Source organism: Actinomycetospora atypica, from assembly GCF_042653685.1.
In the GTDB taxonomy this organism is placed as follows: domain Bacteria; phylum Actinomycetota; class Actinomycetes; order Mycobacteriales; family Pseudonocardiaceae; genus Actinomycetospora; species Actinomycetospora atypica.
Map to the genome: position 1 here is coordinate 1 of NZ_JBHSIV010000020.1, position 56,738 is coordinate 56,738.

The 56,738-nt window shown below is 74.3% G+C and carries 49 protein-coding genes (1 of these 49 running past the window's edge); 22 read left to right on the forward strand and 27 right to left on the reverse strand.

What is annotated here, in order from left to right:
• Positions 1–98: 98 nt before the first annotated feature.
• Entirely contained in the window at positions 99–1,160 is a 1,062-nt protein-coding gene (locus tag ACFPBZ_RS17920; RefSeq protein ID WP_378037454.1) for a GNAT family N-acetyltransferase, read from the reverse strand.
• 223 nt (positions 1,161–1,383) lie between these two features.
• Here ACFPBZ_RS17920 and ACFPBZ_RS17925 point away from each other — a divergent pair, with 223 nt between their 5' ends.
• Positions 1,384–2,565: a serine hydrolase domain-containing protein gene (locus ACFPBZ_RS17925; RefSeq protein ID WP_378037455.1), complete on the forward strand. Its 1,182-nt coding sequence runs from the start codon at positions 1,384–1,386 to the stop codon at positions 2,563–2,565.
• Positions 2,566–2,630: 65 nt separating this feature from the next.
• Here ACFPBZ_RS17925 and ACFPBZ_RS17930 read toward each other — a convergent pair whose 3' ends face one another.
• From ACFPBZ_RS17930 to ACFPBZ_RS17950, 5 genes are all read right to left on the reverse strand, one after another.
• Complete coding sequence (locus ACFPBZ_RS17930) at positions 2,631–5,030, reverse strand: xanthine dehydrogenase family protein molybdopterin-binding subunit (protein ID WP_378037456.1); 2,400 nt, start codon at positions 5,028–5,030, stop codon at positions 2,631–2,633.
• Between the two features lie 88 nt (positions 5,031–5,118).
• Complete coding sequence (locus tag ACFPBZ_RS17935; RefSeq protein WP_378037457.1) at positions 5,119–6,234, reverse strand: alkaline phosphatase family protein; 1,116 nt, start codon at positions 6,232–6,234, stop codon at positions 5,119–5,121.
• 139 nt (positions 6,235–6,373) lie between these two features.
• Complete coding sequence (locus ACFPBZ_RS17940) at positions 6,374–7,147, reverse strand: hypothetical protein (RefSeq protein ID WP_378037458.1); 774 nt, start codon at positions 7,145–7,147, stop codon at positions 6,374–6,376.
• On the reverse strand, positions 7,144–7,869 hold the full coding sequence (locus ACFPBZ_RS17945; protein WP_378037459.1) for a hypothetical protein: 726 nt from the start codon (positions 7,867–7,869) through the stop codon (positions 7,144–7,146). The genes ACFPBZ_RS17940 and ACFPBZ_RS17945 overlap by 4 nt, the downstream gene beginning before the upstream one ends.
• Before the next feature lie 149 nt (positions 7,870–8,018).
• Entirely contained in the window at positions 8,019–8,840 is an 822-nt protein-coding gene (locus tag ACFPBZ_RS17950; RefSeq protein ID WP_378037460.1) for an alpha/beta fold hydrolase, read from the reverse strand.
• A 175-nt stretch (positions 8,841–9,015) separates the two neighbouring features.
• Between ACFPBZ_RS17950 and ACFPBZ_RS17955 the strand changes: the two genes are divergently transcribed.
• Genes ACFPBZ_RS17955 through ACFPBZ_RS17985 form a run of 7 tightly spaced genes read left to right on the forward strand, consistent with a single transcriptional unit; the run spans position 9,016 to position 19,421 of the window.
• Positions 9,016–9,654: a nucleotide exchange factor GrpE gene (locus ACFPBZ_RS17955; RefSeq protein ID WP_378037461.1), complete on the forward strand. Its 639-nt coding sequence runs from the start codon at positions 9,016–9,018 to the stop codon at positions 9,652–9,654.
• Positions 9,647–11,299 (forward strand): Hsp70 family protein, encoded by a 1,653-nt coding sequence (locus ACFPBZ_RS17960; RefSeq protein ID WP_378037462.1) that lies wholly within the window; start codon positions 9,647–9,649, stop codon positions 11,297–11,299. Before ACFPBZ_RS17955 ends, ACFPBZ_RS17960 begins: the two co-directional genes overlap by 8 nt.
• Complete coding sequence (locus ACFPBZ_RS17965; RefSeq protein ID WP_378037463.1) at positions 11,296–13,938, forward strand: fibronectin type III domain-containing protein; 2,643 nt, start codon at positions 11,296–11,298, stop codon at positions 13,936–13,938. The genes ACFPBZ_RS17960 and ACFPBZ_RS17965 overlap by 4 nt, the downstream gene beginning before the upstream one ends.
• The gene (locus ACFPBZ_RS17970; RefSeq protein ID WP_378037464.1) at positions 13,938–15,131 is read left to right on the forward strand and encodes a TRAFAC clade GTPase domain-containing protein; all 1,194 of its coding nucleotides are present in this window, start codon (positions 13,938–13,940) and stop codon (positions 15,129–15,131) included. Before ACFPBZ_RS17965 ends, ACFPBZ_RS17970 begins: the two co-directional genes overlap by 1 nt.
• The gene (locus ACFPBZ_RS17975; protein WP_378037465.1) at positions 15,128–17,653 is read left to right on the forward strand and encodes a GTPase-associated protein 1-related protein; all 2,526 of its coding nucleotides are present in this window, start codon (positions 15,128–15,130) and stop codon (positions 17,651–17,653) included. Before ACFPBZ_RS17970 ends, ACFPBZ_RS17975 begins: the two co-directional genes overlap by 4 nt.
• A gap of 2 nt (positions 17,654–17,655) precedes the next feature.
• Positions 17,656–19,266: a TRAFAC clade GTPase domain-containing protein gene (locus ACFPBZ_RS17980; protein WP_378037466.1), complete on the forward strand. Its 1,611-nt coding sequence runs from the start codon at positions 17,656–17,658 to the stop codon at positions 19,264–19,266.
• Positions 19,263–19,421 (forward strand): hypothetical protein, encoded by a 159-nt coding sequence (locus ACFPBZ_RS17985; protein WP_378037467.1) that lies wholly within the window; start codon positions 19,263–19,265, stop codon positions 19,419–19,421. The genes ACFPBZ_RS17980 and ACFPBZ_RS17985 overlap by 4 nt, the downstream gene beginning before the upstream one ends.
• 33 nt (positions 19,422–19,454) lie before the next feature.
• Here the strand turns inward: ACFPBZ_RS17985 and ACFPBZ_RS17990 are convergent, their stop codons facing one another.
• From ACFPBZ_RS17990 to ACFPBZ_RS18020, 7 genes are all read right to left on the reverse strand, one after another.
• Positions 19,455–20,477 (reverse strand): uroporphyrinogen decarboxylase family protein, encoded by a 1,023-nt coding sequence (locus tag ACFPBZ_RS17990; protein WP_378037468.1) that lies wholly within the window; start codon positions 20,475–20,477, stop codon positions 19,455–19,457.
• 8 nt (positions 20,478–20,485) lie between these two features.
• A complete protein-coding gene (locus ACFPBZ_RS17995) occupies positions 20,486–20,845 on the reverse strand; it encodes a hypothetical protein (protein WP_378037469.1) in 360 nt (119 codons plus the stop codon).
• Entirely contained in the window at positions 20,842–21,708 is an 867-nt protein-coding gene (locus ACFPBZ_RS18000) for a DODA-type extradiol aromatic ring-opening family dioxygenase (protein ID WP_378037470.1), read from the reverse strand. The genes ACFPBZ_RS17995 and ACFPBZ_RS18000 overlap by 4 nt, the downstream gene beginning before the upstream one ends.
• Positions 21,701–22,522, reverse strand: a complete 822-nt coding sequence (locus ACFPBZ_RS18005; RefSeq protein WP_378037471.1) for a citryl-CoA lyase — start codon at positions 22,520–22,522, stop codon at positions 21,701–21,703. The genes ACFPBZ_RS18000 and ACFPBZ_RS18005 overlap by 8 nt, the downstream gene beginning before the upstream one ends.
• A complete protein-coding gene (locus ACFPBZ_RS18010; protein WP_378037472.1) occupies positions 22,515–23,699 on the reverse strand; it encodes a CaiB/BaiF CoA transferase family protein in 1,185 nt (394 codons plus the stop codon). Before ACFPBZ_RS18010 ends, ACFPBZ_RS18005 begins: the two co-directional genes overlap by 8 nt.
• 70 nt (positions 23,700–23,769) lie before the next feature.
• A complete protein-coding gene (locus ACFPBZ_RS18015; protein WP_378037473.1) occupies positions 23,770–24,945 on the reverse strand; it encodes an FAD-dependent monooxygenase in 1,176 nt (391 codons plus the stop codon).
• Between the two features lie 216 nt (positions 24,946–25,161).
• Positions 25,162–25,968: an IclR family transcriptional regulator domain-containing protein gene (locus ACFPBZ_RS18020; RefSeq protein ID WP_378037474.1), complete on the reverse strand. Its 807-nt coding sequence runs from the start codon at positions 25,966–25,968 to the stop codon at positions 25,162–25,164.
• 141 nt (positions 25,969–26,109) lie between these two features.
• Between ACFPBZ_RS18020 and ACFPBZ_RS18025 the strand changes: the two genes are divergently transcribed.
• Positions 26,110–27,558, forward strand: a complete 1,449-nt coding sequence (locus tag ACFPBZ_RS18025) for an amidohydrolase family protein (protein ID WP_378037475.1) — start codon at positions 26,110–26,112, stop codon at positions 27,556–27,558.
• 49 nt (positions 27,559–27,607) lie between these two features.
• Here ACFPBZ_RS18025 and ACFPBZ_RS18030 read toward each other — a convergent pair whose 3' ends face one another.
• The 3 genes from ACFPBZ_RS18030 to ACFPBZ_RS18040 all read right to left on the reverse strand — a co-directional run bounded on the left by ACFPBZ_RS18030 (position 27,608) and on the right by ACFPBZ_RS18040 (position 30,349).
• Positions 27,608–28,774, reverse strand: a complete 1,167-nt coding sequence (locus ACFPBZ_RS18030; RefSeq protein ID WP_378037476.1) for a serine hydrolase domain-containing protein — start codon at positions 28,772–28,774, stop codon at positions 27,608–27,610.
• A gap of 83 nt (positions 28,775–28,857) precedes the next feature.
• Entirely contained in the window at positions 28,858–29,040 is a 183-nt protein-coding gene (locus ACFPBZ_RS18035) for a hypothetical protein (protein ID WP_378037477.1), read from the reverse strand.
• 169 nt (positions 29,041–29,209) lie between these two features.
• Entirely contained in the window at positions 29,210–30,349 is a 1,140-nt protein-coding gene (locus tag ACFPBZ_RS18040) for a glutathione-independent formaldehyde dehydrogenase (protein ID WP_378037478.1), read from the reverse strand.
• Positions 30,350–30,691: 342 nt separating this feature from the next.
• Between ACFPBZ_RS18040 and qcrB the strand changes: the two genes are divergently transcribed.
• Genes qcrB through ACFPBZ_RS18055 form a run of 3 tightly spaced genes read left to right on the forward strand, consistent with a single transcriptional unit; the run spans position 30,692 to position 33,357 of the window.
• Complete coding sequence (qcrB, locus tag ACFPBZ_RS18045; RefSeq protein ID WP_378037479.1) at positions 30,692–32,347, forward strand: cytochrome bc1 complex cytochrome b subunit; 1,656 nt, start codon at positions 30,692–30,694, stop codon at positions 32,345–32,347.
• 16 nt (positions 32,348–32,363) lie between these two features.
• On the forward strand, positions 32,364–32,708 hold the full coding sequence (locus tag ACFPBZ_RS18050; RefSeq protein ID WP_378037480.1) for a hypothetical protein: 345 nt from the start codon (positions 32,364–32,366) through the stop codon (positions 32,706–32,708).
• A 58-nt stretch (positions 32,709–32,766) separates the two neighbouring features.
• Positions 32,767–33,357 carry a DJ-1/PfpI family protein gene (locus tag ACFPBZ_RS18055; protein ID WP_378037481.1) on the forward strand — a complete coding sequence of 197 codons (591 nt, stop codon included), beginning with the start codon at positions 32,767–32,769 and terminating at the stop codon, positions 33,355–33,357.
• A gap of 6 nt (positions 33,358–33,363) precedes the next feature.
• Here ACFPBZ_RS18055 and ACFPBZ_RS18060 read toward each other — a convergent pair whose 3' ends face one another.
• From ACFPBZ_RS18060 to ACFPBZ_RS18075, 4 genes are all read right to left on the reverse strand, one after another.
• Positions 33,364–34,776 (reverse strand): sugar porter family MFS transporter, encoded by a 1,413-nt coding sequence (locus ACFPBZ_RS18060; protein WP_378037482.1) that lies wholly within the window; start codon positions 34,774–34,776, stop codon positions 33,364–33,366.
• Positions 34,773–36,311 carry a CoA-acylating methylmalonate-semialdehyde dehydrogenase gene (locus ACFPBZ_RS18065; RefSeq protein WP_378037483.1) on the reverse strand — a complete coding sequence of 513 codons (1,539 nt, stop codon included), beginning with the start codon at positions 36,309–36,311 and terminating at the stop codon, positions 34,773–34,775. Before ACFPBZ_RS18065 ends, ACFPBZ_RS18060 begins: the two co-directional genes overlap by 4 nt.
• Before the next feature lie 79 nt (positions 36,312–36,390).
• On the reverse strand, positions 36,391–37,533 hold the full coding sequence (locus tag ACFPBZ_RS18070) for an acetyl-CoA C-acyltransferase (protein WP_378037484.1): 1,143 nt from the start codon (positions 37,531–37,533) through the stop codon (positions 36,391–36,393).
• Between the two features lie 90 nt (positions 37,534–37,623).
• Positions 37,624–37,920 (reverse strand): hypothetical protein, encoded by a 297-nt coding sequence (locus ACFPBZ_RS18075; RefSeq protein ID WP_378037485.1) that lies wholly within the window; start codon positions 37,918–37,920, stop codon positions 37,624–37,626.
• Between the two features lie 227 nt (positions 37,921–38,147).
• Here ACFPBZ_RS18075 and ACFPBZ_RS18080 point away from each other — a divergent pair, with 227 nt between their 5' ends.
• Complete coding sequence (locus tag ACFPBZ_RS18080) at positions 38,148–39,578, forward strand: protein kinase family protein (RefSeq protein WP_378037486.1); 1,431 nt, start codon at positions 38,148–38,150, stop codon at positions 39,576–39,578.
• Between the two features lie 8 nt (positions 39,579–39,586).
• On the opposite strand, the gene ACFPBZ_RS18085 is transcribed toward ACFPBZ_RS18080, so the two are convergent.
• The gene (locus ACFPBZ_RS18085; RefSeq protein WP_378037487.1) at positions 39,587–40,339 is read right to left on the reverse strand and encodes an esterase/lipase family protein; all 753 of its coding nucleotides are present in this window, start codon (positions 40,337–40,339) and stop codon (positions 39,587–39,589) included.
• A gap of 206 nt (positions 40,340–40,545) precedes the next feature.
• Here ACFPBZ_RS18085 and ACFPBZ_RS18090 point away from each other — a divergent pair, with 206 nt between their 5' ends.
• From ACFPBZ_RS18090 to glxA, 4 genes are read left to right on the forward strand one after another with little or no spacing between them, the layout of a single operon-like run.
• A complete protein-coding gene (locus ACFPBZ_RS18090; protein WP_378037488.1) occupies positions 40,546–42,165 on the forward strand; it encodes a phytoene desaturase family protein in 1,620 nt (539 codons plus the stop codon).
• 49 nt (positions 42,166–42,214) lie between these two features.
• Positions 42,215–42,472, forward strand: coding sequence for a DUF2630 family protein (locus tag ACFPBZ_RS18095; protein WP_378037489.1), 258 nt, complete (start codon positions 42,215–42,217; stop codon positions 42,470–42,472).
• 40 nt (positions 42,473–42,512) lie between these two features.
• Positions 42,513–43,040 (forward strand): hypothetical protein, encoded by a 528-nt coding sequence (locus ACFPBZ_RS18100; protein WP_378037490.1) that lies wholly within the window; start codon positions 42,513–42,515, stop codon positions 43,038–43,040.
• A 39-nt stretch (positions 43,041–43,079) separates the two neighbouring features.
• A complete protein-coding gene (gene glxA, locus ACFPBZ_RS18105; protein ID WP_378037491.1) occupies positions 43,080–45,017 on the forward strand; it encodes a radical copper oxidase GlxA in 1,938 nt (645 codons plus the stop codon).
• A 59-nt stretch (positions 45,018–45,076) separates the two neighbouring features.
• On the opposite strand, the gene ACFPBZ_RS18110 is transcribed toward glxA, so the two are convergent.
• Both ACFPBZ_RS18110 and ACFPBZ_RS18115 read right to left on the reverse strand, forming a co-directional pair.
• Positions 45,077–46,411 (reverse strand): FAD-binding oxidoreductase, encoded by a 1,335-nt coding sequence (locus ACFPBZ_RS18110; protein WP_378037492.1) that lies wholly within the window; start codon positions 46,409–46,411, stop codon positions 45,077–45,079.
• An 89-nt stretch (positions 46,412–46,500) separates the two neighbouring features.
• A complete protein-coding gene (locus ACFPBZ_RS18115) occupies positions 46,501–46,914 on the reverse strand; it encodes a RidA family protein (RefSeq protein ID WP_378037493.1) in 414 nt (137 codons plus the stop codon).
• Between the two features lie 113 nt (positions 46,915–47,027).
• Here ACFPBZ_RS18115 and ACFPBZ_RS18120 point away from each other — a divergent pair, with 113 nt between their 5' ends.
• Entirely contained in the window at positions 47,028–48,158 is a 1,131-nt protein-coding gene (locus tag ACFPBZ_RS18120; RefSeq protein WP_378037494.1) for a response regulator transcription factor, read from the forward strand.
• Between the two features lie 19 nt (positions 48,159–48,177).
• Here ACFPBZ_RS18120 and ACFPBZ_RS18125 read toward each other — a convergent pair whose 3' ends face one another.
• The gene (locus ACFPBZ_RS18125; RefSeq protein ID WP_378037495.1) at positions 48,178–48,828 is read right to left on the reverse strand and encodes a DUF5134 domain-containing protein; all 651 of its coding nucleotides are present in this window, start codon (positions 48,826–48,828) and stop codon (positions 48,178–48,180) included.
• Between the two features lie 138 nt (positions 48,829–48,966).
• Here ACFPBZ_RS18125 and ACFPBZ_RS18130 point away from each other — a divergent pair, with 138 nt between their 5' ends.
• Both ACFPBZ_RS18130 and ACFPBZ_RS18135 read left to right on the forward strand, forming a co-directional pair.
• Entirely contained in the window at positions 48,967–50,859 is a 1,893-nt protein-coding gene (locus ACFPBZ_RS18130) for a cytochrome c oxidase assembly protein (RefSeq protein WP_378037496.1), read from the forward strand.
• A gap of 68 nt (positions 50,860–50,927) precedes the next feature.
• A complete protein-coding gene (locus ACFPBZ_RS18135) occupies positions 50,928–51,668 on the forward strand; it encodes a DsbA family protein (protein ID WP_378037497.1) in 741 nt (246 codons plus the stop codon).
• Between the two features lie 10 nt (positions 51,669–51,678).
• On the opposite strand, the gene ACFPBZ_RS18140 is transcribed toward ACFPBZ_RS18135, so the two are convergent.
• Together ACFPBZ_RS18140 and ACFPBZ_RS18145 are read right to left on the reverse strand one after the other, a co-directional pair.
• The gene (locus tag ACFPBZ_RS18140) at positions 51,679–54,033 is read right to left on the reverse strand and encodes a heavy metal translocating P-type ATPase (RefSeq protein ID WP_378037498.1); all 2,355 of its coding nucleotides are present in this window, start codon (positions 54,031–54,033) and stop codon (positions 51,679–51,681) included.
• Positions 54,034–54,196: 163 nt separating this feature from the next.
• Entirely contained in the window at positions 54,197–54,865 is a 669-nt protein-coding gene (locus tag ACFPBZ_RS18145) for a vitamin K epoxide reductase family protein (RefSeq protein WP_378037499.1), read from the reverse strand.
• A 261-nt stretch (positions 54,866–55,126) separates the two neighbouring features.
• Here ACFPBZ_RS18145 and ACFPBZ_RS18150 point away from each other — a divergent pair, with 261 nt between their 5' ends.
• Positions 55,127–55,684 carry a GNAT family N-acetyltransferase gene (locus ACFPBZ_RS18150; protein ID WP_378037500.1) on the forward strand — a complete coding sequence of 186 codons (558 nt, stop codon included), beginning with the start codon at positions 55,127–55,129 and terminating at the stop codon, positions 55,682–55,684.
• The gene (locus ACFPBZ_RS18155) at positions 55,681–56,124 is read left to right on the forward strand and encodes a nitroreductase family deazaflavin-dependent oxidoreductase (protein ID WP_378037501.1); all 444 of its coding nucleotides are present in this window, start codon (positions 55,681–55,683) and stop codon (positions 56,122–56,124) included. The genes ACFPBZ_RS18150 and ACFPBZ_RS18155 overlap by 4 nt, the downstream gene beginning before the upstream one ends.
• 9 nt (positions 56,125–56,133) lie before the next feature.
• On the opposite strand, the gene ACFPBZ_RS18160 is transcribed toward ACFPBZ_RS18155, so the two are convergent.
• A protein-coding gene (locus ACFPBZ_RS18160) for an MFS transporter (RefSeq protein WP_378037502.1) crosses the window boundary here: on the reverse strand, positions 56,134–56,738 show its 3' end. The gene runs 841 nt beyond the window's last position; only the last 605 of its 1,446 coding nucleotides appear in the window; its start codon lies off the right edge, out of view — the gene reads right to left on this strand; the stop codon is at positions 56,134–56,136.

Genomic DNA, 56,738 nt, shown 5'->3' on the forward strand with positions numbered 1-56,738 from the left:
CAGTGTCCGCGATGTGCTGAGACATCAACTGTCTTCGATGTCCTGAGCACAGACAGGGGGCTATGGGCCCTCTTTCTGCTCACGAGCGCTACGCGCACCTACTGGCGCGCCGCGTGGGAGACGAGCCACTCGCCGTCGAGGTGGCTGCACAGCGACGTGGTGGAGCCGAGCAGCCCGAGCACGGCCGCCTCGGCGTGCACCAGCGACCGCGCGTTCTTGCGCACCACGACGCCCGGGCGCCCGATGAGCCCGGCGGTGCAGGGCTCCAGGCGCCCCTGCACGGCCCCGGCGCCCGCGGCGTCCGCGCTGGCGATCAGGTGGTCGAGCACCGGGTCGGCGTCGGTGCCCGCGATGCCCACCTGCAGCACCTCGGCCACCCCGCCGGGCTGGAGCAGGTAGAGGAACCAGCCGAGCACCCGGCCGTTCGTGTTGCGCACCAGGCGCGCGGTCAGGTCGCCACGGCCGAGCCCGCGGATCTCGTCGAACGCCCACGTCAGCCAGGCCGGGTCGTAGTCGGGCCGCAGGCGCAGGCGACGGCCGGCCGCGGCCACCTGCTCCGCGAGCACCTCGGGCGTGAGCTCCTCCGTGGTCCCGGCGGTCCGGGCCACGGCGGGCGTGAACCGCGCGCTCACCGCGTCCACGGGCCTCGTCAGGAAGCCCGCGCTGCGCGCCAGGCCCGGTCGCCGGCGCCCGACGAGGCTCGTCGCGGTGGCGCCGGGGCGCAGCACGCGGAACCAGGCGACGGAGCCGCCGGTGAGCTCCTGGCCGCCGAGGCGCAGCCAGAGGTCGCGGGAGTCGTCGTTGGCCCGGTCGGCCAGCGTGAACTCCTGCGGACCGGCGAGGAGCTTGCGGTTGAGCAGCGCGCCGACCCCGGACGCGCGGGCGTCGGGGTGCGCGACGAGGTTGCTGCTCACGGCCATGCGGACCTTCCGCCCGTCCACGACCATCCGCCGGGTGCTCGCCGCGATGAACCCGACGATGCCGCCCTCGGGCGAGGAGTGCACCAGCGAGGGGATCTCGGGGTCGGCCCAGGGGTCGTCGAAGAGGATCCGCTGGAGGTAGGGAGCCACGCGCTCGGCGGGGGCGCCGCCCATGACCTGCGCGAACAGCGTGCTCACCTGGGGGAGATCAGAGCGCTCCAGCGCGCGGATACCGGCCACCCGCGGCACCTTACGTCGCTCCGGGTGTCGCTCCCCCGCCACCGTCACGGCCCGGGCGGTTCACCCGGTCGTGTCCGCCGGACGGGACCCAGGTCCCTCGTCCGGGGAGGCGTTGATCGCGGAGCCTGGTGACCCCCCGGTCGCCCCGTCCGGCGCGGTGGTCGCGCCGGCCCCCGGGCGCCCCGTGTCCGGCCGGGCCACGGCCCGGCGGGAAGGACGACCCGTGCCCCGGTCCCTGACGACCGCCCTGGCCGTGATCGCCTGCGCCACCGCGCTGGCGGCCGGCCTCGCCTCCTGCTCCCCGAGCCCCGCCGCTCCTCCGGCCGCTCCCCCTGCCACTCCTCCGGCCACTGCGGCGCTGCCGCCCGACGTCGTCGCCCGGATCGACCAGCTGGCCGGGAGCGCCCTGACCGGCGGCATCACCGGGGCCGTCGTCAGCGTGTCCGACCCCGCCCGCGGCACGCTGCTCAAGGCCTACGGGACGGCCGACACCGCCGGCACCCCGATGACGGCCGACATGCACTACCGCATCGCGAGCGTGACCAAGACCTTCACCGCGCAGGCGGTGCTGGAGCTCGTCGGCGAGGGTCGGCTGTCGCTCGACGCGCCGCTGGCGCAGTTCGTGCCCGACGTGCCGAACGCCCCGGCCATCACGGTCCGCGACCTGCTCGCCATGCGGGGCGGCGTCTACGACTTCACCGACGACCCGGGCTTCGACGCCCGCTACGCCGCCGACCCGACGCTGCCGGGCTGGTCGGTCGCCGACGTCCTCGCGATCATCCGCGCGAACCCCGACAAGGCCAAGCCGCCGAACACCGCGACCGTCTACTCGAACTCCGAGTACGTCCTGCTCGGCCAGGTCATCGAGAAGGTCACCGGGCGACCGGCCGCCGCCGTGCTGGACGAGACGGCCGCGGGCCTGGGCCTCACGTCGACCACCTGGCCCGCCGGCAACGAGCTCCCGGCCCCCTTCTCGCGGGGCTACATCTCCACCGGCGACGGCCAGACCCCGCCGCCCTACCGCGACGGCACGCTCTCGAACCCGCTCGTGCCCGACACCGCGGGGGCGCTGGTCTCCACCGTCGCCGACATGACGCGCTACGCGCCGCTGCTCGCCACCGGCGCGGGACTCGCCCCGGCGGTCGCGGCCCAGCGGCAGACCTGGGGCCCGCTGACGACGTCGGGGCCGCGGCTGCAGTACGGGCTCGGCATCACCCAGCTCGGCGACTGGGTGGGCCACGACGGCTCGATCGTCGGCTACAGCGACATGGTCTTCTACCTGCCCGCCCAGCGGGCCACCGTCGTCGTGATGGTGAACGCCGCCGACGGGGCCGCGGTGCCGTCCCAGGCCCTGTGGGGCGAGATCGTCAAGGTGCTCTACCCGGGGTCGCTGCCCAGCTGGTGACCCCGGACGACGAGAAGGGGGCGGAGCCAGTGGCCCCGCCCCCTCACGTCGTCCTCAGCCTGGCGTCAGGCCGGACGTCCCCCGTCGGGGACGTGCTCGGTCTCCGCCTTGCCCGCGTACTCCGGGCCGGCCTGGTGCCGGGTGGCCGGGTCGGAGGCCGAGGCACCGTGGATCGCGCGCCACACGGCCTCCGGGGTCAGCGGCATGTCGATGTGCCGGACCCCGAGGTGGGACAGCGCGTCGATCACCGCGTTGTGCACCGCCGGGGTGGACCCGATGGTGCCCGACTCGCCGATGCCCTTGGCCCCGATGGGGTTGAGGTGGGTCGGCGTCTCGGTGTTGGAGACCTCGTAGGAGCAGAGGTCGGCCGCCGTCGGGATCGTGTACGAGGCGAGGTTGCCCGAGGTCGGGTTGCCGTCCTCGTCGAAGGTGACCCGCTCGTAGAGCGCCTGCGAGATGCCCTGCGCGATGCCGCCGTGCTGCTGGCCCGCGACGAGCATCGGGTTGAGGATGCGCCCGCAGTCGTCGACCGCGACGTGGCGGCGCGGGGTGACCATGCCGGTGTCAAGGTCGACGTCGACGACCGAGATGTGCGAGCCGAACGGGAAGCTGGACTGGCCCTGCTTGAAGTCCAGGTCCTCGCGCAGCGGCTCGCCCTTGCCGCCCTCGAGGCCGGTGCCGTCCTCGGAGGCCTGGGCGATCTGCTGCCAGGTCACCGCGGAGCCGCCGACGCCGCGGACACCGAAGCCGTCGTCGGAGTGGTCGATGTCCTCGACCGAGGCCTCGAGCAGGTGCGCCGCGATCTCGCGGGCGCGGGCGACGAGCTCCACCGACGCGTTGTGGATCGCCGAGCCGCCGGTCTGCAGCGACCGGGACCCCAGCGTGCCGGCGCCGGAGCGCACGACCGCGGTGTCGGAGTGGACGACCTTGATCTTCTCCATCGGCACGCCGAGCACGGACGACGCGAGCTGCGCGAACGCGGTCTCGTGGCCCTGCCCGTGGGCGGACGTCCCGGCCATCACCGTGAAGGTGCCGTCGGGGTGCGCCTGCGCCATGCCGTACTCGCCGTCGAGCCCGAGCGGCGCGGTGACCTCGACGTAGGAGCCGACGCCGATGCCCATGGCGACGCGGTCGCCCGCGTCGCGGCGGCGCTTCTGCTCGGCCAGCAGCTGGTCGTACCCGGAGGCGGCGATGACCGCGTCGAGGGACTTCTCGTGGTCGGCGTTGTCGTACTGCGCGCCGGTCAGCGAGGTCATCGGGAACTGCTCGGGCTGCAGGTAGTTCATGCGGCGCATCTCGAGCGGGTCGACCCCGATCTCGTCCGCGGCCATGTCGATGATGCGCTCGAGCAGCTGGGTGGCCTCCGGGCGTCCGGCGCCGCGGTAGGCGCCGACCGTGGTGGTGTTGGTGACCACCGTCTTCCAGGAGAACTCGATCGCGGGGATGTCGTAGACGCCCTGCGCGAGCAGCTGGGTGAGGCTCGGCAGGATCGTGCCGACGGCCGGGTAGGCGCCGCCGTCGCCGATCACCGACGCGCGCAGCCCGACGATCTTGCCGTCGCGCTTCACGCCCAGCTCGACCCACTGGACCTGGGCGCGCCCGTGGACCATCGAGAGCATGTTCTCGGAGCGGGTCTCGTTCCAGCGGACCGGCCGGCCGAGCACCATCGCGGCCTTCGCGGCGATCGTGTACTCGGGGTAGGCGGTCGCCTTGGGGCCGAAGCCGCCGCCGACGCGCGGCGCGATGACCCGCACCTGGTCGGCCTCGAGCCCGAGGTCGCCGGCGATCGCGTCGCGGGCGCCGTGCGGGGTCTGGGTCGACAGGTAGAGGGTGATGCCGCCGTTGGGCTCGCCCGGCTGCACGACGCAGGCGTTCGGCTCCATCGGGACGCCGGCCAGGCGCTGGTTGAGGAACTTGCCCTCGACCACCACGTCGGCCTCGTCGAAGATGCCCTCGACCTCACCGGTGCCGGCGCCCGCGACGAGGTTCGACTCGGTGCCCTCGAAGAGCACCGGCGCGTCCGAGGCGTAGGCCGCCTCGATGTCGGTGACCGACGGCAGCGGCTCGATGTCGGGGAAGACGGTCTCGGCGGCGTCGAGCGCCTCGCCAGCGGTCTCGCCGATGACGACGGCGACGATGTCGCCGACGAAGCGGACCTTGCCCTTGGCGAGGTGCGGGCGGGACATGGCGTCGGGGACGACGCCGGGAAGGCCGGGACGGTCGGCGACGTCGAGGTCGGCGGCGGTCCACACCGCGACGACGCCCGGCATGGCCTTGGCCTCGTCGACCTCGATGCTGCCCAGCGTGCCGTGCGCCATGGGCGACCGGACGAACACTGCGTGCAGCGAGCCCTCGATCGGCAGGTCGCCCGTGTAGGCACCGGCGCCCGTGATGAGTTCGGCGTCCTCGGTGCGCTTCACCGCATGGCCCAGGATCGAGCCGCCGGTATGGGTCGTGACGGTCACGCGTGCTCCTTCGCGCTCGTGTGTTCGCGCTCTCGCGAGCGACCATAACCCGAACCGTGTGAGGGCGCGCACAAGAGAAAAGGTGCCCTCAGCTGCGGGTCGACACCGACGTCGAACCCGCATCCACGGGGTGCAGGAGCAGCGGGACGAGGCGCTCGGCGCTCGTCGTCGACCCGTGCTGGCCGGGCAGCCGCGCGAGGACCGGTTCGGACTCCGTGCGCACCACGGCGGCCGTCCCGGTGGTTGCGACGACGAGGTCGGGCACGCGGGCGAGGACGGCCTCCTCGACGGGGCCGAACCAGCTCTCGTCGAGGGCCTGCTCCTTCCCGACGACGACCGCGTCGGGACCCAGCGTCGCGGTCCAGGCCGCCCGGACGTCGGCGGTGGTGCCGGGCCGGGTGTAGAGGAGCCGGGCGCGGGGGTCGCCGCCGACGAGCGGGTCGCCCTCGCGCAGCGCCGGGTCGGTGTCGGCGTCGTACCGGCGGTCGACGGCGACCATCCCGTGGTCGCCCGTGACCGCGAGGAGCGTCCCGGCCGGGAGGTCCTCGGCGAGCATCGCGACGAAGTGGTCGACCATCCGCAGCTGGGCGCGCCACGCGAGCGAGCCGGGGCCGTGCAGGTGGCCGAGCTGGTCGAGGTCGGCGTGGTAGCCGTAGACGAGGCCGGGCGGGGACTCCAGGATCTGGGCGGCCAGGTCGCCGAAGGACCCCACGCCCCGGTAGGTCGCCCCGCGCAGGGCGGACCGGGTGAGCCCCGACTCCCGGTAGGCGCGGTCGGAGACGACCGTGCACGCGACGTCGGTGCGCTCGAAGACGGTGGGGCGCGGCTGGACGCGCTCGGGGGCGAGGCGTTCGCGGAGGTCGGTCGTGCCCTCGGTCCAGGTGAGGGCGTCGAGCAGGGTGTCCTCGACCCGGAAGCGGACGCCGAGGGTCCCGTGGGCGCCCGGCGGCAGACCGACGCCGAGGCTCGTCACGCTGATCGGGGTGCTCGTCGGGAACCCGACGGTGAGCGGGCCCGCGTCGGCCAGGGCGCTCAGGAACGGGGCATCGGCGGCGTGCGCGTCGAGCAGCTCCCGGCCGAGCCCGTCGACGAGCAGGAGTACCGCGTGCCGCGCCGGCGGGAGAGCGAGGTCCCCGGACGCCGGGTCGAGGGGGTGGCCCAGGGAGGCGAGCAGGGCCGGGAGCACGGCGTCGAGTCCGGTCATGGTCGTCAGCCTGCCCGTTCGACCTGCGGTCCCGTGCGTGCGTTCCCGTGCTCAGGCACGGAAACGCACACACACCCAGAGACGACGACCGCCCGGGACGTCGCGACGGACGTCCCGGGCGGTCGGGAGTGCAGGTCCCCTACAGCGAGAGCAGGCGGTCGAAGAACTCGCGATAGCGGCGCAGCGCCTGGCGCAGCTCCTCGGTCCCCGGCTCGTTGTTGCCGCTCCACTCGGCCTCGAGCTCGGAGCGCTGGTCGCGGAACACCCGGCTGACCTCGTCGAGCACCTCGCCGACGAGCTGGTCGGCCTCGGTCACCGCGCGGCGCGGCTCGTCGACGAAGCTCGCCTGCACCTCGGTCCAGCGTCCGCGGAGGCGGTCCGAGGCGGTGGGGTCGAGGACGCTGACCGAGTCCTCGCGGCCGTCGTGGTCGTGCTGCCCGGGCTGGTCACCGTGCTGCCGGGTGTAGCGGCCGGCCTCCTGGCCGCCGCCGGGTTGCCCGCCACCGGGCTGACCCGGCTGGCCGCCCTGCATCGGCTGGCCCTGGCCCGGGTGCCCCTGCATCGGCTGGCCCGGCTGCCCCTGACCCGGCTGGCCCGGCATTGGCTGCCCCTGGGGCGGCTGCCCCTGCATGGGCTGGCCCTGACCCGGCTGGCCCTGGCCGGGCTGGCCCGGCATCGGCTGACCCTGGCCCGGCTGGCCGCCCTGCATCGGCTGCCCCTGCGGGGGCTGGCCCTGCCCGAAGCCTCCGCCGTCAGGTCCCTGCCCGGTGCGCGGGTCGACCGAGCGGCCGTCCCCGCCGCGGCCGTCGGCGGCGTGGCTGCCGTCGGGGTGGCCCTGCGGACCGCGCTCGTCCCCCTGGCGATCGTCCGAGTAGCGGCCGTCGGCCCTGGTGTCGCCCGAACCCGTGCTCATCGTCGGCTCCCGTCGTGGTCGCGTGTCTGGTCATCCGGGTGGCCGCCCGCGTCGCCGCGGTCGTCCCGCCCGTTCCCGCGGTGTCGGCCCGGCCCGTCGGGGCCCTGGCCGGTCCGGTCGTCGCGGAGCCCGTCGCCGCGGTCGTCCCGGCCGCGGCCCCCGCGGTCGTCGTGTCCCCCGCGGCCGTCGCCGCGCTCGTCGAGCAGGGCGTCGACGAGGCTGCGGTAGGAGGTCACCGCACCGCGCAGGTCCTCGGTGCCGGCACTGCCGTTGCGGTGGGCGTCGCGGATGCGGCGGGCCTCGCGGTAGTTCTCGACCACCTGCGGGTGCTCGACCGACACGTCGGCCGCCCGCTGGTCGAAGTCGTCGACCGGGTAGCCGCGCTCGCGCATGATCGTCGTGACGAGCGAGTCGGCCTTGTCGACCGCGCCGCCGGGGTCGTCGACGAACTCCGCCTGGATCATCTTCCAGTCGCCCTGGAAGCGGTCGCGGGTCTGCGGGTCGAGCGGCCGGAGGTCGAGCTGGTCGTGGCGCTTGCGGCGCCCTGCCAGCTCCTTCTCCGCCTCGGCCTTGCTGCCGGTGCTCTCGACGGCCCGGTCGTACTCGGGGCCGAACTCCTGCCGCAGCTGGTCGGACCGTCGTTTGCGGGAGATGGCGACGGCGGCGCCGGCCAGAGCGGCCAGGACGACCACCACCACGATGACGATGATGACGGTGGTCATGGCGAGCCCTCCGTCGGGCTGGGGTTCATGACGATCATCGTCGTCGGGCGCCCGGACGGGATCAATCGGCCGTCAAGCCGCTGGTGCTGTAGGTCACACGGCCGTCAACCGAATGCCCTAAACCTCGACTCGCCGTCCCACGCGACTCCTCACCCGGTCGTGGCGCGGGCTCCACGCTGCAACAGCGCCCCGACCTCGGTCAACCACTCCTCCCGATGGGCGGTCTCGTCGTGGATGACGTGCCCGGCGCGGGGGAAGCGGCGCAGCGTGACGTCGGGGTGCGTGCCCACCAGCGCGGCCGCGGCGCTCGCGGGGAGGACCGACCCGCTGTCCTCGCCGGCGGCCAGCACCCGGACCGGGACCGTGACCGGCGTGGTGAGGTCGAGCGCGGCGAGCGCGGTCCCCTCCGCGACGGCACCGAGCGCCTCCGGGTCGACGTCGAGCAGTCCGCGCGCCCGGGCGTCGAGCACGTCCGGGCCCTGCACCTCGGCCGCGGGGCGCCCCCCGAGGACCGGCATCGCCCCCAGCGCGGTGGCCACCGCGGCGGGGTCGGCACCCCGGGTCTGCCAGCGCGTCACCTGGTGGCGCAGCGCCCGGAAGATCGGCGCCAGCGTGGCCACGTCGGCGGTCCGCAGCGGCGGGTCCTCGAGCAGCGCGGCCCGAATCAGGTCGGGGCGGCGCTGGGCGAGGGTCCACGCGACGGCCCCGCCCAGCGAGTTCCCGACCACGAGCGCGGGCCCGACCTCGTCGAGGAGCGCCTCGACGTCGGAGACGTAGCCCGCCAGGTCGTAGCCGTCGGCGACCCGGGGCGAGTCGCCGTGACCCCGGAGGTCCGCGCGCAGCACGCGCGCCCGGTCCCCGAGGGCCTCCGCGGCGAACCCGAAGGTCCGGAGACTGTTCCCGACGCCGTGCAGGAACAGCAGCGTCGGCGCGTCCCCCCGACCCGACTCGACGACGTTCAGCGCGACCATGACCATCAGTTTCCACGGGCGCCGCCACACGCGTGACTCGAACGGCGCAACATCATGGCGTCACGATCGCGTGACCTGGATCCCCGTGGTCACTTCGAGTAGAACTCATCCCGGGGCGCACGGTTCCCGGCCAGTACGGAACCGTCGAAGTGCACGACATGGGGGAACGGCACTGATGACGTTCAGTGACACTGCCGCGCCGGTCGACGCCAAGGGCGACGACGCCGCGGCCCCGTCGTCTTCCGGGTCCCGAGAGCAGCGCGCTTCCCCCGACGACCTCCTCCTCGGCGAGCTCGAGGGCATCCGGGCGCACTTGGCCACGTTGGTGGCGGAGACAAAGCGATCTGCGGACCACGCCCGGGCGCGCGAGCAGGTGATCGTCCGCCAGGGCGACGAGCTGGACGCGCTGCGGGCGGAGCGTCGTGGAAGCCACCTCCGCCCGCTCGTCGTCGGACTGCAGAAGCTGCGGGCCGAACTGCTCGCGTCCGCCCGGGACCCGGCGCCCGGGGCCCAGCTGCGCGGGCTCTTCGAGTACTACGCCGACTCGGTCGAGGCGATCCTCGAGAGGTGCGGGGTCGCTGCCCTCCCAGTGTCGCCCGGCGACGAGTTCGACCCCGCCCGCCATGTGCTCGTGCGCACCCGCGCCTGCACGGAGCACGAACACCGCACCGTGCTCGAGGTACTGGCGGAGGGCTGGACCGAGCGGGAGGCGGGTCGCGTCCTCGCTCCGGCCAAGGTCGTCGTGGGACGACGCGGGACCGCGGAGAACCGGACCGACGACGAGACCACGACCCAGGAGCACACGGATGTCTGACGCGGTGAGAACGGTCTTCGGGATCGACCTCGGGACCACCTACTCGGTCGTGGCGCGGGTCGACGAGACCGGGAGACCGGCCATCGTGCGCAACGGCGAGGGCGAGGAGATCACGCCGTCGGTGGTGCACCTGGAGTCCGCCACCAACGTGGTCGTCGGAAACCAGGCCAAGCAACTGGCGAAGATCGAGCCCGACCAGGTCGTCTCGCTCGTCAAACGACAGATGGGGACGGACACCGTCTACGCGTTCCACGGCACCGAGCACTCGCCGGAGTCGCTCTCGGCGCTGATCCTCAAGCAGCTCGCGGGCGGCGCGGAGAGCGACGACCCGGTCACCGACGTGGTGATCTCCGTGCCGGCCTACTTCGGGATGCGTGAGCGGGACGCGACCCGGAAGGCGGGCGAGATCGCCGGCCTGACGGTACTCGGGATCGTGCCCGAGCCCGTCGCCGCGGCCGTCCACTACGAGATGAGCCAGGACGCGAACGGGCGGACGATCCTCGTCTACGACCTCGGGGGCGGGACCTTCGACACCACCGTCATCAGTGTGGGGGACAACGAGATCGAGGTCATCTGCACCGACGGCGACAAGTACCTCGGCGGCGCGGACTGGGATGCGCGCCTCGCCGAGCACCTGCTGAACCGCTTCGTGGAGCAGGCAGGCCCGGACGAGGACGTGCACGCCAGCGACGAGGCCGTGCAAGAGGTGGCGCTGCGCGCCGAGGAGGTCAAGAAGGCGCTGTCGAAGTACGAGTCCCGAGCGGTGAGCCTGAAGCTCGCGGGTGTCGCGGCCCGGTTCGAGGTCACCCGGGCCGAGTTCGAGGCCATGACCGAGGATCTTCTCGAGACGACCGTCACCATCGTGCGCCGAACCCTCGGGACCCTGGGCACCAAGCGTCCGGGCGCGACGATCGACGAGGTCCTGCTCGTCGGTGGATCGACCAAGATGCCCGCGGTCGCAGCCCGGCTGGCCGAGGAGTTCGGCTGGACGCCCAAGCTCTTCGAGCCCGACCTCGCAGTCGCCAAGGGCGCGGCCATCTGGGCGCTCTCCCAGCTCGTCGTGCGGGAGGAGGAGAAGGCCCGGTCCGGCGCCGCGTCGACCTCGGAGGCCGAGTCGGACGCGGACGCCGCCCGGGCCAGGATCGCCGCCCGTACCGGCCTCCCTGAGGCGACCCTCGCGAGGCTGGCGCGCAAGCGCACCCGCAACGTGCTCTCGAAGGCGTTCGGCGTGCGGTTGATCGACGAGTCCTCCGGGGCACGACGCCCCTACGTCGAGCACCTCGCGTTCGCCAACGACGTCCTGCCCACGGGCGACCGGCCGTTGGAGGCCCAGACCATCGACGACGGCCAGACCGGGGTCCAGATCGAGCTCTACGAGCAGGCCGGCACGGTCCCGAGCGCGGACCTCGCCGACAACATCCCGATCAGTGGCGGCGCGGGCTCCATCGACGGCATCCCGGCCAGGCCGGCCGGCGCGCCGATCGACATCCTCCTGCGCATCGACGACGAGGGGCTGCTCTCGGTCCGCGCGACGCACCGGGAGTCCGGCAAGCGCCTGGAGATCGCCGTGACCATCGGGGCGCTCACGCCGGAGGAGGTCGACGAGGCGACACGCGTCGTCGACGCGATCGCGGTCAGCGGATGACCGCGTTCGACCAGCGGGCTTACGAGAACGAGGTCGTCCGGCCGCTCCGCAACCAGGTCGGGGATCTGCCGGACGACCTGCTCGCCCGCTACGCGGTCGATCCAGCCTCCTCCCGGGACGAGCTCGAACGGCGACTCCGCGAGGTGCGGGCCTACTGGAACAACAAGGCCCGGAGCGCGAGCACCGTCGGTCAGGTGTGCGCCGCCTTCCTGCGCGCCGATGAGAACCTCCGGGCCACGCACGGCGAGACGGCGATGCTCGACCCGGGCTGGTGGCGGAGGCAGCAGAGCGAGCGGGCGCGCGCCCGACCGGCGGCGATCGCGACGCTGTCGCGGGAACTCGCGTCCTACTACGGGCCCCTCGGCGCCCTCACCGTCGACCAGCTCGCGGGCGCCGCCAGGGCGCACCCCGACCTGACACCGAAGGAAACCGAACGGGCGGCGCCGCAGGCCGGACTGGAGGTCGTCGAGAACCGGGACCTCCCCGGGCCGGGCGACGCCGGGATCGCCCGTGACGTCCTCCGAGCCATCGGCGCGGAGACCGCGGCCGCCGGGGCGCGGTCCGTCCCCGAGGTGGTGCACCCCGGCGGCGGTGAGTTCCGGCTGCTCGACGGCTTCGCCCCGGGCCGACTCGACGAGGCGGCGGTCACGACCCGGCTGGACGCCCTGCACCGCGGCCGGGACGGCGCCGCGAGCGGCAAGGCCAGGCACGTGCTCGGCCGGCTGCGGAGCGCGGCGCGATCGGGGGTCGACCTGGAGGTCGTCGCCCTGGTCCACCTGCTCGAGGAGGCCCGGCGGGCCCGACGGAGCGGGGTGCCACCGACCGGGCTGGTCCGGGTCCTCACGCAGCGGGGCCTCGTGGAGGCCGAGGCCCGTCGTGTCGTGGTCCACCTGCTGGCCGAGGACACCGCGGCCGCGGACCCGCTCGACGAGCTACGCGACCTCCTGGCCGAGGGACGCCCGGTCGCCGCGGGCCGGCTGCTCGCGGGGCTCGGTCCGGCCGACGCCAATGCTGGGCGGGTCCTGCTGGAGCGGCACGCCGCCCAGGTAGAGACCCTGCACGACGCCGCCCGCGAGGCCGTGGCGGACGGGCGGCCGGACCTCGCCGAGGAGAAGCTGCGCGCCGCGGTCGACCTCGCCGGTGACCGCGACGACCTGACCGAGGAACTCGCCCGGCTGCCCGTCGCCCCGGTGCCGGACCTCGACGTGGCCGGGGACGGCGTCGCGGTCCGCGTGTCGTGGACCGCCGCTCCGGGGCACCGCGACGACACCGCCTACTGCGTGGTGCGCCGGGAGGACCGGTCCCCGGTGGACCATCGGGACGGGCTGGTGGTGGCCACGGTGGTCGGCTCGTGCACCGTCCGGGACCAGGAGCCGCCGGTCGGGCGCCCCGTCCGGTACGCGGTGTTCGCGGCCCGCACCGCCGCCGGTCCGTGGTCGACCCCCACGGTGGGGAGCATTCGTGTGGTCCCGCCGGTGGGCGATGTGGTGGTCCGCGGTGAGCAGGACGCCGTGACCGCCCGGTGGGCCACGCACGGGGACGTGGTGAAGGTGCTCGTCCGGCGGTCCCGGGCCGTTCCCGGCGCGGTGGCCGGAGACGTCGCGAGCGGGCGGCGGTCCTTCCGCGACACCGATGTGGTGGTGGGTGCGGACTACCGGTACGAGATCGTCGCCGTCTACCTCGGCCCGGACGAGCACGCGGAGCTCCGCTCCGAGCCCGTCGTCGTGCGCGGCGGGGCGCTCGCCGAGGCCGCCCCCGTCACGGAGCTCGAGGTGGCGACCGACCACGACGCCGTCGACCCCGGGCTGGTCGTCCGGTGGCGGAATCCGCCGGGCGCCGAGGTCGAGCTCCGGACCGGACGGACGGTGCCGCCGGGGACGCCCGGCGCGTTGCTCGACGACGCGGAGGTGGACGGCTGGGGCCGGGCCGTGGACGGGTCTCCACAGACCGAGGGCGACCGGGCGGTGCTGCGGTTGCCGGTGCCGAGCGGTCTCGTGCACATTGCGGCCTTCACCCGTCGGCCGGTCGGGCGGGTGGTCGGCGCTGCGTCGACGTTCGAGTTCGTGGCGCCGCCGCGGCGACTACGCGCGCAACGCCGGGGCGACCACGTCCTGCTGTCGTGGATCTGGCCGGACGACGTCCGGGTCGCCGAGGTGCGGTGGTCGGGCGGGCGCCGGCGGCTCACCTACTCGGAGTACAAGGACCGGGGTGTCCTGCTGCCCCCGACGGCCACTGGTGTGGTGGAGGTGCGGACCCTGGTCGACTCCGGCGCCGGGCACAGCGTCTCGGAGCCGGTCTCCGTGGCGCTCGAGGCCCGCGCCCCGTCGGTGTCCTACCACGTCCGCCGGACCGGGGGCTTCCTCTGCGGGCCGCGGGAGGCCGTGGTGACGGTGCCGTCCGGTCAGGGTCCGGGCTCGGTCGAGATCGTCCTCGTCGTCGCGGTGTCCCGGACGAGGCCGGAGACCGTGGACGACGGCCGGGAACTCGGCCGCGCGGTCCTCGACCTCTCGAGCCCGGCCTCGGGCGAGCTGCGGGTGCGCCTCCCGAAGCTGCGACGCCCGAACTGGCTGTGCTGCTTCTCCGCGACCGACGACGTCGTGCTCCGCCACCCGCACCCGTCTGAGCTGAAGGTGTCCTGATGCCCCGCGTGGCCTGTCCCTACTGCTACGAGCGGATCGACGACGACCGGCTCGCCTTCCGCTGCCTCGGCCACGGCGCCCCGGGCGGCGACGCGACCACGTGCCGGCCGGCGCTGGACCCGACGCGCCAGAAGCTCACGGGCTATGCCGGTCCGTCGAACCCCGTGTTCCGGGCACCGGGCGTGCTGCGGTCCCCCAGGCGCGCGAAGTGCTCGAGCTGCGGGGGCGGGACGGGAGCCCGGGCCTGTCCGGAGTGCCACACGCCGCTACCGACGACCTTCGTGGGAAGCAGCAGCCCGCTGATCGGCCTCGTGGGCGGCAAGGGCGCCGGCAAGACGGTCTACCTCACGGTGCTGGACCACGAGCTGCGGGCCAATGTGAGGAAGCCGTTCGACGCCGATGTACGCCCCGTCGGGGACGAGCACGGCGGGGACTCGACCACGGCGGGTCTCCTCGCTAGTGCCCAGCGGGCGCTGTTCGACGACGGGGAGCTGCTCGAGCAGACCGCCAAGGCCGTCGACGGCCGCAAGGAGCCCGTCGTCCTGCAGTGGCGACAGCCGTACCGCTCCATCGGCCGCGAGCGCCATCGCACCACCCTCCTGTCGTTCTACGACACCGCCGGGGAGGACCTGACCGACCGCGCGTCGGTGGAGTCCCAGCGCTACCTCGGGGCCGCCGACGGTCTGATCGTCCTGCTCGACCCGTGGCAGCTCGCGGCCGCCCGCGACCAGCTCGACGTCCCGGATGCCGCGGTCGCCGGCGCGGAGGCCCCGCTCGCGGTCCTCACCCAGCTCACCGAGGCTCTGCGCGCGGCCCACGGGGTCCGGCCGACGAAGCGGATCCGGCGACCGGTGGCGGTGGTGTTCGCCAAGCTCGACGCGCTCTTCGACACGCTGGAGCCCTCCGACGCGGTCTTCGCCCGTCCGCGGAAGGAGGGGGGGTACGACGACGCTGACGGCCAGGCGGTCCACGAGTCCATCGCCTCGTTGCTCCGGCGACTCGGGGCGGACGAGATCGACAGCCAGCTGCGGGCCAACTACGCCGACTTCCGCTACTTCGGGGTCTCGGCGCTCGGCAGCCCACCGGACTACAAGAGCAAGGAGGTCGACCCCGGCGGTGTCCGGCCCTTCCGGGTGGAGGACCCGCTGCTCTGGCTGCTCTGGCGCAAGAACGTGATCGAGCGCCTGCGATGACGGACACGATGTCGCCCTTCGGAGCGCTCTACTACACGGACTGCCTCCCCGGCCAGGGACTCGGTGGCGGCGCGGGGTTCCAGTTCCAGGCGCGCTCCGAGCACCTGGACGACGACGTGGAGCGCGCGGTGACCCGCGCTGGTCTGTACGAGGTCCCGCCACGCTGGATGCGGGAACGGCGGCCGGTCGATTCCTACCCCCTATCCCTGGCCCACCTCGCCCTGGACGACGGGGGCGGCTGGATGACCGCGGCAGGGCGCTACCTCGGGCAGGAGGCGAACGGCCACCGGGACGGCAACCAGTTCACCCACGCGGTCGTCACGCGGGACGTCAGGTCCTACGCCCTGGTCCGGCCCGCACAGTTCTGGGCGGCACCCTGGTGGTCCGACACCCCCGCTCCGACCACGACGTGTCCGCCCGTGCCCGCGAACCCGACCCCCGGGCCGTGGACCACCGAGGCGGTGCGCGACCACGTCCGCCGGTCCCCAGGTCGGCTCACCGCGCTGGTCTCGGCGCTGGGCGCTCTCCGCGGACCGTCCCGACGTCGGGTGCTGCTGGTGACCGACGACGCCTCCGAGGCCGCCTGCTGGATCGCGGCGGGGACCCTGCTGCTCGACCGGCGCCGCGCCCTCGCCGTCGGCTTCAAGATCTTCGTCCTCGACCCGGACCGCAGCCCGCACGACGTCCTCGCCGTTCATCCCGACTGGTCAGCACCCTTCGAGCGCAACGGTGGCTATCTCGTCCTCGACCTCCGCTCCTCCGAGGTGCCGGACGTCGAGACGAGCGACGACGCCCGCTTCTGGGTGCCGCGCTTTCTCGCGGGCGACCCGCTGGACGTCGTGGACGCCGTCGAGCTCGCAGGCCAGCTCGCGCGGGAGATCGATGCCGCGGGCTCCCTCCCGGGAGCGGTGGAGCGTGGGCTCGCGAGCCTCGCGGTCGGCGTCGACGACGACCTCCCCCCGGCCGAGCTCCGGGCGGTCGCGGAACGGCTCGAACTGGCACGGGGCAGCGCGCTGGACCTCCTCGGCGCCCCCGCGCTCGGCGCCCTCGCCCAGCGGTCCGGCGACGCCGAGGCGCTGCGTTGCCTCGACACCGCGGTCACCCGCCGCGCCGGGCTGTCCCAGGCGGAGGAGCTCGGCTGGGCCGACGTGGCCGCGGACGTCCGTCGGCGTCTGTTCTTGCTCGAGGTCGACGCCGCCGGGCGCGGGGTCCCCGCCGAGCGACTGCCGCTGCTGCCGACGGGTCACGACGGGACCGAACGGTCCCGCCTGGAGCGGCTCCCCGCCCCCGAGGCGCTCGCCCTGGCCGATCGGCACGGCGTCGACCCGTCGGACGAGACGGTCGAGCGGTTCGTCGTCGGCTGGGCCGACCACCCGCGGGACGACGCCCGCGCCCGGGAGTGGCGCAGCCGGCCCCGGGTCCTCGATGCCCTCTACCGCGAACTCGACCGACGGCTGCGGGTCGACGACCGGGCCGCGCGGACGGCCACGGACGTCGCCGAGTTCTGGTGGTCCCGGCCGGAGGAGCTCTGGCGGTCGATCCCCGTCCTCGGAGCCGTGTCGGAACCCCCGGGCGTGAGTCGGCTCGATCTCGCGGTCGCCCGCGCTGCGTTCCGGGCCGGCGGCGAGGCGCGCGGGACCGCCCTCGCCCGGATCGCCGGCGAGGCGGGGGCGTCACGCCCCGACGTCGACCCGTGGACACTGACCTGGGATCTCGTCCTCGGCCGCGGGCAGGTCGGCAGCCGGGAGGTCCGCCGGTTCCTCCAGGTCGTCCCCCCCGACGCCCGATCCGAGGCGCTGGCAACGGTCGCCTACGCCTCGCTGCTCGTCGCGCCCGGATTCGACGACGACGCCCGGACTGCGCTCGCCCTCCTCGAATCGGCGGGCTGGCCGCCGCAGCACTTCGGGCACGCCTATCCGCCCGACGATCCCGAGATCGCCGTGGTCGTCGACGCCCTGCGGGCCGGGACCCGGCTCGACCGGGCCGAGGATCTCGGTCACCACCTGGCGCGGGCGCGGCGCGGACCGACCGCCACCGACCAGCGCCGCCTGTGGCAGGCCCTCGTCGCGGGCAGCCCTGCCCTCGGCGGCCGGGTGCTCCGGGCCTGCGGACCGAACGTTGTGCGCGAGCGGACCGTCGTCCCGCTGCTCCTGCAACGCGCGCGGGCCGAGGGCACGCGGGTCGGCGATCCCGGGGCGGTCGCCGTCCTCTTCACGCTCGCCGTCCTCGACCGGCGCGGGCGGTCGGAGTACGGGGACGCGCTGCTGACCGACCTGGCGGGACCGGTCCGCGGCCTCGGCGACGTCGGGCTCCGTGCGGTGCACCGCAGGCTGCTGGACGACCCGGAACGCCCCGCCGACGACGCCGTACCCGAGCGCTGGCGGCAGTGGGCAGGGTCCCTCGCGGCGCCGTCCCGGGCCACGACGCCCCGCGCCGCCGCACCGGACGGGAGCCGACCACCTCCGGCGGACCACCCGGAGAAGCGCCCCCGCAAGCCGTTCCTGCCCTGGAGGAGGAGCTGACGATGAACGGGCTGGTGACGTTCCTCGCCATCGTCGGCGCGTTGGTCTGGGGCACGTTGGTGTGGCTCTTCTACACGGGGCTGGTGATCCCCCTCGCCGGGTGGGGTGTGCTCCTCGGCCTGCTCGTCGGGGCGCTGGTGGGCGGAGCAGTGGCGCTCACGACCCCGTTCCGGCAGGACCATCGTCTGATCTCCGCCCGCGACACACAGGACGAGGCACACTTCCGGCGACTGCGGTTCGGCCACCAGCGGGACCACGTCTGGCCGCACTACCTGGCTCGCCAAGCGACGATCGACCTGGAGGCGATGGCGGGAGCGACGACCGGGACGGCGTTCGCGCCGTGGGCCTGGCTCGGGGAGCACCTCGGCGATCTGGCCGAGGAGGTGCCGCCGTGGATCGGGCTCGCCGTCCTCCCCTTCGCCGCGCCCTTCGCCGCGGTGCTCGGGCTCTGGTCCGTCGGTGTGATGGTCGGCCTCGTGATCGTGTGGGCGGTCAGCGTGCCCGTGCTGCTCGGGGCACTGGCGGTGTGGGGCGGGTTCGGGTGGGGTCTCCGCAGGTTCGACGAGCTGAGGCGTCGGCGTCGGCGTGCCCGCGCCTCGTGCCCGATCTGCTTCCACCGCACGAACCGCCCGAGCTACGCCTGCCGCGGCGAACGGTGCGACGTGATCCACCGGGACGTCCGGCCGAGCCGCCTCGGGGTGCTCTCCCACCGTTGCCGGTGCGGCACTCCCATGCCCACGACCGTCTCCCGCGCGGGGCTCGACCACGTTCCACAGTGTCCGTACTGCGACCATCCGCTCGAGGCCGGGTCGGGGGTGCTCACCGACGTGAGCATCCCGGTCCTCGGGCCCGCCTCGGCCGGGAAGACGAGCCTGATCTACGCCGGACTGGCTGCGCTTCAGGCGGTCGTCCGCCGGGCGGGCGGCATCCTCGAGCCGGGCTCCGGTGCGAGTGAGCGTTCGTTCGAGGAGGGGGTGACGGCGGTTCGCACGGGTCACGTCGCGAAGACCGAAGCCGGCCTGCCCACCGGACTGGTGGCCCGACTGAGAGTCGGGAGGTCGGCCGCGCTGCTCCACACCTTTGACGCTGCCGGCGAACGGTTCGCCGACCACCGGCTCAACCGCGAGCTGGGCTTCCTCGACAGCGCGGAACAGATGATCGCGGTCGTCGACCCCTTCTCGATCCGTCGGGTCGCCGATCAGGTCCCGCGCGAGATGCTGGACGACGACCACGCCGCCCCCGCGCGATCCGAGCCGGTGGAGGCGTACCGGACGACCGTGCAGCGCCTCGTCATCGACGGCGTCGACCTGCGGCGGGTGGCGCTCGCCGTCGTGGTGGTCAAGGCGGACCTCCTCGTGGAGCTCCCGGTCTCAGGCCGACTCGGGTGGTCGACGAGCCCGGACTCCGCGATGGTGCGTGATTGGCTGGAGCGGCAGGGCCAGGACGATCTGGTCCGGGAGGCCGACCGGGACTTCGCGGAGGTGAGGTACTTCTTCGTCTCCTCCGTCACCGGCGTCGACCCGGACCACGCGCACTCGGCGGCCGCTCCCCTGCTCTGGCTCGGGCGCCGGGCGGGGATCCCGTTGCCCGACTCCACGAAGGCACCGGCATGACCGGCCCGCCGCGACACATCTCGCTCTTCCGCTGGGCCCTCGTGGTCGCGGTCCTCGTCGCTCTCGTCGTCACCGCGGCCGTGCTGCCGTGGAACGAGGTCCTGACGACGCTGGACCCGTGGGTCGACGGGCTGCGCCGGGACGAGTCGTCCTGACGGCAGGGCCGCAGCCGGCGGGGCCCGGGCGGCTCAAGCCTGCTCCGCCCGCAGGATCGCCGCCGCCCCCGCCATCGCGGCCATCTTCCCCTCCGCGGCCTCCCGCGGCAGGTACTTCATGCCGCAGTCGGTGGCGATGACGAGCTGCTCGGGCGGCATCCGGTCGTAGGCCCGGCGGACCCGGTCGGCCACCGTCTCCGCCGACTCCACCGCGGGGTCGGACAGGTCGATCACGCCCAGGATGATCGTCTTGTCGGTGAGGTCGGAGAGCACCCCGAGGTCGAGGCCCGACTGCGCGGTCTCGATCGAGATCTGGTCGACCGGGCTGCCGGCGAGCTCGGGCAGGAACGAGTAGCCCTCGGGCCGGGCGTGGATGATCGCGGCGTAGCCGAAGCAGATGTGGACCGCGGTGGTGCCGGTGACGCCGTCGAGCGCGGCGTTCAGCGCCGCCAGCCCGTACTCCCGCGCCGGCTCGGGCCGGGCCTGCATGTAGGGCTCGTCGATCTGCACCACGTCGGCGCCGGCGTCGAACAGGTCCCGGATCTCGGCGTTCACCGCCGCCGCATAGGCCATGGCGGCGGCCTCGTCGTCGGGATAGTGGTCGTTCTGCGCCTGCTGGGACATCGTGAACGGACCGGGCACCGTGATCTTGATGGTGCGGTCGGTGTTCGCGCGCAGGAACTCGACGTCGCGGCGCTGGATCGGCCCGGTCCGCCGGATCTCCCCCGCGATCCGCGGCACCGGGTTCGGGTGGCCGCTGCGGTCGAGCGCGGTGCCCGGGTTGTCGACGTCGACGCCCTCGAGCGCGGTCGCGAAGTGGTTCGAGTAGCTCTCCCGGCGCATCTCGCCGTCGGTGAGGACGTCGAGCCCCGCCCGCTCCTGCGCCCGGATCGCGAGCAGCGTCGCGTCGTCCTGGGCCTGCTCGAGGAACTCCGGGTCGACCCGCCACAGCTCCTTCGCCCGCACCCGCGGGGGGAACCGGCCGGCGAGCTTGGCGCGGTCGATCAACCAGTCGGGCTGGGCGTAGCTCCCGACGAGACTCGTGGGCAGCAGCATCGGTGTCCTCACGTCGAGATGTCGGGGTACGGCATCGTCACGCCGTCGAGCGCCCGGGCGTAGGCCAGCTGGTACTCCATCGGCCCGTGGTCGCGCTCGAACATGGCGATGAACAGCGTCAGCGTGAGGAACGGGTGCGCCCCCATCGCGAACAGGGTGACGTGGTCGTGGGTCGCCAGTGCCGTCCGCTCCTCGGCACTGAGGGCCAGCCACGTCGAGTCCTCGCCGGGATGGCAATTGAGGAGCTTGTTCGCGTACTCCCGCTCCCACCGCTCGACGCACGCCTGCGGATCCGTCCGGTACTGCTCGACGAGCTCGGGATCGCGGTCGACGGTGAACAGGAACTTGTTCAGCAGGTACTTGCTCACAGGTTCTCCACTCCCTGCGGGTACCAGGTGAAGTAGGCCTCCATGGTGTGGAAGAGGTCGAGGGAGTCGACGTGGTCGGCCTTCATCCCCTCCCCCGCGACGCCCATCATCAGCATGAAGTCCATGAACCCGTGGGTGGCGTTGCCCGGCAGGTGCAGGCTGTCGAGCGTCACCTCCGACAGGCAGCCCTCGATGTCGCCGCTCGCGATCCAGTCCACCGCGCGCCGGTCGAACTCGGGGTCGGGCCCGGTGGGCCCGAACTGACGCGGCCCGCCCAGCTCCAGCGACAGGTGCCCGGTGCCGATCACCGCGACCCGCTGGTCCGACGGCCACGACTCCACCAGCTCGCGGATCGTCCGCCCGAGCTGCACGAAGCGCTTCGGCTGCGGCAGCGGCGGCGCGAAGATGTTCGTGTAGATCGGGACGATCGGCAGGTCGGCCTCGGGCCGCAGCGTGATGATCGGGCACGTGATCGAGTGGTCGATCCGCAGTTCGTTGGAGAACGCGAGGTCGAAGCCGGCGTCGAGGCCCTCGCGCAGGATGTAGGAGGAGAGTTCCTCCTGCCCCTGCAGGCGCATCTTCGGCAGGCCGAACTCGCGTTCCTCGTTGTACCAGTTGGCGTCGTAGACCGGCGCCTTCCCGACGAGGAACTGGGGCATGTTGTCGAGCCACAGCTGGTGGAAGTGGTCGGAGCCGACCATCACCAGAACGTCGGGGCGGGCGCGTGTCAGCGTCTCCCGGAACGCCTCGATCTTGCGCACCCACTCGTCCGCGAACGGCGGCCGGTCCTCGCCCACCGAGGTCGAGGCCCGGTAGTAGAAGGGGTGGTGGGTGGAGGCGATCACCGCGACGAGCTCAGCCACGGGCATCTCCGTTCAGGGGTGGCGGAACGTAGGGGTCGGGGTCGACCGGGCGGTTGTTGAGGTCGACCGACAGGAAGATGTCGTTGGCGACGGGGTGGCGCAGCTCCTCGGCCAGCTGGCCGATCAGCCCGGCGGTGCGGGCCAGCAGCGCGAAGCCGCGCAGCAGCTCCAGCGGCAGCCCGAGGTCGGCGAGCACCGCCCCGCAGACGCCGGCCCCGTTGAGCGGCAGCGTCTTCCCGAGCACCTGCGGGTGCACCCGGCCGATCGCGGCGAACAGCGCCAGGTGCGGCCCGGTCACGCCCTCCTCGGCGGCGAGCGCCATGAGCTTCGGGGTCCGCGGGTCACCCTGCTTGTGCACGTGGTGGCCCAGCCCGGGGACGAACCGCTTCGCCTCGCGCTGCGCGGTGACGGTGCGCAGGGCCATCGCGTCCCAGCCCTCGTCGTCGGTGGGCAGGTCGGTCCCGACAAGCTGGTCGTGCAGGAACCGCCCGCAGTCCTCGGTGACCCCGAGGAACCGACTGCCGCCGGCGAGCAGCCCGGCGGCGAGCGCGCCCTGCACCGAGTCGGGCGCCGAGAGGTGCGTCAGCCGCGTGACGATCGCCGTGGGCGTGTAGCCGTGGTCGGCCAGCGCGGCGAGCACGGCCTCGAACACCCGGGTCTCGCCCGGGGTGGGCCGGCGCTGGGTGGCCAGCCAGAAGGCCAGCTCCCCGAAGCCGACCTGGCCCATCACGTCCTCGACGAGGTCGTGACCGAGCAGCGTGATCCGGTCGGGCGACGCCGCGCCGAGCGCGGTCTCGTACACGCGGTCACTCATCGGTCTCCCCGGTCGCTGCGCTCGCCCCGGAACCCAGCCACCTCCGCAGCTCGTCCCCGTGCTCGTCGAGCTCGGGCGGGGGCAGCTCGTAGACCGCCGGGGTCTCGGAGAACCGGATGGGGTGCCTCGTCGTCGGGACCGCCCGGTCGCCCTCGCCGACCTCCACCACGGGCTCGAGCCCGAAGCGCTCGGCCATCGCGAAGCCGCCGTCGATCGACTGGATCGGCCCGCACGGCACGCCGGCGTCGACGAGCAGGTCGAACCACTCGACCGCCGTCTTCTCCTTGAGCTTCGCGACGAGCATCGGGCGCAGCTCGCCGCGGTTGGCGGTGCGGTCGGCGTTGCGGGCGAAGCGCGGGTCGTCGGCGACACCGTCGAGCCCGAGCACCTCGCAGAGCTTGCGGAACTGGCCGTCGTTCGCGGCGGTGACGATGAGGTCGTCGTCGGCGGTCTCGAGCGGCTCGTAGGGGAAGACGCTCGGGTGCGCGTTGCCCATCCGGTGGGGCACGACCCCGCCCGCGACCCACGCGCTGGAGTGGTTGACCAGACCCGTCAGCGCGGAGGAGAGCAGGTTGACCTCGACGTGCTGGCCCTCCCCGTTCTCGCGCCCGCCGGTCGCGTCCCGGTGCCGCAGCGCGGCGAGGATGCCGATCACCGCGTGGTTGCCGGCCATCACGTCGAACACCGAGATTCCCGCGCGGAACGGCTCACCGTCGGGGTCGCCGGTGAGGTCCATGAGCCCCGAGATCGCCTGCACCATGAGGTCGTAGCCGGGCACGTGCGCGCCCTTGTCCGACCCGAAGCCCGAGATGCTCGCGTAGACGACCCCGGCGTTGCCGGCGGCGACGCTCGCGTAGTCGAGGCCGTACTTCGCCATCCCGCCGGGCCGCAGGTTCTCGATCACCACGTCGGCCCGCCGTGCGAGCTCCCGGGCGAGTTCCACGTCGCCCGGGTCGCGCAGGTCGAGGACGATCGAGCGCTTCCCGCGGTTCACCCCGAGGTAGTAGGTCGACGTCTTCCCGCGCGTCGGGGGCATCCAGGAGCGGGTGTCGTCACCGGCGCGCCCCTCGACCTTGACCACCTCGGCGCCCATGTCCGCGAGCAGCATCGTCGCGTACGGCCCGGCGAGGATCCGCGAGAAGTCGGCCACCAGCACGCCCGCGAGCGGCCCAGCCATGCGCAGTCCTCCTGTCCGCCTGCCGGACTGTTGTCCGACATCTGATCCTGGGGCTTCCCGACGATGCCCGTCAAGGCCTGGGGTCGACCCCCGCGTAGGCGTGGGCGAACCACCGGGCGAGCAGCGGGTCGTCGCGCAGCCGCCGCACCCAGCCCTCGCGCATGCCGTGGACGAAGGCGGCGGAGGTGCTGCCGGCCAGCGCGTCGGCGGAGAACGCGGAGAGGATCCGCAGGAACCAGTCGGAGAAGCCCTGGGTCGCCATGATCACCGGGAGGCGGGTCTCGGAGTAGGCGCGCAGCCGGGCGTCGTCACCCCCGTGCCCGTCGACCCCGTGGGCCTCGACGAGACCGTGTGCGAGCTCGACCGCGTCCGCCACCGCGAGGTTCATGCCCTTGCCGCCGGCGGGGGTGATCAGGTGGGCGGCGTCGCCGACGAGGAAGCACCCGCCCGCCTGCATCGGGGTGGTGACGCGGGTACGCAGGTCGAGGTCGTCGACGCTCGTGAACTCCACGCCGTCGAGGGCGCCGGGCTCGCCCAGGCGCTCGGCGAGGTCGCGGCGCAGCTCGTCGTGGTCGGTGTCGGCGGCGCTGACCTCCACCGGGACCTCGAGGTAGAAGCGCGTCTCGTTCGGCCCGCGGCGCAGGTGCGCGGCGTACCCGCGGGGGTGGATCGCGTAGATGGTGTGCCCGACCAGCGGCGGCGTCGGCGCCGAGACCACCAGCCACCGGCTCGTCAGCGGGCGGTCGAGGACGTCGACCCGGTCTCCCAGCGCCCGTGCCACCACGCTGCCCGCCCCGTCGGCGCCGACGATCGCGCGCGGCCGGAACTCGCGGCCCTCCACGACGATCCGGGGCCCGTCGGGGTCGACCGCCTCCACGCGGTGGGAGAACAGCAGCGGGGCGTCCTCGGCCACGAGCGCCTCGGCGAGCTCGGCGACCAGGCGGTGCTGCGGGAACACGTAGTGCGGGCGGTCGCCGGTGAGGTCGGCGTAATCGAACAGGTGGCTCGTCGTCGGGGTGCGGAACTCGACCCGGCGGTTCTCCACCTCGAAGCGCAGCGGCAGCCCCTCGGCCCGCAGCAGCTCGGCCGTCCGGTACTCGACGATGCCCGCCTTCGGCTGGGTGCCGATCTCCTCGCGCGCCTGCCGCTCGACCAGCACGTACGGGACGCCGGCGCGCTGCAGCAGCCAGGCGAGGACGAGCCCCGCGGGCCCGGCTCCGACGATCACCACCTCGGGGTCGCTCATCCGATCATGGTGCGCCGCCCCGGTGGCGGGCGCGCCCCGACTTCCGGTCGGCGGGAGCGGTTCCCCGGCCCCGTGTCAGCGATGGCACGTCGCTGACACCGGACGTCAGTGAGCCGCCACGCTCGATCGGGGCCTCGTGTCAGCGATGGCACGTCGCTGACACTCGACGTCAGTCGGGCGCCACGCTCGATCCGGCCCGGTGTCAGCGATGGCCCCCTAGGAGGCGGGCAGCGTCACGTGCGGCAGCGACTCGCGGCGGGCGAAGTCGGCGCTGATCTCCCCGGCGGCCGCGAGCAGCAGCGGGAGGTGGTGCTCCAGGAGGTGCTCGACCGACGTCTCGGCGGCGTGGCAGTTGACGTTGACCCCGGCGATCACCCGGCCCGACCCGTCGCGCAGCGGCGCCGCGACCGAGCGGATGCCGCGGGTCAGCTGCTCGTCGGTCAGCGCCCACCCGCGAGCGCGGACCTCCCGGAGCGTGGCGTCGCGCTCCTCACGCGTGGGCTGCCAGCGGGGGGTGAGCCCGGAGCGGGTGGGCTCGGCGAGCACCCGCTCGAGCTCGTCGGGCGGCAGCGCCGCCAGCTGCACCTTCCCCAGCGACGTGGGCAGGGCGGGAAACCGGGTGCCGATCTGCACGGCGAGGGACACGATCTTCGGCACCGACGCGCGGGCGACGTAGACGATGTCCGAGCCGTCGAGCTGGGCGATGGAGCACGACTCGTCGACCCGCGCCGACAGGGCCTCGAGGTGCGGGCGGGCCACCTCCCACAGCCCCATCGACCCCACGTAGGCCGCGCCGAGGTCGAGCACGCGCGGGGTCAGGGCGAAGCCGCGGTCGCCGGAGCGCACGTAGCCGAGCTCGGCGAGGGTCAGCAGGATGCGCCGCGCCGTCGGCCGGGCGAGGCCGGTGGCCCCCGCGACCTCGGCGAGGGTCATCTCCGGGCGGTGCGGGCCGAACGCGGTGATGACGTCGAGCCCGCGCGCGAGGGCCTCGATGAAGTCGGGACCCGTCCCCACGCGCGGCACCGGGGCACTGTAACCGCCAGACGGACACCCGAGAGCCGGTGCGCCCGACGGTTGACAGCCCAACCGTCGATGAGCACAGTGACGCGGGTCATCTGACCGTCACGCGGACGATTGTCCGACGACGACGAGGGAGCGAGTGCGATGAGTGAGTCCGAGGCCCGCCGGCCGGTCGTCCTGCGCGGGGGCACGGTCCTCACCCTCGACGACGCCCACACCGTCCTGACCGACGCCGACGTCCTCGTCGTGGACGACCGGATCGCCGCCGTCGGCCCGGGCCTGTCCGTCCCCGACGGCACCGAGGAGATCGACGCCCGCGGCGGCATCGTCATGCCCGGGATGATCGACACCCACCGGCACATGTGGCAGACGGCGATGCGCGGCTACGGCGCCGACTGGACCCTCACGCAGTACTTCGTCTGGTACTACCTCGAGCACGGCCGGGCGTTCCGCCCCGAGGACGTGTACGCGGGCAACCTCGTCGGCGCGATCGAGGCCGTCGACGCCGGGGTGACGACGACGGTCGACTGGTCGCACGGGCTGCAGACCGCCCAGCACGCCGACGCCGCCGTCGACGCCCTGCAGGCCGTCCCGGGCCGCTTCGTCCTGGGCTACGGCAACATCCAGGACGCGCCGGCGAACTGGACGGCGTCGCCGGAGTTCCGCGACTTCGTCGACCGCCGCATGAGCGGCGACCGCGACATGCTCGGCTTCCAGCTCGCCTTCGACGTCACCGGCGACCCGGCGTTCCCCGAGAAGCCCGCCTTCGAGGTGGCCCGCGAGCTCGCGGTGCCGGTGACCACGCACGCCGGGGTCTGGGGCGCGACGAACGACGACGGCATCAGGCTGATGCACGACCACGGGTTCATGACGCCCGAGACCGTCTACGTCCACGCCGCGACGCTCTCGGCGGACAGCTACCACCGCATCGCCGCGACCGGCGGCTCGGTCTCGGTGTCGACCGAGAGCGAGCAGTCGGCCGGCCAGGGCTACCCGCCCACCTGGGCGCTGCGGAACCACGGCATCCCGGTGTCGCTCTCGATGGACACGACGGTCTGGTGGAGCGGCGACCTCTTCTCCGCGATGCGCACGACGCTCGGGGCCGACCGGTCGCGCGAGCACCTGGAGGCGCACGCCCGCGGCGAGACGGTCACCCACGCCGCGCTGCGTTCCGAGCAGGTCGTCGACTGGGCCACCCGCGGCGGCGCCCGGAGCCTCGGCCGGGACGACCTGGGCTCGCTCGAGGTCGGCAAGAAGGCCGACGTGGTGCTGATCCGCAACGAGCACTCGCCGGTGATGTTCCCGCTGCTCAACCCCTACGGCCACGTGGCGCTCCAGGCCCAGCGCGGCGACGTCGAGGCCGTGATCGTCGACGGGCGCGTGGTCAAGCGCGACCACCGCCTCGTCGGGATCGACCTCGCCGGCGCGCGCCGGACCGTGGAGGCGACCGTCGACCACCTGCGCTCCACGCTGGGCGAGGAGGCCTGGGAGGCCGGCATGAACCCCGAGGTGCCGGAGACGAAGGTCCTCGACAACCCGTACACCTACACCGACTACCGGTCGGCCTCGACGCACGAGGCGCAGAACTCGTGAGCACTGATCCGTGTCCGGGCACGGATCAGTGCTCACATGCCTCCGGCACCTACAACGACGCGTACAGGGCCTGCTCGAAGTCGACGTAGAGCTTCCAGGCCTCGTCCTTCGTGATGAACGGCAGCGAGTTGGTGTAGATCGACGCGCAGATGCCGGTGGTGCGGTCGATGAAGAAGTGGGTGTTGAACAGCCCGGCCCACGCGCCCGTGCCGGCCCGACGACCGCCCGGCTGGTCCTCGGTGTTGATCAGCAGCCCGTAGCCCCACGTCCAGCCCGGCCCGAGGGTGAGGGTGTCGGTGGTCGCCTCGTCGACGGTGACGATCTCCGTGGGCATCGGGGCGCCGTCGAGCTGGTCGCTGAAGGCGGCGTCGACGGTCTCCTGGGCCAGGATGCGCGTGCCGTCGAGCTCGCCGCCGCGCAGGAGGGCGCGCTCGAAGCGGATGTAGTCGCGCGGGGTGGAGTGCAGGCCGTGGCCGCCGGCCCACCACTGCGGCTCGTCGGGCAGGACGTTGCCGATCGAGGCCCACTGCCCGTCCTCGCCCTTGGCGTGCACCGGGGTCTTGTTCCCCAGCCGGGAGTCGTCGAGGGCGAACATCGTGTCGTCCATGCCCAGCGGGCCGGTGATGTTCTCCTTCACGACGACGTCGAGGGTGGTCCCGGCGACGGCCTCGACCACGCGGCCGAGCCAGTCGGTGTTGATGCCGTACTCGAAGCGGGTGCCGGGGTCGGCCACCATCGGCGCCCGGAACGCGGCCATGTCGCCGGGCACGACGTTGGGGATGCCGGTGGTCGCCTCGTAGCGCTTCAGATCCTCGTTCCAGAACCAGTACGAGAGCCCCGAGGTGTGCGTGATGAGTTGCTTGACGGTCGCCCGACTGGCGGGGGCCCGCAGCTTCGGGGTGTCGCCGTCCCAGCCGTCGAGGACCTGCACGTCGGCGAACTCGGGCACGTACTGCTCGACGGGGGCGCTCAGGTCGAGCTGCCCCTTCTCCATCTGCTGCAGGGCCGCGGTGGTCGCGACCATCTTCGTCATCGACATGATCCGGAAGTGGGTGCTGGTGCTGACCGGCCGGCCCTCGCCGACCACCTGCTCGCCCGCCGCGCCCTCGTAGAACACGCCGTCGCGGTCGGCGGCGATGGCCGCCACGTGCGGCACCGCCCGCGACTCGACCGCGTCCGTCAGGACCTTGTCGATACCCGCCCCGTCAAAGCTCACCGAGTCCTCCGCACCGTCGCATGGTCTGGGTCACACCCAAGCTAGTGGCCCACGGCACACTGTGGCCCGTGCGATCAGGCGGGTCAGAGCCCGCCGGACAGGAGGCTCGCGAGGAGCGTCGGGTCGAGACGGTCGAGCGCCCCGATCACATAGACCCCGAGCAGCACCGCGAGCGCGATCCAGCCGCGCGTCGGGCTCGGTCCGGTGCCGCCGCCGCGGCCGTCCTCGACGGGTCGCTCCGACGTGGTCGTCCCGGTGGTGATCATGGTCGTCCTCCGCCTTCCCACGGATCGGTCCCGCGGCCGCCCGCTCCTGCCAGGGAGCGTGCCGCCGCCGTCAGGAGTGGGACGTCCGCAGCGCCGCGGGCGTCACGGACTCGACCCGATGGGCTACGTCACGCGGGCCGTCCCCGGGGGGCGGGGACGGCCCACGGCGTCAGGCGGCCGGCTTGAGGAGGACCTTCGTCCAGCCCTCGAGGCGGTCGTCGAAGCTCTGGTAGGCGTCGGGCGCCTCGGCCAGCGACAGCTCGTGGCTGACGATGAACGACGGCGTCGCCTTCCCGCGGTGGATAAGCTCCGCGAGCTGACGGTTGTAGTTCTTGACGTTGGCCTGCCCGTTGCCCACGCGCTGGCCCTTGAACCACAGGGTCCCGTAGTCGATCGGGTAGCGGCCCGCCTGCGCGTCGGCGTCCGCGCCGCCCGGGTCGCCGGGCAGGAACAGCCCGACGACGCCGATGCCGCCGGTGGGGCGGACCGCCTGGAACAGCGAGTTCAGCGTCATCTCCGGGTGCTCGACGCCCTGGGCGTCGTGCGCCTGGTAGCCGACGCACTCACAGCCGCGGTCGGCGCCGACCCCGTCGGTGGCGTCGAGGATCTGCTGGGCGGGGTCGCCCTGCGAGTCGTCGATCGGGATCGCGCCCGCCTTCTCGGCGAGCTTCAGGCGGTCGGGGTGCCGGTCGACGACGAACACCTGGCTCGCCCCGCGCAGGACCGCGGAGTAGGCGGCCATGATGCCGACCGGGCCGCCGCCGTAGACCGCGACCGACTCGCCGGGGCGCATGCCCGCGAGCTCGGTGGCGTGCCAGCCGGTGGGGAAGATGTCGGAGAGCATCGTGTAGTCGTTCTGCTTCTCCGCGGCGTCCTCGGGCAGGACGAGGCAGTTGAAGTCGCCGTAGGGCACGCGGAGCAGCTCGGCCTGGCCGCCGGCGTAGGGGCCCATGCCGTAGAAGCCGTAGGCGCCGCCCGCAGTGCCGGGGTTCACGGTGAGGCAGAACCCGGTGTTGCCGCGCTCGCAGTTGCCGCAGAACCCGCAGCCGATGTTGAACGGCAGGCTGACCTGGTCGCCGACCTGCACCCGGTCGACGCCGGCGCCGACCTCGACGACCTCGCCCATGTTCTCGTGGCCGAGGATCTTGCCGGCCTCCAGGCCGGTGCGGCCCTCGTACATGTGCAGGTCGGACCCGCAGATGTTGGTGGTGGTGATGCGGACGAGCACGTCGGTGGGGCGCTCGATCCCCGCGTCGGGGACGTCCCGGACCGAGACCGACCTCGGACCGTCGTAGACCAGTGCCTTCACGTGTGCTCCTCTGCGGGTGGTGTCACTCTCCGCAGGGTCTGGGGCGGACGGCGGATCGAGCGTGACAGGGCCTCCCCGGCCTGTCGAACCGGGAGAGCCCCTGCTCGTGAGCGGGTTTACGAGGACGGCCGCCGGCCGATCCGCTCGCATCGCCCCCTCGTGACGAGCGGGTCGTGCACCACATCGCCCCGGTCCCGGCGGCCCCTCCGAGGGACACCGGTCCGCGCCGCCGCGCCCGTCCCCTCCCGTGATCCGCCGCGACACCACGCGGGGATCCCGGCCCTCCCGCGTCTCCCGACGGCGACCGCACCACGGTCTCGCCACGGACGAAAGCAGCAGCTGATGGCGATCACCGCCGGCCCGAGAGGCCGCACCCCCACGTCGACCGCCGCGCGGCTCGTGGCCGCCGGCGCCGACGGCGCCGACAGCCGGTACCACCCGGCCGGACCGATCCGACGTCAGATCAACAAGGTCTTCCCGACGCACTGGTCGTTCATGCTCGGCGAGATCAACATGTACAGCTTCATCGTGCTGCTGCTCTCCGGCACGTGGCTCGCGGTCTTCTACGACCCCTCGATGGCGGAGACGACCTACAACGGGGTCTACGCCCCGCTGCGGGGCGTCGACGTGTCGCAGGCCTACAAGACCACCGTCGACATCTCCATGGAGGTCCGCGGCGGGCTGCTCGTCCGCCAGGTCCACCACTGGGCGGCGCTGCTCTTCGTCGCCTCGATGATCGCCCACATGATGCGCACCTTCTTCACCGGCGCGTTCCGGCGTCCCCGCGAGTCGAACTGGCTGCTCGGCGTGGTGCTGCTGCTCGCCGGGATGATCGAGGGCTTCATCGGCTACTCGATGCCCGACGACCTGCTCTCCGGCACCGGCCTGCGGACCGGGCTGTCGTCCATCGTCATGTCGATCCCCGTGGCGGGGACCTGGCTGCACTGGGCGATCCTCGGCGGCGAGTACCCCGGCACGATCATCATCCCGCGGCTCTACATCGTGCACGTGTTCCTGCTGCCCGGGATCATCCTCGCGGTCATCGGCGTGCACGTGGCGCTCGTCTGGTTTCAGAAGCACACCCAGTTCCCGGGCACCGGACGGACGGAGCGCAACGTCGTCGGCGTGCGCATCCTGCCGACGTTCGCGGCGAAGGCGGGCGGGTTCCTCGTCGTCAGCATCGGGATCATGGTCGCGATGGGCGGGCTGTTCCAGATCAACCCGGTCTTCAAGCTCGGCCCGTACGACCCGACGAAGGTCGGCGCCGGCTCCCAGCCCGACTTCTACATGGGCTTCTTCGACGGCGCGGTGCGCCTGTGGCCGGCGTGGGAGATGTACATCTTCGGCTACACGGTGCCGTCGATCTTTTTCCCGGCCGTCGTCGGCTGCGGGCTCCTGGTCGCGCTGCTGGCCTTCTACCCGTGGATCGAGAGCCGCCTCACCGGTGACCGGGCCCATCACAACCTGCTCGAGCGGCCCCGCGACGCCCCGGCGCGCACCGCGACCGGCATGGTCGGGATGACCTTCTACTTCTGGCTGCTGGTGGCCTCGGGCAACGACATCATCGCCTACACCTTCGACATCTCCCTCAACGTCATGGTGTGGGCCGGGCGGCTCGGGCTGCTCGTCCTGCCGCCGCTGGTCTACGTGGTGACCTACCGCGTCTGTCTCGGCCTGCAGCGCTCCGACCGCGACGTCCTCGAGCACGGCGTCGAGACCGGGCACATCAAGCGCCTCCCGCACGGCGAGTTCATCGAGGTGCACCAGCCGCTGGCCGGGATCGACGACCACGGCCACCCGCGCGAGCTCCCGTACCAGGGCGCCCCGGTGCCCAAGAAGATGAACGCGCTCGGTGCCGCGGGCGGGCCGCTGCAGGGCGGCTGGTTCCGGCCCGACCCCGCCCAGGAGCAGGGCTCCGACGGCGGCGGAGGCGACCCCATGGAGGTCGAGCCCGACGTCCCGCAGCTGGCCGGGCGCCCCGCCCCGCCCACCGACTGACCGGGAAGGACACCCCGTGCTCAGCGACTCCGAACGGCGCACGCTCGACGCCACCGCCGCCCTGCTCGCCCTCGACGACCCGCGCCTGGCCGCCCAGCTAGGGCAGCACCGGCTCATCCCGCCCCGGCGTCCGGGGCGGGAGCGGCCGACCCCCGCACCGACGACGCGGCCCGCCCGGTCGTGGCGCATCGGTGCGGCGGCCTGGCCGCCGCTGGTGATGATCGCGCTCTGCCTGACGCTGCTGCTGCTGCCCAGCGTGCTGGCCGGTCGGGGCCGTGCCGCCGAGGCACCCGCCCCGAGGCCGACCACCACCCAGGTGGTGACCGACGGCCCGGTCCCACGGGAGCTGGCCGGAAAATGACGGATGTCGTCGTTCCTGCCACTCGTTCCGGACGACGGCGCCGCGCAGGCTGACGGCCATGCGCATCGAGATCGTGGTCTTCGACGGGTTCGACGACCTGGACGCCTTCGGCCCGCACGAGGTCCTCTCGCACGCCACGAAGAGACTCGACGGGTGGTCGTCGACGCTGGTCGCGGTGGACACGCCGGGCCCCGTGCGCAGTGCGCACGGGGTCGTCGTGGACCTCGACGCCGTGCTCGGGACGCCCGACCTCGTCGTCGTGCCGGGCGGGGGCTGGCACTCCGGGCGCGGCGCGCGGGCCGAGGCCGAGCGCGGCGTGCTGCCGCGCCGGCTGGCGGAGCTCGCCGGTCGGGGCACGATCGTCGCCTCGGTGTGCACCGGCGCGATGATCCTGGCCGCGGCCGGGCTGACGGCCGGACGGCCCGCCGTGACGCACGCGAGCGCCCTGGACGACCTCGAGGCCTCCGGGGCGCTCGTGCGCCGCGGGGAGCGCGTGGTCGACGACGGCACCCTGGTCACCGCGGGCGGGGTGACCAGCGGGATCGACCTCGCCCTGCACCTCGTCGCCCGCGAGGCCGACCCGGCGACCGCTCGGGCCGTCGCCGGGCACATCGAGTACACGCCGCAGGTGGCCCTCGCCGCCGCCTGACCCGCCTCAGCGGCCCGCGGCGGTCGTCCGGAACTGGGCCTCCAGCTCCTCCAGCGACCGACCGCGGGTCTCGGGGACGCAGCGGTACGCGAACACGAGGGCGGCGAGGCCGAGGGCGACGAAGACGAAGAACGTCGGGGCGATGCCGATCGCCTCGATCAGCGGTGGGAACACCAGCGCGACGACGCCGGTGGCGACCCAGAGCACGAACACGCTGATCCCGATGGCCACGCTGCGGATCGCGAGCGGGAAGATCTCGGACAGGATCAGCCAGGTCAGCGGCCCGAGCGTGCCCTGCATGCAGAACACGAACGCCACGACGAACACCAGCACGGCCCAGGCCTTCACGGGCCCCTCGGGCAGCAGGGCCGCGGACAGGCCGATGAGCAGGTGGAACGTCGTGGTGAGGGTGAAGCCGGCGAGGAGCATCGTGCGCCGGTCGACCCGGTTGATCACCAGGATGCCGGCGGTGATGCCGAGGACCGAGAACAGGCCGTTGAGCGTGTTCGCGACGATCGCGGCGTTCGCCGAGAAGCCGACGTCGCCGAGCAGCTGGGTCCCGTAGTACATGACCGAGTTGATGCCGGTGAACTGCTGGAACACCCCGAGGCCGACCCCGACGAGGATCAGCCGGCGCACCCACGGGACCGACAGGTCGGTGCGCTCGGAGGGCCGGGCCGCCTCCTCGGCGGCCAGGCGGTGCACCTCGTCGATCTCGGCCCGCGCCCGCTCGTCGGACCGCACCTTGCGCAGCACGGCGAGGGCCTCGTCGTGCCGCCCCTGCCGGACGAGCCAGCGCGGGCTCTCCGGCACCCGCAGCATCCCGACGAGCAGCGCGATCGCCGGCAGCACCGCCACCAGCAGCATCACCCGCCAGATCGCGTCGACCTCGCCCCAGACGGTGAAGATCATCGCGTTCACGACGAAGGCCGCGAACTGGCCCGAGACGATCATGATCTCGTTGCGGCTCACCAGGCTGCCGCGGCGCTCGGCCGGCGCCATCTCGGCGAGGTACACCGGCACCGTCGCCGACGCGCCGCCCACCGCGAGACCCAGCACGAACCGGAACGCCGCGAGCACCTCCCAGGTCGGGGAGAGCACGCACCCGAGCGTCCCGACGACGAAGACGACCGCGAGCACCAGGAGCGTCTGCCGGCGCCCGCGGCGGTCGGAGAGCCGGCCGCCGAGCACGGCACCGAAGGCCGCCCCGATCGTCAGGCTGCTGACGACGAGGCCCTCGGTCACCGCCGTGAGGCCGAGGTCGCGCGACAGCGGCTCGAGGGCGCCGTTGATGACCCCGGTGTCGTAGCCGAAGAGCAGGCCGCCGAACGTGGCGACCACGGCGATGACGCCGAGGCGCGAGGTGTGCGGCCCGCGCGTGTCGGGCGGGAGCTCGCGCGGGGCCGACGCGGTACTCACGAGCTCTGCGGGAACCCGAGGTCGACCCCGGCGTGTGACGGGTCGAGCCACCGGGTGGTGACGACCTTGCCCCGGGTGAAGAAGTGGACGCCCTCGGTGCCGTGGGCGTGGGTGTCGCCGAACAGCGAGTTCTTCCAGCCTCCGAAGGAGTAGTAGGCCATCGGCACGGGGACCGGCACGTTCACGCCGATCATCCCCACCTCGACCTCGTTCTGGAACCGCCGCGCGGCGCCGCCGTCGTTGGTGAAGATCGCGGTGCCGTTGCCGTAGGGGTTGGCGTTGACCATCGCCACGGCCTCGTCGTAGGAGTCGACCCGCAGCACGCTGAGCACCGGCCCGAAGATCTCGTCGGTGTAGACGCTCATGTCGGTCCCGACGTGGTCGAGCAGCGTGGGGCCGACGAAGAAACCGCTGCCGTCGCCGTCGGGGGTCACGTCCCGGCCGTCGACCACCACGGTCGCGCCCTCGCGCTCGCCGGCGTCGACGTAGCCCGAGACCCGCTCCTGCGCGGCCCGCGTGATCAGCGGGCCCATGTCGCAGGACCGGCGGCCGTCGCCGGTGCGCAGCGCGCGGGCCCGCTCGGCGATCTTGGAGACGAGGGTGTCGGCGATGCCGCCGACCGCGACCAGCGCCGAGATCGACATGCACCGCTCCCCCGCCGACCCGAACCCGGCGTTGATCGCCTGGTCGGCGGCGAGGTCGAGGTCGGCGTCGGGCAGGACGACCATGTGGTTCTTGGCCCCGCCGAGCGCCTGGACCCGCTTGCCGTTCGCGGTGCCGGTCTCGTACACGTACCGCGCGATCGGGGTCGACCCGACGAAGCTGATGCTCCGCACGTCGGGATGCGTCAGCAGACCGTCGACCACGACCTTGTCGCCGTGCAACACGCTGAAGACGCCCTCGGGCAGGCCCGCCTCGCGCCACAGCTCGGCCATCCACAGCGCCGCGCTCGGGACCTTCTCGCTCGGCTTGAGGACGACGGTGTTCCCCGCGGCGATCGCGATGGGGAAGAACCACATCGGCACCATGGCCGGGAAGTTGAACGGCGAGATGATCCCGACGACGCCGAGCGGCTGGCGCACCGAGTGCACGTCGACGCCGGTCGAGGCGTTCTCGGTGGCGCCGCCCTTGAGCAGGTGCGGCATCCCGCACGCGAACTCGACGACCTCCTGCCCGCGGGCGACCTCGCCGGCGGCGTCGGAGAGGACCTTGCCGTGCTCGGCGGTGATGATCGCGGCGAGCTCCCCGGCGCGGGCGTTGAGCAGCTCCCGGAACCGGAAGAGGATCTGCGTCCGCGCGCTCAGCGACGTGTCGCGCCACCCGGGGAAGGCCGCCTTCGCCGCGGCCACCGCGTCGAAGACCTCCTCGGCCGAGGCGAACGGGACCCGGGCGGTCACCTCGCCGGTCGCCGGGTCGGTGACGTCACCGGAGCGGCCGCTCCCGCCGGGCGTCGTCCGCCCGCCGATCCAGTGGGTGAGCTCGGGGACGCCGCCGTCGACCGGGACGGTCGCGGTCTCGTGGAGGGTGCTGCTCATTCGGTGCTCCTCAGGAGGGAGGTGCGCTGCGCGCTCGTGAGCACTATTCCGTGTCCTGGCACGGAACAGTGCTCACGCGTCAGCACCGCTCGATGATCGTCGCGTTCGACTGGCCGCCGCCCTCGCACATCGTCTGCAGCCCGCGGGTGCCGCCGGTGCGCTGCAGCTCGTGGACGAGCTTCGTCGCCAGGACGGCCCCCGTCGCGCCGAGCGGGTGGCCCATGGCGATCGCGCCGCCGTTGACGTTGGTGCGCTCCAGCGGCGCCCCGGTCTCCTGCGCCCACGCGAGCACCACGGACGCGAAGGCCTCGTTGCACTCGAAGAGGTCGATGTCGTCGATCGACAGCCCCGCCTTGCGCAGCACCTGGCGGGTGGCCGGGATCGGGCCGGTGAGCATGAGGACCGGGTCCTCCCCCACCACCGCGAGGGTCGACACCTTCGCCACCGGGGTGAGCCCGTGGGTGCGCAGCGCCTCCTCGGAGGCGATCAGCATGGCCGCCGAGCCGACGCTGACCTGCGAGGACACGGCGGCGGTGATGGCGTAGCCCTCCCGCAGCGGCTTGAGCGTCGCCATCTTCTCGCGGTCGATCGTCGCGCGGATGCCCTCGTCGGCGTCGAGGCCGTTGATCGGGGCGAGCTGGGAGGTGAAGCGGCCCTCGTCGGTGGCGGCGGCCGCGCGGCGGTGCGACTCGACCGCGAACTCCTCCATCCGCTCCCGCGTGATCCCCCAGCGCTCGGCGATGAGCTGCGCTCCGCGGAACTGGCTGATCTCCTGCTCGCCGTAGCGCTCGATCCAGCCCGCGCCCTCCCGGCGGGTGCCCATCCGCTCGAGCACCGCGGCGTTGGCGTCGATCGGGACGATCGCCATGTTCTCCACGCCCGCCGCGACGACGAGGTCCTGCGTGCCGGAGAGCACGGCCTGCGCCGCGAAGTGCAGCGCCTGCTGCGAGGAGCCGCACGCGCGGTTGATCGTCGTGCCGGGGACGTGCTCGGGCAGGCCCGCCGAGAGCCAGGCGGTGCGCCCGATGACCCCGGCCTGCGGGCCGAGCTGGGACACGCAACCCATGAGGACGTCCTCGACGGCGCCCGGGTCGACGCCGGTGCGCTCCATCAGGGCGGTCAGCGAGTGGGCGCCGAGGTCGGCCGGGTGGACGTCGGCCAGCTTGCCCTTGCGGGTGCCGACCGGGGTCCGGACGGCGTCGACGATGTAGGCCTCGGCCACGGTGGTCCTCCTCGACGGTGAGCGGTGACCCCATCCTCGCCCACCGACGGGCCCGCCCGGGCTGTCGTCGGGCTCACACCGGTCGATCGCTCAGGACAGCATCTCGACGAGGTCGGTGGCGAGGGCGCCCGAGGACGGGTCGGAGTTGAGCAGCAGCAGCGCCGTCAGCACGTAGGCGTCGGCGCGACGGGCCGGGGTGTCCTCGGGCGCGGACCCGGCCAGCCGCGTCGCGACCGCGGCGATCGCGGTGAGCGCCTCGTCGCGGAGACCGTCCCGGCGCCACTGCGGCAGCGCCCCGAGGGCGGCACTGCCGATCCGGGCCACGTCGTCCGGGAGATCGGGCGTCCGCTGCGGCGATCCGGCGACATCCCCGACCTCGATCGTCATCCATTCAACATAAGACGTCACCCTGCGCGTCGACAGCCACCCCCGTCCGGGTGGGGGGCTCCCGGACGCGGGCGGACCAACCCCGACGCGGGGCACGACATCGTGTCCAGAAGATCACGTGCGGGACGCGCCCCGAGGGGGCATCACCTCCCTGAACGGTCCACCCGCGAGGCCGTACGACACCGGGCGACATCCGGTGAGACACGGTTCGGCCGAACGGGAGATACGTGCACGTCGAGGACTCGTCCCTCCGCCCCTGCACCGACCACGCGCTGGTCGTGGCGGACCGCTACCACCTGGGGCCCGTCCTGCGACGGTCGCCGGGGTGCTGCGCCCACCGCGGGTACGACGAGCTCCTGCAGCGCACGGTCACCGTCACGCTCCTCGCCGGGCGCGGCCCGCTCGTGCTGCCGCCCCGGTCGTGGCTCGACCGGGGGCCCGAGGTCGCCGAGCTCTTCGACGCGGGGGACCTCGACGACCGGCTCTTCCTCGTCACCCAGCACCCGGCCGAGCGCACCCTGGCCGAGACCACCCCGCCGGGAGGTCTCGATGCCGCCGAGGTGCGCGCGCTCGGGGCCGCGGTCGCCGACACCCTGATCCCCCGGCACCGCCACGGCTCCGCGCACGGCGGTCTCGGCGCGGGCACCGTCGCCTGGACCCCGCGGGGCGCGAGCCTCGCCGAGTTCGGGCTCCTGCCCTGGCTGGAGCGCTCGGGCGAGCTGCCGGTCACCCCGCCGTTCCCCGCCCCCGAGCGGGGAACCGGCGCTCCGCACGACCCGGCGGGCGACGTCTACGCCCTCGGGCGCCTCCTCGACGAGCTCGCCCCGGCCCACCGGCGTGGTGGGCTGCGCGAGCTCCTCGCCGAGATGACGGCCGACGCCCCCGCCGACCGGCCGACGATGGAGGAGGTCGCCCGCCGCCTCTCCGCGACGCGGGAGCCCGGCCGGACGCGCGCCGCCCTCGACCGCCACGGCCGCTCGGCCGCCCTCGTGGCCGCCGCCTGCTGCCTCGTCCTGCTCGGCGTCGGGTTCTCCGCCTTCTCCGGGTCGGCCCCGACCGCCCCCGGCGCCACCCTCTCCGCCACCGCGGCCGCACCCGCCCGGGCGGTCCCGAGGCCGGCCGCGTCCTTCCCGGTCGCGCCGTCCATGGCGGAGGCCGTGGTCGCCGCAGCTCCCGACCTCGCCGCCCCCGACCTCGCCGCCCCCGACCTCGCCGCCCCCGACCTCGCCGCCCCGGTCCCGACGACGAGGCCGGCGCCGCCCGCACGCACCGCCCCCACCCGCCCCGCCGCCCGGTCCGGCACCGCCCGATCCGACGCTGGCCGCTACGACGCCGCCCGGTCCGAAGCCACCCGATCCGCGATGCGCCGGGACGACAGCGCCGGTGGCGACAGCGCCGGTGGCGACAGCGCCGGTGATACCGGGGACGACGCGCCGTCGACCCCCACCCGCCCCACCACGACGCCGCGCCCGAGCTCCGGGGCGTCCCCGGACAGCTCGTCGTCCGGCGCCGGCCCGACCCGGCCGGGTTCCGGCCACCACCCCGTGCGGGATGCGGTCGACCGCGTGTCCTCCCCGTCCGACCGCGACGGCTCCCGCTCCGACCGGCCGGAGCGCTCCGACCGCCGCGACGACCGGGACCTGCCCCGGGAGTCCTGACCGGGTGGTCAGGCCGCGCGGGCCGCGAGCGCCGCGCGGTCGATCGCCTCGGCGACCGCGTGGTGGGCGCGGGCGGAGGTGAGCAGGTCGAGGTGCCCGCCGGGCACCGCCACCTGCACCGAACCCTCGTCGTGCCCCGCGGCACCGGGCACCGTCCGGTCGTCGGCCCCGGTGATCGTCGTGTACGGCACGCCGGCCGCCCACGGGTCCGTCAGGTCGGCGCGGTAACTGCGGCAGCAGTCCCCGAGCAGGCAGGTGAGGGTGGCCAGGCCCGGGACGCCGAGGCTCCCGGCCACCGCCACGGCGCCGCCGATGCCCAGCGCGACCGACCCGAGGCCGTAGAGCGCGAACGGGGTGCCGAGGGTCGTCAGGCTCGCCACCGAGCGCGGGACGCGCGCCGTCGCCACGCGGGCGAACTGGCCGCCGCGGCTGTGCCCGACGAGGTGCACCGGGCGCCCGTGGCGGACGGCGAGCGCCTCGACCTCGCGGGTCAGCGAGTCGGTGGCCCGGCGGGCACAGCCAGCCGCCGCGCCCTCGACCACCGTGCGCACCTCGTGGCCGCGGGCGGTGAGGCCCTCGGCCAGGGGCGCCATCACCGGAGCGGTGGCGAAGAAGCCCCCGACCACGACGACGGGGCCGGGCTCGGCGGCGCGGGTGGTGTCGGGTCCGGGGCGGGGCTCGGCCGGGCGGCGCATCGCGGCCTGCCCGGCCCACTCCATCGCACCGAGCAGGACTCGTCCGGTCCGGGTGGTCGAGGCCATGCCGTCCTCCTCGTGACGGGGGATGTCGGCTGGCGGTTCAACCGGGATTGCGAAGGCCTACCCGCGGGCGGCGAGGCCGCAATCGGCTCCCTGCTCCGAGCGGTGGACCGGGGAGTGGTTTGCGGCCGCCGCGGCCGGGGCCATCACGCCGCCGACGACACCACGATCCCCCACGACGACAGGACCGATCCCATGGCCACCGGCCGATGAGCAGGCCCTCCGGCGACAACGAGCGCGCGGACGCCGTCGTCGTCGGAGCCGGACACAACGGGCTGGTGGCGGCGAACCTGCTCGCCGACGCCGGCTGGTCGGTCCACGTGCTCGAGGCGGCCGGCACCCTGGGCGGGGCCACCCGGAGCGCGGACCTCGCCGCTCCCGGGTGGAGCACCGACCTCGGCAGCGCCTTCTACCCGCTCGGGGTCGCCTCCCCCGTCCTGCGCGGGCTCGACCTCGGCGCCCACGGCCTGCGCTGGGTCCACGCGCCGCAGCCGCTCGCCCACGTCCTGCCCGACGACCGCGCCGCCCTCGTCTCCCGCGACGTCGACGTCACCGCCGCCTCGCTCGAGCGGTTCGGCGCGGGTGACGGCGAGGCCTGGCGCCGGCTGGCGGCGCAGTGGCAGGAGCTCCGCGAGCCGCTGCTGGCGGCCCTGCTCGCCCCGTTCCCGCCGGTCCGCGGGGCCGCCCGCCTGCTGCGGACCGCGGGGACACCCGAGCTGCTGCGGCTCGTGCGCCGCCTGGTCCTGCCCGCCCAGCGGTTCGGCGAGGAGGAGTTCCGCGGCGAGGGGGCGCGCGTGCTGGTGGCCGGCAACGCGATGCACGCGGACGTGCCGACGACCGGCGCGGGCAGCACCGCGTTCGGCTGGCTGCTCACGATGCTCGCCCAGGACGTCGGCTTCCCGGTGCCCGAGGGCGGGTCCGGCGCCCTGACCGACGCCCTCGTCGCCCGGCTGCACGCCCGCGGCGGGCGCGTCGAGAGCGACCGGCCGGCGGCCCGGATCCTCGTCGAGCACGGACGCGCCGTCGGGGTGGTGGACCGCGCCGGGGGCACGGTCCGGGCGGCGCGGGCCGTCCTCGCCGACGTGGCCGCCCCGATCCTCTACCGCGAGATGGTCGGCGACGAGCACCTGCCGGCTCGGATGCGGGCCGACCTCGACCGGTTCCAGTGGGACCACGCCGTGCTCAAGGTCGACTGGGCGCTCTCGGGTCGCATGCCGTGGACCGCGCCGGAGGCGCACGGTGCGGGCGCGGTGCACGTCGGGTCGGACACGCGGGGCCTGATCGACATCGGCGCGGACCTCGCCGCCGGCCGCGTCCCGGAGCACCCCTTCCTGATCCTCGGCCAGCTCACCACCGCCGACCCCTCGCGGTCCCCGCGCGGCACCGAGTCGCTGTGGAGCTACACCCGTGTCCCGCACGACGCCCTGCGCGATCCCGACGAGGTCGCGCGCCACGTCGGGCGCATGGAGGCCGTCCTCGAGCGGCACGCGCCCGGGTTCCGCGACCTCGTCGTCGGCCGGTCGGTGTCCGACCCCGACACCCTGCAGCGCCAGGACCCGAGCCTCGTCCGCGGCGCCCTCATGGGCGGGACGGCGAACCTGCACCAGCAGCTCGTGTTCCGGCCGACCCCGAGCCTCGGCCGCCCCGACACCCCCGTCGACCGGCTCTACCTCGCCGGCGCGTCCGCCCACCCCGGCGGCGCCGTGCACGGCGGGCCGGGGGCGGCGGCGGCCCGGGCCGCGCTCGCCCGCGCCGGGCTGCTGGGCCCGGTGTACGCGGCGGCGATCCGCGCGGGCCACCGGACGGTGCACGGTCCGTCCACGGCCTGACCAGCGTGTGCGTTGGACGCCGCCCGGCCCGGAGGTGATGCTGGGGCCCATGGACGACACCGAACCGCGCACCGACGACGAGCTGGCGCAGGCGATCGACGAGAACGCCCGGGCCGAGCACGCCCTCCGCAGCGAGAGCCACGGCGGGGTGTCCGACTCCGACCACGCCCGGCTGCGGGAGCTGCAGGTCGAGCGCGACCGCCTGTTCGACCTCAAGCGCCAGCGCCAGGCCCGCCGCGACGCCGACGAGGACCCGGGCGAGGCCCACGAGCGCCCCGCCGCGACGGTGGAGAACTACCGGCAGTAGGAGATCCGGGCACTCCGCGTGCCCGCCTAGAGTGGGCGCCATGCGGACGACGGGGCACGGAACGGACATCCGTGTCCACCGTGTCCCCGCCGCGGCCGCCCTCGGGGCCGGCCTCGCCCTCGCCGCCCACCACTCCGGGGGCGGCGCCCGGCCGTCCGCCGTGGCGCTCGCGCTCGTCGCGGCCGTCTCGGCGGCCGTCGCACTGCTGGCCCTGCGCAGCGGGCGCGCCCACCGCGGGCCCTGGGTCGCGCTCACCGTCCTGACCCTCGGTCAGGTCGGGCTCGAGGGCGTGCTCGCGGCCACCGACCACCACGTCGTCGCCACCGCGCTCGCCCTGGCCGCGCACCTCGCCGCGACCGCGGCCGCCGCGGTGCTGCTGCTCGGCGGCGCCCGGCTCGTCGACGACCTGCGCGAGGTGGCCGACCGCGTCCTGCCCCGGCGCTGGTGGCACCGCCCCACCCGGGCCGGACGCACCCCGGGGGCCGTCCCGGGCCGTCGTCGAGAACCCCGGCGCACCGTGCGCCCGGCGACGCGGCCGGCACCGCGGGGACCACCGCTCGCGGCCTGATCCCGGCCCCCGCAACCCCTCGCTCCCCGAGGAGGTGTCGTGCTGCGCGATTCGCGTCGCCTGCGACCTCTCGTCCTGACCCTCATCGCGCTCACCGTGCTGGTGGGCGTCAACCTGCCGCCGGCGGTCGCCTACGTGCAGGACTGGCAGTACCAGCGCCTGATCAACTCGGTCGAGTACCAGCGGCAGTACGGCAAGTGGGACGTCCTCGACCTGCCGCCCGACCAGCGCGTGAACGCGATCCACTCCGCCCTGCTGCCGACCGGCAAGGTCATGCTGATCGCCGGGTCGGGCAACAAGGAGGACATGTTCGCGACGCGGGCCCTCAAGAGCCTGCTCTACGACCCCGCCACCGGGGAGTCGAAAATCATCCCGGTCCCCGACGACATGTTCTGCGCCGGCCAGACGCTGCTGCCCGACGGTCGCCTGCTCGTGGCGGGCGGCACCGCGCGCTACGAGAAGCTCGACGGGGCCGTGACCTACGCGGCGGGCGCGATGCGGGTGAAGAACGAGAACCCCGACGTGGGCCGCGAGATCCCCGCCGGCACCGAGTTCGTCTCGCCCGAGGGCAAGGCCTACCGCACCATCCGCCCGAACGTCGTCCCGCCGGCGACGAAGGTGGCGACCCGGGCCGGCGCGACCGTCACCGCCGCCGAGGAGCGGGTGTTCGTCGAGTCGGTGACCCCCGGGCCCCAGGGCGTCACGCTCCAACCCGGGCTGCAGTACGCGATCACGGGGCTCTCCGGGGCGGCCGCGAAGGACGTCTACGGGCTCGGCGAGGCCCTCACCCTCGACAAGCAGAACTACCAGGGCACCGAGGCCGCGTTCACGTTCGACCCGGTGGCCGAGACCTGGTCGCGGGTCGACGACATGGACTTCGCCCGCTGGTACCCCACGCTCACCCCGATGCCCGACGGGAGGGTGCTGGCCCTCTCCGGCCTCGACAACATCGGCAACGTCCTCAACGGCGAGACCGAGGTCTTCGACCCGCGGACGAACCGGTTCGTCGAGGACAAGGGCCTGACGCAGTACTTCCCGACCTACCCGTCGGTGTTCACCACGGCCGCTCCGGGCCGCCTGTTCTACACGGGGGCCAACTCCGGCTACGGGCCCGCCGAGGCCGGCCGGGCGCCGGGGTTCTGGGACATGGGGACCAACGTGATCACGCCCGTGCCGGGCCTGCGCGACCCGAGCCTGCTCGAGACGGCGGGCTCGGCGTGGCTGGGGCCGGTGCAGGACCAGCGGATGGTCGTCGTGGGCGGCGGCGGCATCGGCGAGAGCCCGCTGACCACGGGGCGGATCGACGAGATCGACCTCGACGCCGCCTCGCCGGCGTTCCGCGCGGGCCCGGTGCTGCCCGACCCGGTGCGCTACCCCAACCTCACGACCCTGCCCGACGACTCGATGCTCATCAGCCACGGCTCGCGCGACTACCGCGGCAAGGGCTCCTCGGACGTGCTCGACGCCCACCTGCTGCGGGCGGGGCCCGAGCCGGGCGGCACCCTCGTCGAGGCCGCCGACCCGCACGTCGGGCGCAACTACCACGGCCAGGCGGTCCTGCTGCCCGACGGCCGCGTGCTGACCGCGGGGTCCGACCCGCTCTTCGACGACGAGCGCAACACGATCCCCGGCACCTTCGAGCAGCGGGTGGAGATCTACAGCCCGCCCTACCTGTTCCAGGGCGACCGGCCCGAGATCACCGACGCGCCCGCGGTGATGCGCCGCGGGCAGACCGTGCCGGTGGCGACCCCCGACGGCGCGCGCGTGACGAAGGCCCGGCTGATGCGGCTGATGTCCTCGACGCACGTCACCGCGGTCGACCAGTACTCGGTGGCGCTCGACGTCCGAGCCGGCGCGGGCGGGGTCGAGGTGACCCTGCCCGGCCGGCTCGAGACGCTGCCCGTCGGGAACTACATGCTCGTGCTGGTCGACGACCGCGGGGTGCCGTCGGAGGGGTCGATGGTGCGGGTGCCGTGATGTGGCTCCGCCTTGTGAGCACTTTCCGGGGCTATAGCCCCGGAAAGTGCTCACGAGGGCTAGGCCCACATGCGCGCTGACGTGGCCTGCAGCCGGGCCAGCGTGGCGTCGTCCCACAGGGCGCCCGGCACCCCGGCGCGGTCGGCCGGCAGGAAGTTCGGGAGGGCGCCGACGCTCCAGGGGGCGAGGGCGTCGACGACCCCCTTCACCACCACGGGCACCACCGCGGCGACCTCCGGGACCATCGGGCCCAGCGCGTAGAGCCCGAACGGGGCGTCGCGGCCGGCCACGGAGTCGAGCTCCGGGGCCCGGGTGATCGCCCCGCCGAACTGGCGCAGCTCGGCCATGATCAGCGGGGTCTCGACGCCGGGGCCCGCCACGGCGAGCAGCGCGTCGATCGCGGCGTCGGGCAGCCCGGAGAGCAGGGCCGAGGAGTCCCACACCGGCATCGGCTCGGTGGGGTCGGCGTGCACCGAGTCGATCGCCGCGAAGGGCATCTCCCCGACGAGGTCGGCGATCGGCTCCACGACCTCTCCCCCGTCGCTCCGCTCGCCCCTCATGAGCTCCCGCATCGGGGCCAGGAGCGCGGCACCGTCGTCGGCCGACGCGGTCGTCGTGAAGCGCAGGTGCACGACGAAGCGGCCCTGCAGGGGCGGCGGGAGCGCCGGGTCCGCCGGCAGCCGGAGCAGGGCGATCGAGCTCGAGGCGTGCTCGGGCAGGGTCGCCACCCAGTCCCGCCACGCGGGCAGCACGGTCGTCGCGGCCTCGCCGGGCAGGAAGATGCCGCCGCCGTAGAGGCGCGCCACGGGGTGCAGGGCGATCTCGACCTCGACGACGACGCCGAACCCGGTCTTGCCGCCGCGCAGCGCGGCGAGCAGGTCGGGGTCGTCGTCGGTGTCGATCACCGCGCCCGAGCCGCTGACCACGCGGGCCCGGAGCAGGTGGTCCGAGCCCACGCCGTACTCGCGGGAGAGCGGGCCGTGGCCCCCGCCGAGCAGGAAGCCGGTGACGCCGACCCGCGAGGACGACCCGCAGACCGGCGCGAGGCCGTGCGGCGCGGTCGCCGCGATGACGCGGTCCCAGGTGGCGCCGCCCCCGACGACGGCCGTGCGCCGGTCGGGGTCGACCTCCACGGCGTCGAGGTGGCGGGTCGAGATCATCAGGGAGCCGGCGAGGTCGGAGGCGATGCCGTGGCCGGTGGCCTGGACGGTGACCGGGAGGCCCTCGGCCCGGGCCCGGCGGACCGCGGCGACGACGTCGTCGGGACTGCGGGCCTCCACCACCAGGTCGGGGTGCGGGCGGTGGACGGTGTTGAAGCACGCGACCGCGGCGGCGTAGCCGGGGTCAGCGGGCGAAAGGGTCGCGGGGGAGGTGGTCGTGGCGACGCTGGACATGGCGGGACTCCTGGGGGGTGAGCTGGTGGCGGGCGGGGCGGGGGTGGTCGGGGTGCTCCCGGGCGGGAGCGACCGCTCGGGAGCGGGGCTCATCGGCCGGCGGTGGCGTCGATCTCGACGGCCATGCCGGGGATCGCGAGGCGGGAGACCTCGACGAGGGTCGCCGGCGGGGTGGCCCCCAGGGCGAGGAGACGCTCGACCAGCGCGCCGTAGGCGGCCAGGGCGGCGTCCATGTCGGTCACGTAGACCACGAGGCGGGTCACGTCGCGCAGGTCCATGCCGCCGCGGGCGAGGAGGTCCTCGACGTTGGCCATGGCGAGGGCCATCTGGGCGGCGACGTCGTCGGCGTGCAGGAAGGCGCCGTCGGCGTCGATGGAGCCCTGTCCGGCTACTGTGAGTATCTGGGTGGGTGCCGGGCGGAGCTGGGCCTGGTCGTAGTGGAAGCCCAAATTCCAGGTGGTCGGGTTGATGCGGACCGTGGAGCTGACCTCGGCGTTCGTCATGCCGAGAAGCCTGGCCGGGGCGAAGGCACCGGCCCATCCCAGAAGCCTGGGGAGTCGCCCACCCAGAAATCTGGGATACCCCGGATGCCACTCCCTGACCTACGCTGCGTGACATGACAGCTCTGAGCGCCGAGCGCGTGCGGGGACAGATCGACGCCCTCGCGGTCGCCGGCCTCGACTGGGAGACGTTCGGCCACACGGCGATGGACACGCTGCGCCGGGCCATGCCGTTCGCGGCGAGCTGCTTCGCCTCGGTCGACCCGAGCACCCACATCGTCACCGCGAACGTGAAGAGCGGGTGCCTCGACGACGACCACGACATCGCGTGGTCCTTCCACGAGTACGAGGTCGAGGACGTCTACGACTTCCGCACCCTGTCCTCCGGCGCGCACGGTCCGGTCACCCTGCACGGGCGCACCGACGGCGACCCGCGTCGGTCGCGGCGGTACGAGGAGCTCTTCGGCCCGGTGTGGGACTTCTCCGACGAGCTGCGGGCGACCCTGCGCGTCGACGGCGTCGTCTGGGGCGGGGTCGCGCTCTTCCACGGCGACGGCCGCACCTTCACCGCGGCCGAGCAGGCGTTCGTGGGGTCGATCTCCGAGGGCCTGGCCCGCGGTCTCCGCAGCGGCCTGGTCGCCGCCGTGGTCGGCGACGACGGACGCCCACAGCTGTCGGGACCGGCCGTGCTCGTCGTCGACGCCGCGGGTGAGGTGGCACAGGCGAACCTGTCCGCGGCGGAGCGCCTCGCCGACCTCGGGTGCGCCGACCTCGGGGCGGCCCAGCTCCCCCAGATCGTCAAGGCCCTCGTCGCGGCCGGGCGCCGGATGAGCACCATGCCGGGGGCCGCGACCCCGCGGGCCCGGCTGCGCACCGCGAGCGGCCGCTGGGTCGTCGCCCACGCCTCACCGCTGGTCAGCCGCCACGGCGGGGCGCCCGACGTCGTCGTCACGATCGACGACGCGCGCCCGCCGGAGATCATCCCGCTGGTCGTGGCGTCCTACGGGCTCACCGGGCGGGAGCGCGACGTCGTCGCCCAGGTCCTGCAGGGCGTCGACACGGCCGACATCGCGAAGTCCCTGCACCTGTCGGCCTACACCGTGCAGGACCACCTCAAGAAGGTGTTCACCAAGGTCGGCGTGCGCAGCCGCCGCGAGCTCATCGCCCGGGTGTTCAACGACCACTACCTCCCGCAGATGGAGAACGGCGCCGGGCTCGCGCCGTCGGGGTGGTTCGCGGCCTCGTAGAGCGGCGTCCGCGGACGGGTCAGTGGCCCACGAGCAGCATCGCGGCCATCGCCAGCCCCATGCCGGCCTGCCCCACCAGCTGCACGTTCCCGCGGACCGCCACGCGCACGGGGGCCGGCAGCGCGGCCCCGCCGGCGGGCACCGGCTCGGGCGTGCGACGCAGGACGACGGCCGTCGCCACCGCGTGGGCGGCGAGGTACACCGCGAGCACCACCCCGACGGCCGTGAGCACCGGCGACGACGAGACGTGAGCGCCGTGGTGCATGCCCTCCATCCCGGGCATGGCCGGCATCGGCGGCGGGAGCATCGCCAGGTACATGACGACCATCGCGGCGTCGAGCGCGAGCAGGTGGACCGGGTGTCCGGTGCACCGGCCGCAGCCGATGATCGAGCCGCGGGGCTCGCCGAGCAGCCCGCCCACAACCAGCAGGCCGAGCCACGCCACCGCCATCAGCCCGAAGAGGACCACCCCGACGGTGGGGGACACGAGCCCGGCCGTCGACGGCACGACCATGAGGATCATCCCCACGCCCATGACGACGTGGTTCGCCTCGGCGGCCGCGAGTCGCCGGGTGCGCCGCGCCCCGTGCACCGCGAGCGACACCGCGCACAGCGCCGTCGTCAGGACGAAGGCGGTCGCGAGCGCGACGCCCACCCAGCCTGACACCACGGCGACCTCCCGAGTCGGTACGCGTCGACCGTACGGGGTGTTCAGGCTCTCTCAGCTTCGCGTCCGAGGTCCGCGCGCCGGGACCCGGCAGCAGGGGGACACTGGTACGACACGCTGTCGTACGAGGAGGTCGCCGCAGTGGCTCGTCGGTACCTGGCGGCGGTCCCGGGGGCCGTCCTCGTCGCGGTGCTCGTCGTCGTGACGGTCGGGGCGTGGGGCACGGCGCCGTTCGCGGCGCTCGGGGTCAGCGCCCCGGCGGAGTCCCTGCGGGTGGCGGTGCCGCTGGTCCGCGTCGTCGCCGCGCTCGCGGCCGGGCTCGCGCTCGGCGGGATCGTCGCGGCGGTCGGCGTGGTCCCCGGGCGCGACGCCCGCCGGCTCTCCGCCGACGGGTACGTCGCGATCCGGCGCGCCGGGCTCGCCGCCGCGGTGTGGGCGGTGGCGGCGAGCGCGCTCGTGCCGCTCACGGTCGTCGTCGGGACCGGCGGCGGCACGCAGGTCCTCTCCCGGCCCGACGCCTTCCTCGCGGCCCTGTCCGCCCTCGAGGAGCCGGCCGGCTTCCTGGTCGCCGCCGTCGCCTCGGGCGTGGCCGCGGTGATGTGCCTGGCGACGTTCTCCTGGCGCACCGGCGTCGGGGCGCTGCTGCCGGCCGGGCTCGCCCTGGTCGCGCCGGTGGCGACGGGGCCGGTCGCGAGCGTGGGCGGCGGGCACGACATCGCCACCGACGCCGCCGTGCTCGCCGCCCTCGCGCTGGCGGTGTGGCTCGGGGTCGCCCTGGCCGTCAGCCGGCACGCCGACCTCGGGCGTCCCCACGCCGACGTGGTGGCCCGGCGGTTCCGGCGCGTCGGACTGGTGTGCGGCCCGGTCGCGCTCCTCGCCCTGGCCGTGACGTCGGCCTACCTCGTCCGCGACGGCTGGGCGAGCCCGTACGGGCTGCTCGTCGTCGCCCAGCTCGTGCTCGTCGCCCTCGCGCTCGCCCTGCACCGCCGGGCCTTCCCGACGATCGCCGTGGTTGCCCTGGCGGTCGCGGTCGGCGGCCTGCTCGGCTCGGGCCTGGCCCCGGGGCTGCTGCGCCCGGCCACGGCGCAGCAGACGCAGATCGGGTTCGACCTCGACGGCCCGCCCGACCTGCTGGCCCTGCTGGGACCCGGGCGCTTCAACGTGCTGTTCGACCTCGCGGCACTCCTGCTCGCCGGGCTCTACGTGGCCGGGGTGGTCCGCCTGCGCCGCCGCGGCGACGCCTGGCCGCCCGGGCGCACCGCCGCCTGGCTGGGCGGCTGCGCCCTGCTGCTGTGGACCACCACGAGCGGCTTCGGCGAGTACTCGATGGCGATGTTCAGCGTGCACATGGGCAGCCACATGCTGCTCTCGATGCTCGTGCCGATCCTGCTGGTGCTCGGCGGCGCGGTGACGCTGACGCTGCGGGCCCTGCCCACCCGGGAGGACCCCGACGGGCCCCGCGCCTGGCTGCTCTCGCTGCTCGGCTCGCCGGTGTCGCGGGTGCTGACCCACCCGCTGGTGTCGCTCGCGCTGTTCGTCGGGTCGTTCTACGCCCTGTACTTCTCCGGGCTCTTCGACGCGGCGCTGCCCTACCACTGGGCCCACCAGCTGATGTACGCCCACTTCATCGCCACCGGCTACCTGTTCTTCTGGCCGATCATCGGGGTCGACCGCGCCCCGCGCCCGCTCCCCCACGTCGCCCGGCTGGCGCTGCTCCTCGCCTCGATGCCCTTCCACGCGTTCTTCGGCGTCGCCCTGCTCGGCGCCGACACCGTGATCGGGCAGCGGTTCTTCGCCGACCTCGCCCTGCCCTGGGTGCCGGACCTGCTGCGCGACCAGTCCCTCGGCGGCGGCATCGCCTGGGCCGCCGGCGAGATCCCCCTCGTCGTCGTGATCATCGCGCTGCTCGTGCAGTGGTCGCGCCACGACGAGGTGGAGGGCCGGCGCCACGACCGGAAGGCCGACCGGGACGGCGACACCGAGCTCGGGGCCTACAACGCGATGCTCGCCGATCTCGCGCGCAGCCGCCGCTGATCGCATCGGGCCGACCGCGCACCGGCCCGCCCCTCCAGGTTTCTCCGACACCGGCCGAGATCCCCGGCATGGGCAACCGGACGCAGGTGACGGCAACGCGGCGGGGGTCCCGGACCCCGATGATCGTCGGGATCGTCGTGGTGGCGGTGCTCGCGCTGGTGGTCGGCGGGGTGGTGCTCAGCCAGCGCAGCGCCTCGAGCGGTGACCCCATGACGCCCGCCGGCTCCATCCCCATCACCCGCGCCGGCAGCCAGTTCCCCACCGAGGTCGACGGCGGCGTGGTCATCGCCGGGCGCTCGTCGTCGCACACCCTCGACGTCTACGAGGACGCGCTCTGCCCCGCCTGCCGCCAGTTCGAGGCGCGGGGCGGCGCCCGGATCGCGAAGGTCGTCGCCGAGGGCAAGCTGCGGGTGCGCTACCACCTGGTGAACCTGCTCGACCAGCGCTCGCAGCCCCGCGGCTACTCGACCCTCGGCGGGAACGCGCTGCTCTGCGGGGCGGAGAACAACGTCTTCCCCGACCTGCACGTCAGCCTCTACACCGCGCAGCCCGACGAGGGCGGCGCCGGCTACACCGCCGACCAGCTCGTCGACCTCGGGCAGCGCCTCGGCGCCGGCCCCGCCTACGCCGACTGCGTCCGCGGCGGGAAGCACAACGGCGAGGTCGCCCAGAACCTCGCCCGTGCCGCGAAGGACCCCGACCTGCGCCACCAGGAGTCGGGCGGCTTCGGCACCCCGGCCCTCGTCGTCGACGGCACCATGCTCCAGCCGGGCGACGACCGCCTGGACCGCATCGCCCCGCCGGTCTAGGCGCCGGCTCTCACGACCCGGGCCGGAACCGCCGCAGGCGCAGGCTGTTCCCGACGACGAAGATGCTCGAGATCCCCATGGCCGCGCCGGCGATCATGGGGTTGAGCAGGCCCGACACCGCCAGCGGGATCGCGGCGACGTTGTAGACGAAGGCCCAGAACAGGTTCCCGCGGATCGTCGACAGCGTCCGGCGCGCGAGGCGCAGCGCGTCGGTGACCGAGCGCAGGTCGTCGCCGACGAGGGTGAGGTCGCCGGCGTCGACGGCCAGCGCCGAGCCGGTGCCCATGGCCAGGCCGAGGTCGGCGCGGGCGAGGGCGGCGGCGTCGTTGACCCCGTCGCCCACCATCGCGACCACCCGGCCCTCCTCGCGGAGCCGGTCGACGACGTCCGCCTTCTCGGTGGGGAGCACCTCGGCGACGACGTCGTCCGGGGCGATGCCCACCTCGGCCGCGACCGCGTGGGCGGCGGCCGCGTTGTCACCGGTGAGGAGCATCGGGCGGAGCTTCATCGCGCGCATCCGGGCGACCGCCTCGGCGGAGGTGTCCCGGACGGTGTCGCCGACCACCAGCACCGCGCGGGCGCGCACCGGGCCGTCGGCGGTGTCGGCCCAGGCGAGGACCACCGCGGTGGCGCCGGTGGCCTCGGCGTCGCGGTGGGCGGCGTCCAGGTCGGCGGGGAGGTCGTCGACGAGGCGGCGGCGGCCGATCACCGCGGGGGTGCCGTCGACGATCCCGCGGACGCCGAGCCCGTCGAGCACCTCGACCCCGGATGTCAGCGATGTGCCACCGCGGGCACCGGACGTCCGCGGAGTGCCATCGCTGACCCCGCCGGCGGCCTCCACGAGCGCCCGGGCCACGGGGTGGTCGACGTCGGCCTCGAGCGCCGCGACCCGCCGCCACACCTGGACGGGGTCCTCGGCGGAGTGCAGCCCGCGCAGGCTCATCCGGCCCGTCGTCACCGTGCCGGTCTTGTCGAGCACCACCGTGTCGACCCTGCGGGTGGTCTCGAGCACCTGCGGGCCGCGCAGCAGGATGCCGAGCGAGCGGCCGCGCCCGGAGGCCACGGCGAGCGCGGTGGGGGTGGCGAGCCCGAGGGCGCACGGGCAGGCCACGACGAGCACGGCCATCGTCGCGGCCATCGCGTACCCGGCGTCGACGCCGGCGCTGTACCAGAACAGGAACGTGAACAGCGCGAGCACGAGCACCACCGGGACGAAGCGGCCCGCGATCCGGTCGGCGAGGCGCTGCACGGAGGCCTTGCCGAGCTGGGCGTCCTGCACCCGTCGGGTCAGGCGCGCCCACTGGGTGTCGGTCCCGATCCCGGTGGCGCGCACCGCGACCCGCCCCGACACCACCGTCGTCCCGGCCAGCACGCGCGTGCCGGGGCCCGCGTCGACCGGCACCGACTCGCCGGTCATCGCGGCCACGTCGAGGGTGGCGGCGCCGTGCTCGACGACCCCGTCCACGGGCACGGTGTCGCCCGCGAGCACCGCGACGTGGTCGCCGAGCTCCACGGTGCCCACCGGCACGCGCAGGGCCCGCTCCCCCACCAGCAGCGTCGCCTCCGGGGTCGCCCGCTCGTCGGCGCCCGCGCCCCCGTCGGCCATCGCCCGGCGGCGCCCGCGCAGCTCGATCCAGCGCCCGATCAGCACCGCGGTGACGATCGCGACCGCGGTCTCGAGGTAGATCGTCCGGGTCCCGCCGAACTGGTCGGGCCCCGGGATGATCGAGATGCGGTGCCGCACCCCGCCGAGCCCCGCGTCGCCGAGGAACAGCGTCCACACCGACCAGCCGAACGCGGCGAGCACGCCCACCGAGACGAGCGTGTCCATCGTCAGGGACCCGTGGCGCAGGTGCTTCGCCGCCGCCTTGTGGAACCGCCAGCCGCCCCAGAACACGACCGGCGTCGCGAGCACGAGCGAGGCCCACTGCCAGTACCGGAACTGCCAGGCGTACGTCATGGCCACGGCGATCACGGGAATGCTCAGGGCCAGGCAGACGAGCGCGCGCTGCCGGAGGTCGGAGAGCTCCGGGTCGGGCTCCTCCCCGCGCTCCGCGGCGGCGGGGGCGGCGGGCGCCTTGACGGCGTCCAGGGTCGCCTCGGACCCGTCGCCCTGCCGGGCCGCACGCGGCTCGGGGGCCTCGGCGCCCAGAACGGAGGCCCCGAACCCCAGCTTCTCCACCGTCGTCACCAGCAGCTCGGGCTCGCACGAGTGCGTCACCGTCGCGCGGCCGGTCGCGAGGTTCACCTCGGCGCTCACCCCGGGCAGCTTCCCGAGGCGGCGCTCGATCCGGGCGACGCACGCCCCGCAGGTCATCCCCGTGACGGCGAGCTCGGTGGTGACGGGCGCTTCGGTCACGGTCATGGCGGCGGGGCGCTCCTGCTCCTCGGTCGGCGGGCGCGCCGACGCTAGGTCGCGCTCCCGTCCCCGACCCGGAACCCTGAGCGCCCCCGGAACCCGCGCCCGTCCACCGGCCCCGCTCCGACGACGAGCGGTCCGTCGGTTGGTCCGCTCGGACCAGTACCTCTCAGGCGAGGCCCACCATGGCGCCGAAGTAGGCCGGGAACGTGGCGACGACCGCGACCACGATCAGCAGGTACCAGGCCGCGAGCCCCCAGCCGTGCCGCCGCACGAGCGCCTCGCCCGCCGGCTCGCCGCCGAGGTGGCCCTCGCGCAGGTTGTGCATCGTCGTGAACCAGAAGATCGCGAGCACCGCGACCCAGGCGACGATGCAGTACGGGCACAGGGCGTTGATCACGACGAGGCTCTGGACGATCAGCCAGTGGACGAACACCACGCCGGCGAACGAGCCCGCCTGCAGCGCCAGCCAGTACCAGCGCGGCAGCTCGACCTTCGAGAGCACCAGCGCGCCGGAGACGATGACCAGCGGGAACGTCAGCAGGCCGATCACCGGGTTCGGGAAGCCGAGCAGCGAGGCCTGCCAGGTCTTCATGATCGTCCCGCAGGAGAGCACCGGGTCGATCGAGCAGCTGGGGATGTAGTCGGGGTTCGCGAGCAGCTCGAGCTTGTCGATCAGCAGGACGAGCGCCACCACCGCGCCCACCAGTCCGCCGACCAGCAGGACCCAGCCGACCCCGCGCACCGGCGCCGCGTCCTCCACGAGGTCCACGTCCTCGTCGACCGGTCCGCTCGCGCGCAGCGGCGCCGTGGGACCTGCCGTCGGGTCGGCCGTCATGGTGCTCCCGTGGTGCCTGCCGTGTCCGGCCATGCTCGTCTCCTCACCGTCGCGGGGGTCCGCGACCGCCACGTCGTCCGGCGACCCCGAGCGGTTCCCGCGCAGCCTCCATCGTGCTCGGTGGGGTGACGGTCAGCCCCGTCGGGCCACGATCGGGAGGGCCCCGGTCGGAGATCTCGTCGCCCGGCACGGACCGATCGGTCCCGGCCCCACTCCGCGCCGGGGAACGAGATCTTGCCGGCGGGGCGGGATCATGGGGCGGTGAGCGAGGTGCAGAGGGCGGGACCGGACGACTGGGTCGAAGCCCGGGCGGTCCGGCTGCGGGCCCTCGCCGACTCCCCCGGCGCGTTCGCGTCCACCCTCGAGCGCGAGCGGGCCCTTCCCGACGAGGCCTGGCGGCGCCGGCTCGCGACCGGCGCCTGGTTCCTCGCCCGGGAGGGCGACGCGGTCATCGGGACGGCGTGCGGCATCGACGATCCCGACGAGGCCGGCACGCGCCACCTCGTCGGGATGTGGGTGGAGCCGGCGCACCGGGGCGACGGCACCGCCGACCGGCTCGTCACCGCGGTGCTGGACTGGGCGCGCGACGACGGCGCCGCGGCGATCGCGCTGTGGGTGGTCGACGGGAACGACCGGGCGCACCGGTTCTACGCGCGCCACGGCTTCGTCGGGACCGGGCAGCGGGGGCCGCTGCCGAGCGACCCCGCGGTCATGGAGTCGCGGATGCGGCGGGCGGTGCCGTCCGCACCCTCCAGGGAGGCACCTCACCGCCCGCCCGGCGGAATGACCCGCCGATCACCCAGGTTGTCGGCGACATGAGCGACGAGACGGCCGAACTCAGCCCCACCGACTGGGTCCAGGCGCAGACGAAGCAGATCCTCGAGACCGGGACCACCGAGGGCCTGGAGGTGAAGGGGTCGCCGATCGTGCTGATGACGCTGCGGGGGGCGAGGTCGGGCAAGCTGCGCTACACCCCGGTGATGCGGGTGGAGCACGACGGCCACTACGCGATCGTCGCCTCGAAGGGCGGCGCCCCGGAACACCCCGTCTGGTACCACAACATCGTGGCGCACCCGCGGTTCCCGCTCCAGGACGGCACGGAGACGAGGACCTACGACGCCCGCCTGGTCCACGGCGAGGAGCGGGAGCTGTGGTGGGAGCGGGCCGTCGCGGCCTTCCCGTCGTACGCCGAGTACCAGGAGAAGACCGACCGGGAGATCCCGGTCTTCGTCCTCGACCCGGTGCCCTCGGCCGACTGACGACACCGCTCACGACGGGCTGCGCGCGGTCCCGCGCACGACGGGGCCCTCCTCCGCGACCGCGTCGGGCACGGGGACGCTCCGGTGGGCCCGCCGTTCCGCGACCGACAGCGCGACGCCGACCAGCGCGGTCGCCCCGGAGGCCGCCGCGAGCAGGACCCAGCCGGCCTGCACCGACCCGAACTCGTCGGGCAGGCCGGTGGTGCGCGCCCCGATCACCGAGACGAGCAGCGCGACGCCGAGCACCGACCCCACCTGGCGCGCGGTGTTGATCAGCGACGACCCCGAGCCCCACTGCGGCGCGGGCAGCGCCGAGCCCACCACGGAGGACAGCGTGGGCAGGATCAGCCCGACGCCGAGCCCGGTCAGCAGCTGGCCCGGGAGCATCCCGACGAGGTAGTCGGGCGTGGTGCCGAGGCGGAGCAACCACCACGTGGGGCCGGCTGCGAAGGCCACCGCGCCGATCGAGGCCACCGGCCCCACGCCGATCCGCGCGGCCAGGCGCCCGGACACCCGCGAGACCACCACGACGACGAGCGGCCCGGCCGCGAGCCCGAGCCCGGCGAGCTGCGCCGACCAGCCCCACGTCCCCGTCAGGTACAGGACGTTGACGA

Coding starts and splice junctions, on each gene's coding strand:
- ACFPBZ_RS17935 (WP_378037457.1), bottom strand. CDS start 6,234: ATGACCGGACTCGACGCCGTGCTCCCGGCCCTGCTCGCCTCCCTGGGC.
- ACFPBZ_RS17940 (WP_378037458.1), bottom strand. CDS start 7,147: ATGAGCACGGGTTCGGGCGACACCAGGGCCGACGGCCGCTACTCGGAC.
- ACFPBZ_RS17945 (WP_378037459.1), bottom strand. CDS start 7,869: ATGACCACCGTCATCATCGTCATCGTGGTGGTGGTCGTCCTGGCCGCT.
- ACFPBZ_RS17950 (WP_378037460.1), bottom strand. CDS start 8,840: ATGGTCGCGCTGAACGTCGTCGAGTCGGGTCGGGGGGACGCGCCGACG.
- ACFPBZ_RS17955 (WP_378037461.1), top strand. CDS start 9,016: ATGACGTTCAGTGACACTGCCGCGCCGGTCGACGCCAAGGGCGACGAC.
- ACFPBZ_RS17960 (WP_378037462.1), top strand. CDS start 9,647: ATGTCTGACGCGGTGAGAACGGTCTTCGGGATCGACCTCGGGACCACC.
- ACFPBZ_RS17965 (WP_378037463.1), top strand. CDS start 11,296: ATGACCGCGTTCGACCAGCGGGCTTACGAGAACGAGGTCGTCCGGCCG.
- ACFPBZ_RS17970 (WP_378037464.1), top strand. CDS start 13,938: ATGCCCCGCGTGGCCTGTCCCTACTGCTACGAGCGGATCGACGACGAC.
- ACFPBZ_RS17975 (WP_378037465.1), top strand. CDS start 15,128: ATGACGGACACGATGTCGCCCTTCGGAGCGCTCTACTACACGGACTGC.
- ACFPBZ_RS17980 (WP_378037466.1), top strand. CDS start 17,656: ATGAACGGGCTGGTGACGTTCCTCGCCATCGTCGGCGCGTTGGTCTGG.
- ACFPBZ_RS17985 (WP_378037467.1), top strand. CDS start 19,263: ATGACCGGCCCGCCGCGACACATCTCGCTCTTCCGCTGGGCCCTCGTG.
- ACFPBZ_RS17990 (WP_378037468.1), bottom strand. CDS start 20,477: ATGCTGCTGCCCACGAGTCTCGTCGGGAGCTACGCCCAGCCCGACTGG.
- ACFPBZ_RS18005 (WP_378037471.1), bottom strand. CDS start 22,522: ATGAGTGACCGCGTGTACGAGACCGCGCTCGGCGCGGCGTCGCCCGAC.
- ACFPBZ_RS18010 (WP_378037472.1), bottom strand. CDS start 23,699: ATGGCTGGGCCGCTCGCGGGCGTGCTGGTGGCCGACTTCTCGCGGATC.
- ACFPBZ_RS18015 (WP_378037473.1), bottom strand. CDS start 24,945: ATGAGCGACCCCGAGGTGGTGATCGTCGGAGCCGGGCCCGCGGGGCTC.
- ACFPBZ_RS18025 (WP_378037475.1), top strand. CDS start 26,110: ATGAGTGAGTCCGAGGCCCGCCGGCCGGTCGTCCTGCGCGGGGGCACG.
- ACFPBZ_RS18035 (WP_378037477.1), bottom strand. CDS start 29,040: ATGATCACCACCGGGACGACCACGTCGGAGCGACCCGTCGAGGACGGC.
- qcrB (WP_378037479.1), top strand. CDS start 30,692: ATGGCGATCACCGCCGGCCCGAGAGGCCGCACCCCCACGTCGACCGCC.
- ACFPBZ_RS18055 (WP_378037481.1), top strand. CDS start 32,767: ATGCGCATCGAGATCGTGGTCTTCGACGGGTTCGACGACCTGGACGCC.
- ACFPBZ_RS18065 (WP_378037483.1), bottom strand. CDS start 36,311: ATGAGCAGCACCCTCCACGAGACCGCGACCGTCCCGGTCGACGGCGGC.
- ACFPBZ_RS18075 (WP_378037485.1), bottom strand. CDS start 37,920: ATGACGATCGAGGTCGGGGATGTCGCCGGATCGCCGCAGCGGACGCCC.
- ACFPBZ_RS18085 (WP_378037487.1), bottom strand. CDS start 40,339: ATGGCCTCGACCACCCGGACCGGACGAGTCCTGCTCGGTGCGATGGAG.
- ACFPBZ_RS18090 (WP_378037488.1), top strand. CDS start 40,546: ATGAGCAGGCCCTCCGGCGACAACGAGCGCGCGGACGCCGTCGTCGTC.
- ACFPBZ_RS18095 (WP_378037489.1), top strand. CDS start 42,215: ATGGACGACACCGAACCGCGCACCGACGACGAGCTGGCGCAGGCGATC.
- ACFPBZ_RS18100 (WP_378037490.1), top strand. CDS start 42,513: ATGCGGACGACGGGGCACGGAACGGACATCCGTGTCCACCGTGTCCCC.
- ACFPBZ_RS18110 (WP_378037492.1), bottom strand. CDS start 46,411: ATGTCCAGCGTCGCCACGACCACCTCCCCCGCGACCCTTTCGCCCGCT.
- ACFPBZ_RS18115 (WP_378037493.1), bottom strand. CDS start 46,914: ATGACGAACGCCGAGGTCAGCTCCACGGTCCGCATCAACCCGACCACC.
- ACFPBZ_RS18120 (WP_378037494.1), top strand. CDS start 47,028: ATGACAGCTCTGAGCGCCGAGCGCGTGCGGGGACAGATCGACGCCCTC.
- ACFPBZ_RS18135 (WP_378037497.1), top strand. CDS start 50,928: ATGGGCAACCGGACGCAGGTGACGGCAACGCGGCGGGGGTCCCGGACC.
- ACFPBZ_RS18140 (WP_378037498.1), bottom strand. CDS start 54,033: ATGACCGTGACCGAAGCGCCCGTCACCACCGAGCTCGCCGTCACGGGG.
- ACFPBZ_RS18145 (WP_378037499.1), bottom strand. CDS start 54,865: ATGACGGCCGACCCGACGGCAGGTCCCACGGCGCCGCTGCGCGCGAGC.
- ACFPBZ_RS18155 (WP_378037501.1), top strand. CDS start 55,681: ATGAGCGACGAGACGGCCGAACTCAGCCCCACCGACTGGGTCCAGGCG.